Genomic DNA, 57,671 nt, shown 5'->3' with positions numbered 1-57,671 from the left:
TTTGGTGCCACCTTTGGAGATTTCTTAACTAAACCCATAAACAAAGGCGGAATGGCTCTGGGCACCCTATCTGCTTCTATAGTTTCTCTGTTGTTGATGGGGGCTTTGGTGTTCATCGCACACCAAAAACATAAAAAAAATAAATTAGAACTTGAATAAATTTAGAATTCCTTAAAATCTACTTAAGAATTCAGTGTTAATTTTAGATTATTAATCACTATATAGAAAATTAAAAATGAAAACACTCAAAGTAATATTAGGAGCTTTTTTGACAATAAGTTTACTGGCATTTATCAAAGCGGGTGATAAGGTACCAGAAAAGGTGCGACAGGCATTTACAAAAAAATTTCCCACAGTCAATAAAGTGAAATGGGAAAAAGAGAATGAAAGAGAGTGGGAGGCTGAATTTAAATTAAATAAGGTTGAATATTCTGCTAATTTTCTCGTAGATGGTACTTGGCAAGAGACAGAACATGAAATTGATGAAACAGAAGTCCCTCAGCAAGTTAATGCAGCTTTGATATCAGCATTCCCGGGATACGAGGTGGAAGAAGTTGAAATATCAGAATCTTATACCGGAATCGTGTATGAATTTGAAATTGAAAAAGGAGAATCAGACATGGAGGTAACCATTGATGCCGCAGGAAAAATAATAAAAAAAGAATCGATAGAGAAAGATGAAGAGAAAGATTAATCAACGTAAAAAGATTTGTTGAATTTATAAACAACAGTTAATTAGATTGTTTGATGTAAAAGCCTTGTATGCTCCGTATTTATAAGGCTTTTCGTTTGATAGCTACAGGCTAAATCTTTAAAGTTTCTTTAGAATCAAGTAATAATTTTGACTCGGTTTAACCTACAAAGTTATTAATTGATGTCTAAATTATTTCCAGCCAGATTTGCGTTATTGAAAGCATTTGTAAGCCTATATTTAATCCTTTCCATTGTGGTTCGGTTTAGTTTTCTAATATGGAATTTTGCTGATATTGATACAAACCTTTTCATGCTGGCTAAAACATTTCTTACCGGCTCATTTTTTGATCTGCTAACAATTTCATTTTTTGCGATTCCCTATCTAACATATCAACTGCTAATACCAAGAAAATTCTATGGTTCAGTTTTAGACAAGTTCATCAGCTATACTGCCTTTTCAATTGGCACCTTTATACTTTTTTTCTCATTTTTTGGAGAATTTACTTTTTGGGATGAATTTCAAAGACGTTACAATTTTATTGCCGTAGATTATCTTATTTATACTTATGAGGTAGTTAAAAATATAAATGAGTCCTATCCCCTTCCTATTTTAATTACAAGCATGTTAGCGCTAACAAGCGCTAGTATATTTTTGGTATCCAGGTTGGGGTATTTTAAAGAAGTGTTCCAGAGTACCACAACTTTCAAAGCAAAATCCCTGGCAACTTTACCGTGGATTGCATTGGCAACTATTAGTTTGCTTTTCATTACAAACAACTTTGCTGACTTCTCTCCCAATCGCTATAACAATGAACTGGCAAAATCCGGTATCTACTCCTTTTTTGCTGCCTTCAGAAACAATGAATTGCCTTATAATGAATTTTACAAAACAATTCCGGAGGACAAAGCTTATCGGTTAGTTAAAGATAATTTATCTGATTCGAAAACTTCCCTTAAATATCCGGATGAAGACTCCATATACAGAACAATCATAAATTCGGATAGTGTTCATCAAGCTATAAAACCGAATGTTATTTTTATCTGCATTGAAAGTCTAAGTGGTAGTTTTTTAAAAGAATTCGGCAATGAGCATAATCTTACCCCGAATATTGATTCATTGATCAACAAAAGCCTTTTTTTTAATAATCTCTATGCGACCGGAACACGTACCGTAAGAGGCATGGAAGCCATAACATTATCGATCCCACCTACTCCCGGCCGCAGTATTTTAAAACGTAAAAATAATCAGGGATTATTTACAATTGGCACGGTGTTTAAGCAACAGGGATACCAAAGAAATTTCTTTTATGGTGGTGACGGATACTTTGATAATATGAACACCTATTTCGGTGGAAATGGTTTTAATATTATAGACCGCGGAAGAGGATTTTTATTGGATAACGCTATAACGACCACCCGTATAAATATTGAAGATCGAGACGTGACTTTTGAAAATGCGTGGGGAGTTTGTGATGCGGACATTTATAATAAAGTACTTCAATTGGCCGATCAATCATATGAAAAAAATAAGCCTTTTTTCGATTTCGTGATGACAACATCCAATCATAAACCTTATACTTACCCAGAAGGTAAAATAGACATTTCATCAGGAACGGGAAGAAATGGTGCTGTAAAATACACGGATTATGCCCTTGGAGAATTTATCAGAAAAGCCAAAGAAAAACCCTGGTTTGAGAATACCGTCTTCGTAGTAATGAGTGATCATTGTGCTAGCAGTGCCGGGCGTTGGGAACTGGATGTGCAAAATTATCAGATACCTGCACTGATATTCAATTTACCAAATTACAACCCTGAAAAAGTAAACAAACTCGCTTCCCAAATCGATGTGTTTCCTACTTTATTTTCATTACTACACTGGGACTATGATTCCAATTTATTCGGAAAAGACATTCTCGCAATGCAACCACAAGATGAAAGGGCTTTTATAGGCAATTATAGAAAATTGGGGTATTTAAAGGATCATAGGGTTTTAGTACTGGATGAAGAGCATAATGCTAATTTATACTATTGGAATCCCGCCGATAATAGCCTGAACAGAGCGTTAACGGATGAAAAATTTGAGGAGCAGAGCATTTCTAACTACCAAGTAGCAGATGACCTGTATCATAATGGAAAATTAAAACTTAAGGGGAATTAAGGTGATTAACATTCATTTCATTATAAACCCGATTGCAGGCTCCGGTAAAAATGAGCTTGACATAAAGTTATTACGGGAATACTTTGATGCTCACACTTTTAATATTGTACTTAAATACTCTGAATACAAGGGCCACGCAGTGAAACTCACCAATGATTCAATTAAAGATGATGCTAGGATTATTGTGGCATGTGGCGGAGATGGAACCATTAATGAGGTGGCTTCAACTTTAATTGGCACATCAATCTTGTTGGGAATTATCCCTATAGGTTCGGGAAATGGTCTGGCCTCCAATCTTTCAATCCCCAAAAATATCAAAAAGGCGCTTCGTTTAATACAACAGCAGCAATTTACCACTATAGATGTAGGGTGTGTAAATAACCGGTATTTCTTCAGTAATACGGGGTTAGGCTTACCAGCGAATGTAATTGAAAAGTACGAACTTTCGGAAAAAAGAACACTGTTAAGTTATGTTAGAGCCACTTTTAAATCGGTAAATCAGTATACAAAAAAGGAAAAATTACAGATTCAGATTAATGAAAAAACCACCTATTTGAATCCGTTTTTAATCCTCATTTCCAATTCAAATGAAATGGGTTATAATATGAGTTTAACTCCAAAAGCCAATTTACAGGACGGATTACTGGATGTGATAGTAATTCCTGAAATCAAGCTTATTAAAATGTTGTATTTCGGACTTTGCATGTTATTCCGAAAACCTGAATATTTAAAGGAGGCCTTATGCTTTCAATCGGATCATATAACCTTATTACGTACCCCAGGTTCAGGATTTCAATCGCAAATTGATGGTGAATTAGTAAAATTTGAAGATCAAAAGCTTACAATTAGTATCAAGGAAAGATCCTTAAATGTAATTATATAGTTATTCATCACATTAACCGACTTTAAAATTTCTTAAGATTTCCATGCTAATTTTAATGCAATAGAATACAAATTAATAGGCTAAAAAAAGGGATAAATGAAGTCGATTTTTTTTAAATATACAATATATTTTTTACTTCTATTGTGCATCGCTTCTACTAACCTCAATGCCCAGGAAAATTATGAATTATCCTCTTCTCAGGAGACTACCCAACAAATTGGTAATGTTGTCCTGATTGCTTTACCCACCGCAACACTTGCCACCTCAGCAATTATCGGTGATACTAAAGGAGCTTGGCAATTTACAAAAGGCTTGATAGTAAGCGAAGCTATCACTTATGCCCTGAAAATAGGTGTAAAAAAACAACGCCCGGATCTAAGCAATGAAAATTCATTTCCCTCCGGTCATACCTCCACCACATTTCACAGTGCAGGTTTTATACATAGAAGATATGGTTTAAAATACAGTATTCCTGCATACCTACTAGCCGGATTTACAGCAGCGAGTAGGATTGATGCCAAAAAGCATGACTTACTTGATGTTTTGACAGGTGCAGTAATAGGACTTGGAAGTAACTTGATTTTTACTTCCGAATATCAACAAGAACATTTACAATTAACCTTTAATAGTTATGAGGAGAATTATCTACTTGGATTTACATTTAAATTTTAATGACCATGAGAAATATTCTTTTTCTTGCAATACTATTAATACCTTTTTTCGGTATTTCGCAGGATGAATCTCCCTCTGAAATCAGGTTAGAAACCTATCTTGAAGTATCAGGCGATTATTTACAGCACGCTCCAGCGTTAGCAGCAATTATAACAATCATCGCAAAAAAAGACAGAAAAGGTTTTTGGGAATTTTCCAAATCATACGGTACAACTTTAGGGCTCACTTATATTTTAAAATATGCAATTGATAAGCCCAGACCTGATGGTAGAACAGATGGTAAAGCCTTTCCATCAGGTCATACCGCTGCTGCATTTTCGGGTGCTTCCTTTTTACAAAGACGTTATGGTTGGGAATATGGAATTCCAGCATACGCAGTGGCAGGATTTGTTGCATACAGCAGAGTGGAAGGAATTAACGATAGACATGATGGATGGGATATTTTGGGAGGTATCATCGTTGGTGTTGGGAGTACCTACCTTTTCACAACTCCCTATCAAAAAGAACATTATGAACTTACCTTTAAAAGTGGTGATGGGAATTATTTGGTAGGCTTCACTTATAAATTTTAATAAATACAAACTAGCCTTCATGAAGAGTATATTGATGTACATTGTAAGCCAAAAAGTTTATCTGTTACGGTAAAATTCAAGATTACACTTTTTGTATCTTAAAATGTCGGCTGGCCTTAAAAGGAGCCGAGGTAACTTTGAAAATAGAAAATTGAATTATAATCTAACATTTACAATCTACAATCAAACTGAATACCTGCGCGCTCTGTAAACAAAAAAGGCTGTCAGATTCGACAGCCTTTTTTGTTTATTACTCCAGTTATTACTTAACCTCTGAAACCCTATACAACCCGGCTCCGTGGTAATTGATAACCGGCTTGAATTCTGAATCTGAGTAGGTACCCAGATCCTTGTGCTCCCAAAGATCACGTATCAAATATTTTCCGGTGAGTCCCAGGTCGGTCAGATTGACCGGAATGGCAGTAGGTGCTTCATTCTTAGGGGTCGGATCCTGAGTGGCGATCATAAACTCTACAGTGGATCCTGTCTCACTGTTGGTCGCCGCAATATCGAGTCCTGCAAAGGCAGTAAATCGTTTGCTATTTTCCGGTAACTTATATCGGATGATCGATTGCGAATGTGTACCGATCCCGTTATTATAGGTGGTTCCTTTAATATTCAGATCGCCTCCGGAAATGCTTTTGTTTACGCCTATGGTACCCCATCCGGCAAAAGCTTCCTCCCATTCGAGCTCCGTTAATTTGATCTCCGTTCCATCCTCCAGGTGGACGATCGGATCGATCCAATCCGCATGATCCCAGGAAATTCCGTCACCTCCATCATTGACGATCAGGTACAATTCCTTGCTGTTTTCGGGAAGTTCGATATCGATATTCTCTCCAAATCCATCGGTAAGTTTCGATAGGGTACCACTGCGATAAAGGAGGTTATCCGTAGTTACAAATCCATCACCGGCACTGTTAAAAACGGCTACGTATTTGTCACCGGTCTTGGGATCATCGGCGGTCCAACCAATAAGGTCGTTCTCCTTGAACCATTGCCGGTTATTTTCGGAATAACCGTGAACCTCCAAAACCTCTTTATTGGTCAATAACGCATTGGTGAAGTCATCATTATCCGGTAGGTTTCCTCCGAACATTAAAGGGGACTTAAACATGGTCCATAACGTCATTAAGGTATATTGCTCATCTTTGGTAAACTTGGTGTAGCGATCAGTAGCACGCTCTCCTCGTATAAATTTCCCAAGGGGCAACATATCGGCATCCGGCCAGGCTCCTTGTGAGATATAGGGTGCCCATTCCGCACATTTTTCGAAGGAATAATTCAATTGTGCCCAGTTATCCCAAAAATCATCGATGGTTCTCCACATATTCGCATGTGCGGTTGCATGGGCATGCTCATCGATCGGCGTAGCACCCGGCGACATGCTCAATACGATCTTACGACCTGTCTGATCGATCGCATTCCGGATCAATTCAATCTCCTCGGTATGGTAAGGTCGTGAAAGGTCATCGACCTTTACAAAATCAACACCCCAGGAGGCGTACAGATCGAAGATAGAATTATAATATTCCTGTGCTCCCGGCTTACCGGCTACCACCGTATAATTATCCTGCAACCAGGTACATTCCGATTCGGTAGAATAGATATCAGCTGCGGTTAAATCTGTTCCCTTGATCGGTAATTTATTGAATACCGCCTCCTTAGGCACACCGCGCATGATATGAATCCCGAATTTAAGTCCTTTACTGTGCACATAATCTGCCAAAGCCTTAAACCCTACTCCATCCCCTGCAGAAGGAAAACGGGATGGTGATGGCATATAACGGCCGTATTCATCTAAAATGAAGGTGGAATTATCATAAGCATTATAATGTCCGGTAGTTTGGTTATCCACATACCAACGGATATCGACCACGACATATTCCCAGCCGAAATCCTTTAATTTTTCAGCCATATAATCGGCATTGGACTTCACCTCGTCTTCCACGACGGAAGGTCCGAAACAATCCCAGCTATTCCACCCCATGGGTGGTGTGGCTGCCCAACTTTTAAAGTCGGCTGCGGCGGTTTGTTGTTCTCCATTTTTACATGCTACCAACAGGGTAGCTATCAAGAGTATTTTAAGATATTTCATAGGTTTCCTGGCTTTACTTATTCTTCGGTCACCACTCCTTTGGTGGTCATAATTACCGGCTTGATGGTACCATCCGCATTGTACTCCAGTTTGTCGATGCAAACTGATCTGCTGAAACTCCCGCCATCGGTCTGAATACCTCCATTATGATAAATAAAATAGGTTTCGCCTTTGAAGTCGATGATCGCCTGATGATTCGTGTTACTATTTCCTGCTATTTCATTGATTATGCCTTTGTAGGTATAAGGCCCTTCCGGCTTATCTCCCATTGCATAGGCGATACGCTCCGGAAACCCGACGGCAAAAGACAATAAATATTTATCTCCATTCTTCTGGATCCAGGGAGCTTCAGTGAAAGGAAACTCCATCTCCCCCTGAATATCTACCATTTTAATCCCATAGTCTTTATCGTAAGAGATCATATCTTCGTTCAATTTAGCCACCCAACAGGCGCCATTACCCCAATAGATCCAGGCTTGCCCATCATTATCGATAAACACGGTAGGATCGATGGTTCGCCAACTATGTGTCTTCCCAAAACTATCCTCATTGGTAAATAATGGCTTCCCAATTGCGTCCTTGAACGGACCTTCCGGTCTGTCAGATACCGCAACACCGATTCCGGTGGTTTGTGAACTCGTATACCAGTAAAACTTACCGTTACGCTCGATAACCTGACTCGCCCAAGCCGCATTCTGTTCTCCCCATTTAAAATCGGAAGCTTTCAGCGGAGTTTCATATTCCCAGAAGGTCTTCATATCAGTGGTCGCAAAAACACACCAGTTTAGGATATTGTAACCTCGTTGCCCCCCTTCAAAATCCTCTCCGGTATAAATGTATAGAGTGTCCTTATGTACCAGGGCAGCAGCATCGGCCGTATATTTATGGGTTACAATCGGATTCCCCAGTGGTTTCCAGGTATGAACGATCTTTGATTCAGAATGCTGAGCGTGCACAGAAAAAGTGGCGCCGGCGGTGAAAACCATCGCTCCTAAGAAGAGGTTTTTGAGATTCATGTCTGTTATTTTAAGTATGTTTAAGTAGTTAATCCCCTCTTTTAAGGGAATCAAACGATTTAATTCCAAAAGTAGGAAACCCCGTAGATTCAGAAAAATATTTTAAGTGTTAAAATAACATTTATCATCAATATCGGTCAAATCTATTCGCAACCGTATAGCGGTAAAGCGGTAAAGTAGTAAAAAAGGAAAGTGGTAAAGCTGGAAAGCAATAAAGCAGCAAACAGAAAACGAAATATGGTATGTTGAGTTCCGTTTTCTGATTCACTGCTTACTACTTATAGCCTATTTAATGAAACTTATAATCAGTCTGGGGTACCGTGGAAAAAGAATATATTCCTAAGGATTCACAATAGGCCCTGCCGTCAATATCCGGGGATACCGGTGAGTGTTCCTTCAGGTACTCTTCTACAACTTCATGGATCGAATAAGCCTTCACTTCCACTTCCTTCACATCGGGCATTCGACAAAGATTATCAATCGGATCTCCCGGGCGTACACAGGCGGAAATGGAATAGTATTCGTCATCTGCCATCGGCCTATCTTTTACGGTGATCGAAATGATTCGATCTCCCATTTCGTTCTGACTATCGAACAGCACCTTCATTCCTGAAAATCGTATCAGCCACCCTCCGAATCGCTCCGTGGGATCTTTGGAAAACACATTGTTCATCTCCTTCTCCAACCATTCCCTGATCTGTTTTCCTGTCGCCTTTCCGGTTTTCACCTTTTCATTAACGGGAATCATGTTCCAGAGGTTTGCACGCGTTATTGGTGCCGGTTCTCCGCTTACCGGAACAATCGGGTTCCCGAACCTGAACCCGTTCGAAATGGAGATATCCACTCCCGTTTTCCATCGCGCAGCATCGGTAATCAGATTATCCATAGGGTTTTCCACGGTAAGATACCTGAACATCGGCGTTTTGGTATACCCAATTACCGTTTCCAGGTATGATTTATAGGGTGCTTTGGCATTATCTATGATCGCCTGAGTCTCCTCATCCGGTGGATATTGTGAAGGATCCACATCCAGTAATTCATATTCATCCTTCACCAATTTCCCATCCACAAACTTCAGCGTGAGTTTACCTACAAAGGATCCAAAAGCCCCTGGTTCGGTCACCTTTGCATACTTCCCCTGAATCGTCTTACGAACCCTTTCATGGGTATCGTTCCCAAGTATATAATCCACATTCTCGGCAATACGATCACTGGCGAGTTCCACCTGTTTAAAAATTCCGATATGGGTCACCAGAAATAACACATCCAATTTTTGCTCGACCTTTAGGGTATCAAGAAGGGACTTCAAATGATCATCGAGTCCGCTAAATTCGATCCCTTTGCTAAATATCGGGTTTTGACGAACCGGCACATCCGGATCATTGATCCCAACAAAACCGATGCGAATACCTTCGATCTCCTTAACAGAAAAAGGAGGAAACAGGGCTGCTTTACCCTGTTCATGAAACATATTCTGAGCGATTACATCCGTGTCATATGCATTCATGATTTCAAGCATGATTTCCTTTCCGTAAACCACTTCCCAGTTTCCCGGAATGATCACATCATATCCCAGGTTATTGATGATCTCCGGAAAGATCCTGCCTTCTGATAAGGTCGCATAACCACTCCCTTGTATCAGATCTCCTCCATCGACGATCAGCGTACGTCCGGGGTTTGCCTCGCGCTCTCTTTCAAAGAGTGTCTTTATACTGGCAAGACCTCCCCGTTCTTTATAAACGATCTGTTCGTTTTCCCAAAAAAGTTCCGGATGCGGATCGAGTTGTCCGTGGATATCTGCGGTCTGTAAGATCGAAATACGCAAAGTATCCGAACCCTCTTCAGCTGCCTTTCCCGTCTCCTTTATTTCGGTTTTACAGGATATGACCAACAGGGCTGTCAGAAATATTAGATAAAAGCCTTTTATAGCAACTTTTCCGATTATCATAAGATTTCCTATTTTCCTGTTCATAAGCTTATATTGTAATACCCTTCTTTTTGAAGTTGCAGATAATACAGGATCCCGTTTTCAACCGTTTCGATCTCTGCCGGAATTTTGGATGTATCTACCTTAAACTTCTCCAGGGAAAATCCACAGGCTTTGATCTCAACACCCGCCGCTTCGGCTGCTTGCAAAAAAGGACCTATTTTTTCTGCCTGTGTGATCCCACCGATCTCACTACCACATAAAATTACCTGAAAATCACCAAAATCTGTCTCATTTTCGGCTTTAAGCGCTACGGCGGAAAGAATTATAGGTTTTAATTGCTCAATTTTTTTGGTCAGTACCACATAATTCTCTTTCCCGGTATCTGATTGCTGAGCCTTACTCTCAGTAGCCAGGACTAATGTAAATAACGAAAGGATGGAATAATATATAAAAGTTTTCATTTTGTTCTATTTTAAAAGTTTTTCGGTATCATTTATACTAAAAAAAAGGAGTCCGCCAAGGATGGCAATATTTTTAAATAAGGGGCCCAATGTCTCTATTTGCCCCACCTGTATCGTCAGGGTGATCGGGATCAGGACTGCAATAAGTACCCTCGCTGTCCATTGGGTCTTATAGCCAAACAAAAAAAATACTCCTGCAATGAGCATGATCATCCCTGAAAGAATGACCAGCCAGTCCGGATTTCCAAAATAATATACAATATCACCAAAACTGGCTGAGGCTATTCTTTGTGCCGTCTTTTCAGTATGCCACAAGTGATTGAAACCAGCAACGATAAATATACCACTGACCAATACCCGTAACCATTTAACCGAACGACTGTTTACTGAAATAATTGTCGTCATAAAAATAATTAGGTAGTTAAACACATTGTACTAAACGGATACTGACTATTTCCCGTCTGGGCCAAAATAATTCCCAGAATTTGGAATTGCGAATCCGTAATGTTGAAAAAAGTATCAGGAAATACGAGGAGGTGGGGATGGATTATCCAATGAGTGGTTCCAAAGCGCCTCTGTAAACCCTTCCTCGATCTTGAATCTTGATCTTTTGATAAGAATATTCCAGTTTACAATAGGAATAACACAATTAGAGGCACAGAATCCACTTAACGCATAGTGGTCCAATCTCTTTGATGAAGTATCATTAAAGGAAAAGGATTCCTTTGAAATTAGTGAAGCATTCTTCTTTTTACAATGCGGATTCACATAGGTGATACCACCATCGTTGAAGAATAAATTTAGTCCGTTTGCATCTATGGCTATAAACTTTGTTAGAAAAACAAAGGTCAATAACAGCGATATGTTCGGTGAGCATCTCAACTTGAATTCAAAAGTACACGGCTCAATTCAAAATATGTGTAACCATTGTTACACAAATAGTGTAAATTTCCGTCAATTAATCGATCCTAATCTGATCAGGAAAACGACCAATCCAGAATTATTTTTCCAATAGGTTTGTCTTGCTCCATGCATTGATGTGCAGCAATCACATCGTGGTAAGGAAACACCTTATAAATAATCGGTTTAAATTTTCCAGCTTCGATGATCGGCCAGATCTTTTGCGTGATCACTTCTGCAAGTCGCTTTTTATATTCATAATCCCTTGACCGTAGTGTGCTTCCCGAGATCGTTAAGCGCTTTATCATCATTTCCCAAATATCAAGCGTGACATTCTTACCGCCCTCTGCGTTGATATGAATCAATCTGCCATCCTCATTCAGAATATTGATATTCTTTTGAAAATAAGGTCCTGCGATCATATCGAGTATGACATCTACACCCGCTGCTTTTAATTCCTCTTCAAAATCCTGAGTGTTATAATTGATACAGAGATCTGCCCCCAATTCGTAACAAAATTTGATTTTCTCCTCGGTTCCTACTGTCGTCACGACTTTCGAGCCCAAGGCTCTGGCAATCTGAATGGCCGTCACTCCGATACCACTACTACCTCCATGAACCAGTAAAGTTTCACCGGGAAGCAACTGTCCGCGTTCAAAGATATTAGACCAAACGGTAAAAATAGTTTCGGGAAGACCGGCGGCTTCTATAAAATTTAATCCTTGGGGAATTGGTAAACATTGACCTTCCCTTACCGCTACATATTGTGAATAACCCCCACCGGAAAGTAAGGCACAAATCTTATCCCCCTTTTTCCATTGAGTTACTGCTGCACCACATGCCACTACAACACCGGAAACCTCGAGACCGGGAATTTCTATGTCCGTACTTTCCTGAACTTTATATTTGCCCTGGCGCTGAAGAATATCACTTCTATTGATTCCCGAAGCCTTTACTTCGACAATCACTTCATCAATCTCAGGAACCACCTCAGGTAATTCTATGATCTTCAAAACCGCTGCATCACCATACACCGGAATGGTTATAGCTTTCATACTTCCGTAACTTTTTAAAATGGCATATTGTATTTACCGTAGATCGCCAAATTCTCGATACTTTTCGCAAAAAGCGGGGTCTCCTCATGATTATGAGCATCGGAAGCTTCCTGTCTTGCCTTTGCAGCAGCATCCAGCGTTATATCATGTTCTTCAATAAATTTAAGAAATTCCGGAGTGGCGGTTGCATGAATCGTATTGGTATATTTTGAGGTAAGGTCATCAATTCTTTCCGCTTTCAATTCCCAAAGCACCTGAACTTTAGATCTCCCGGCAGCCGTAATGGTATCAGACACCGATAACATACGACAGTAATCAGGACGAGATTCAGAAAATACATAATGTTGAATTACCAGAGCGTTGCCAACGTATTCAACATTCACAGACATAGGGGTACCTTCATAATTAGTGGTAACTCCGGCTGCAATATGATTTACTGAACAACGCTGATACTCGGCATCAGGAAGGTGCAATAACCAATCTGTGATATTTATTTTTTCGATCGGAGCATTGATTACAGCAGAAACTTGCGATGCTGACAATGCGTTTTTTGAAGTTTGTAAAATTTCCATCTTTCTGTTATTTAATTATTTACCTCAAAGTTCTTTTAAATAAATCAATCGTAAAAATGTTATATTTAGATAACACCAATCGAAAAATTCGATTAATATTGATACTTTTTTTAAATTTTAAAGATGGAACTCAGGCAATTGAAATATTTCGTGAGTGCTGCCGAACATTTAAACTTCACCAAGGCAGCAGATCATTTGTGTATCACACAAAGTACCTTATCACATCAAATAAAGGAACTGGAGAATTCCTTAGACTCACTTCTATTTGACAGGGTAGGTAAACGTGTCATACTTACGGAAGCAGGCATTACATTCTTCCACTATGCGAAGAAGACTCTGCAGCAGGCAGCAGAAAGCAAACAGGCTTTGGTGGATCTTAAAGAAGTAAGAGCCGGGAACCTATGCATCGGTGCTACCTATGGCCTGACAGCGCTGCTCATTGAAACGATCAATACGTTTAATCAAGAATATCCCGGTATTAAGCTTCAGATCATATTTGGCTCGACCACAGACCTGCTAAAAAAACTGGAAGAATTTGAAATAGATTGTATGCTTTCATTTTTACCGGTTTCAAACCCATACAAAAGCATCATTACCAGTCGTCTTTTCGCTGCACAACTTTCACTAATCCTTCACAGGTCTCATAACTGGAGTAAATTAAAGAGAATTTCTCTGCAAAAAATCTCAGCACTGCCTCTGGCCCTGCCATCTCCCAGTTACAGCATCAGAAACTTTTTAGATGATGTATTACATAAGAGTGCCTTGGAACTACATGCTACCATAGAAATCAATGATATACACAGCCTTCTGGAACTCGCTAATACCAAAAAGTGGAATACAATCCTGATGAATAGTTCCTTATTTGATTTTGATGACCTCAAAGCCATACCTATTAAAGGCAAAAACATGACCCGTGAAGCTACCATCACTGTAGCAGCGGAGATCTATCAGAAGAAGGCATTACTCGCTTTTCAGGAGATCCTACTCCATAAGAGCATGTATTACAACCGGTAAGCTTTTCTTAGGCCAATATCAAAATAGTCACGAATTCGAGCAGTACTAATCCATAAACTCCGAAGGAGTCATATTATACTGCTTATGGAAATTTCTCCCGAAACTGGTCTGAGAACGGTACCCTACTTCCTCAGATACCTCATAGACCTTCATGTCTGTGGTCTTTAACAGGAACGCCGCTTTTTTTAGTCGGCTCGTATTGATGAGCTCGTTTGGCGACATATCTGAGATCTCCTTGATCTTACGATATAAGGTTGCCCTGCTCATGTTCATTCTGGAGGCCAGTGATTCTACATTCAGTTCCGGATCTCGCATGTGCTCATCGATCACCTGATCTAACCTTGATAAAAAGCTCTTGTCTGCCTCTGAAAAGGAAATCGATTTTAAATGTGCCAACGGTGAATTGCTGTAATGCCCTAATATCGACCTTCTGTTTTCAAGCAGATTCGAAACCTGTACCTGTAAATGCTCCATCGAAAAAGGTTTGGAAATATAGGCATCAGCACCTGATTCAAGTCCTTCTATCTTAGCACTCAGGGCATTTTTCGCGGTTAACAGGATCACCGGAATATGATTGGTCTTTACATCCCCTTTGATCTGCTTGCACAGCTCTATTCCGTTCTTTGCTGGCATCATCACATCGCTGATCACCAGTTGTACATCGAACTCTTCGATACACCTTACCGCTTCTAATCCATTCTTTGCTTTAACGACTTTATAGAATACAGCCATTTCTGTGGCGATGAATTCAGCCAGTTCATCATTATCTTCAGCGATCAGAATAATTGGAGCACTTTTATCAAATCCGACCTTCTCGATCTCCTGGCCTTCTCTCCGGGTATAGGTTTCTGAATTGATCGTCCGGAACTCATCTTCCTGATGAATAGGCATCGTCAGCAAAAAAGTATTCATTCGCTTATCATTGAATTCGATAGACAAATTACCATTGTGTAGTTCCGCAAGGGAGTGAGAAAGTGAAAGTCCGATCCCACTTCCGGTAGCGGAATCATCTTCATCAGGAATTCGGTAGAAAGGTTCAAAAATACGATGCTTAAGATCCGGGGAGATCAATTTACCATCATTCTTGACGATAATACTGAATTCACATTCCCTTTGTATCAGCTCTACTTCTATCAGCGAATGGGAATACTTCACGGCATTGCTAAAGAGGTTACTCAATATTTTTCTTATCGCTTCTTCATCAACATAGGCATAGACATCCTCACGGGGTCGCTTTATATTGAATTCGAGATCCTTTTCCTGGATCAACTGACTGAAACGAATATAGGTATCCTGAAGCATTTCGGTAATATTTACCTTGATGAACGTGAGACGAACATTCTTCATTTCGGTCTTTCTAAAATCCAACAACTCGTTAACCAGATTCAGTAATCTTGAGGTGTTCTTGTCCATGATCCCAAGATTTTTCGGAATCTCAGGAGATTTGTAGGAATTCTTCAATAACTTCTCCAGCGGACTTTTGATAAGGGTTAATGGTGTGCGTATCTCATGTGCGATATTGGTAAAGAATTCGATCTTTGCCTGATAGATCTCTTTTTCCTTTTGACTTTCCAGCTGTCTGATCTTACGGTTATGCTTGTTCTTATTATAACGGTGGTAATATCTTAATAAGAAATACACCAGAACCAGGAATAAACAGGCATAGATAAAATACGCAGTTTTACTGGCTAACATCGGTGGTAAAATTTCGATATTCAACGCCTTGCTTTCATTACTCCAGACACCATGATTGTTCAACGCTTTCACTTTAAAGACATAATCGCCTGCAGGCAGTTCTGTGAAGCTAACCCGATGACTTTTACCCACAGGGATCCAGTTATCATTCAACCCTTCAAGCTTATACCAGTATTTAGTCATCTCCGGTGCGGTGTATGTTAAGGATGCAAATTCCAGACTAAAGGTAGATTGTGCAGGATTCAGTGTGATTCCTTCTTCAAAAGATAACGACTGAGATAGCGGAGAATTCACATCATGAACATTAACCTCCTTGTTATCTATTTGCAGGTCGTTTATATAAATAGGCGGATGATAGTCATTCTTGATAAATTCTTCAGGATTAAAACTGATCATACCATTTACACTGCCGAAATACATTTCTCCCGACTCATCCCGGAAACCGGAACTGTAGTTGAATTGATTACTCAGCAATCCGTTGGATTTGGTGTAAATATTGAGTTTTTCATCATCTGGATTATATTCGACGATTCCGCTTGAAGTACTGATCCAGAGATCGTGATCTTTATCTTCAAGTATGGAATAGGTCACATTACTCGGAAAGCCATCCTCCCTTGAGATCCTTTGGAACTCCTTCTTTACAGGATCATAGAGATTTAGTCCATTCTCAGTGGTGATCCACAAACGGTCTTTTGAGTCCTGAAAGATTCCATTGATGACGTTCGAACTCAAACTCTTCGGATCGTGACGATCATATTTAAAAAATCCTTTTTCACCAGACTTGGGATTATAATAATATAATCCATCCCAATAGGTGCCTGCCCAAAGTATTCCGTCTTTGTCTTCCAGCAAATACGTATAATGGTACATTTCAGGAAAACCTTTCACTACTTCAAAAGACTGTTGAGCTTCCAGATAACGATGAATTCCGGAAGAAGTCAAAACATAGAGATCCTTATTTGCAGTTTCATAGATATAGAGGATAAAATTACTACGGAGTCCGCCACCATACTCTCCCGTACCGAAATGTCTGATCATAGCTCCGGTCTGAATATTCATAATGTCAAGTCCGTGCTCAAAGGTCCCTATCCAAAGCTCATTCTCCCTTGCCAGCAGCCCGTGAATATTATAATGCGAAATCTTTCCTTTATTTCGTACTGAGGCATAATTATCGAACTTCCCGGTTTTCGGATCAAGTCGGTTAAGGCCGGCATCTTCGGTACCGATCCATAAATATCCGTATTGGTCCTTTTGAATTTCCCGAACAGCATTCCCACTGATGGAGTTTTCTCCCACCCGCGGAAAATACCGACTAAAGGGAGTGAATTGCTTCTGGAAATAATTAACCCCACCAAAATAGGTGGCGATCCAGACACCACCTTCCTTATCCTGCACCAACGAATAGATGGCATTATCGGAAAGTGAGTAAGGGTTATTATAGTTCTTTTTATAATTTCTGTAGGTCCCTTGTTGCACATCGTAAATAAAGATCCCTGATTCACTGGCCACCCAGAGCTCACTTTCATTTTTCTTTAAAAACCCACGAACAAATAATGGATTCTCCGCCTCCCTTAGTAATAGTTCCGTTTGGTTTCGGGGAATATCATAGACCAGCGCCCCATTGTTCTTGGTTCCAATATAGATGGTATCCTGATCAAGTGAAGCATTAATTTCTGTGATGATTACCTCATCATCATAGTTTAGGTTAACCCGTTGAAAAGAATGGTTATCCGCAACGAAACGATATAAGGCAGAAGAGGAAGATACAAAGATGTCTCCGGAAGGGCTCGAGGAAATGAAGGATGCATAGAATTGTTTAAAGACTTCTTCATCTTTCGTGACGGTCTTCAAAGATCGTCGATGCAATTCTCCGGCAGCACTAAACCACAGATTGCCCTCTTCATCATTGGTTATATCCAGTATCGGTTGATCCTTGGTACTTTCGATCAACGTGAATGATTCAGTCTGTTCATTATATTCGAACAAACCGGTATCGGTACCTACCCAAAGTACATTTTCATATTCGTGCAGGCAACGGATAAAATTACTTCCGATACTGGTCGTGTCACCCGTCTGATGCTGGAAGATCTTATAATTATATCCATCAAATCTGTTGAGTCCGTCTTTAGTTCCAAACCACATAAAACCCCGGTGATCCTGCAACATACTGATGACCGTATTATGCGATAAACCATCTTCTACCTTATACTGTCGGAAAGAGAGGCTTTGCCCATAAATGAAACAAAATGGTAATAGAAATAAAAGGCTTAATATTCTTTTCATAGGTGCTTAAACACGGTTAAATAAGCGTTCTCTGTTAACTCCAGGCGATCTGAGGCAAAATTTCGAATCGATCTCAATAGGCATCATTTGATATATACAAAACACGTTATTTCCGATGAGACGCTAAGAATCAGACCGTATCATAATTCAACAATTTGATTCAAAAACAAGGTTACTACAACGTTTTCTTAAAATTGATCCATTTTGAACAAATAATGAAACGGTTCTCGTACTCATTTTAGACTAGAAATAATCTACTTTGAAAAACGAAGAGTTGACAATTAAATACACTTGAATTTTTTGATTTCTCAAAATAAACACTCTTAAAATATGAAACACACAATTCAAGTCTAATTCAAATTAACTAAAAAAGATTGTATTGCTTCAGCTTCTTCGTCAATTTGTTTCATAACTCAAACTAACATTAAAAATTTCTAAATGAAATTCTATGAAAACTTATTTACGTTTTGAATTTAAGGTAATTGCATTCCTGACATTCATGGTTTTCAGTATTCAAAGCATCGCTGCTCAGAATACGGAAGTCACGGGAACGATTACCGCAGAAGATGGAAGTCCTATACCCTACGCAAATGTCGTGGTAAAAGGTACTTCAACAGGAACCTCGGCTGACTTTGATGGTAATTATTCCATTACAGTTATCGGAGACCAAACACTGATCTTTAGTTATATCGGATACATCACTCAGGAAGTTCCGGTAAACGGCCGTTCAGAGATCAATATTCAGCTTATCGAAGACATCGCTTCCCTTGAGGAAGTTGTGGTGGTTGGATATGGTACACAGCAAAAGAAGGATCTTACCAGTGCTATTTCGGTAGTTCAGTCAGATCAGATCCAAAAAAGACAGACTACAACCGTTGCGGAAAGTCTCCAGGGACTCGCCTCCGGGGTTAACGTACGTGGTGGTGGTCAGCCAGGACAAGAAGCTAAAATCGAGATCCGGGGTTTAAAAAACCTCCAGAATGCGAATCCGCTTTATGTTATCGACGGACTTGTAACCACGGCGAACAGAGACTTTAACCCTAATGATATCGAATCGATTCAGATTCTTAAGGATGCGGCAGCTGCAGCGATCTACGGATCCAGAGCAGCAAACGGGGTGATTATCATCACCACCAAAAAAGGTCGTCAGGGTCCGCTTCAGATCACTGCGAGCTCGAAACTGAGCATCACGGAGATCCCGAGATATGATATCGCTGGTCAGGAAGAATTCGTTCGTCTGAACAATATGGCGTATGATAATGCAGGAATCCCAAGACAAGATCTCGATCTCTCCGTAAATACCGACTGGCAGGATGAAGTGTTCCGTACCGGACTCATTCAGGATCAGAATGTGAGTTTCGCCGGTGGTGGTGAAAATTCATCCTATTTCATTTCCGGAAACTATTTCGGTAATCGGGGAACCGTGATCTCCACCGATTTCGACAGAATCTCATTTCGAGTAAATTCCAGTGGAAAGAAAGGTATCTTTAGTATCGGTGAGAATCTGGCTCTTTCTAAATCCTCTGCGAATGAGATCGGAGGATCTGATGGATTCAGAGGAAACCCATTCTTTGATGTGGTACGCCTCTTCCCTACCATTCCTGTATATGACGAAGCCAATCCGGGCGGATATGGTTATGGTAAATCAGGAGTGGCCAATACGTTTGCTGCGAACCCGGTAGCGATCGCAAACCTCATCGATCAGGAAACGGAGAATTTTAGAATCCGTGGTAACATCTGGTCTGAGATCGATCCTTTCCCATGGTTAAAATACCGTTTCAACTTCGGTTACGAAACCAGTTTCGATGACTATCTCTACCTGAGAAGAGAAGGTAACTGGACCTTAAATCAACCTTACGAACAATCTTTTACCAATCAGAACAAGGCGCAATCAGAAACCTTGCTGTTTGAAAACACCCTTACTTTCAAAAAAGAGTTCGGCAAGCATGACCTGACTGTTCTTCTCGGTACAACTTATCAAAGTGACCGATATGAGCAGATCAACGGATTGAAACGAAATCTTCTCGTAAATCCGAATACCGGCGAATACTTCGACGTACTCGACCTTGGTGATCAGGCTCAGGTGGGTGGTTTCAGAAATGAAGCAACACTCCTCTCCTATCTCGGAAGATTCGAATATAACTATGATGATAAATATTTGCTGAATGTGGTTTTCCGTAGAGACGGATCCTCAAGATTCAGCGATGAGAACAAATGGTCTAACTTCCCTTCGGTATCTCTCGGATGGCGTCTGACCAATGAAAATTTCTTTAATGTAAAAGAAATAAGCGACTTTAAACTTAGAGCTAGTTATGGTGAACTAGGGAGTGGTAACATCGGTAATTACGAGTACCAGGGATTCATCAATACTTTTGGTGCGATCGTACTCGGGAACGGACAAACCCTCTACCCTTCAGCTACTCAGGTTAGACTCGCGAATTCGGAATTGCGTTGGGAAACACTGAAACAGACCAACATCGGTTTCGATATGGGATTATTCGATAACAAACTTCAGATCACAGCCGATTACTTCATCGCTCGTACAGAAGATGTATTGTTCGGTTTCCCCATCCTGCTTTCAACCGGTAATGACGGTGGAAACCCGATATCGAATGCAGCAACCGTAGAAAACAAAGGTTTTGAATTCAATGCTGCCTATCGTCAACAGGTGAACGACAAGTTCAGCTTCAATGCTTCTGTCAATTTCACCACTCTGAATAATAAACTGGTTTCTTTGGGTAACGGACTCAATGAAAGTATTCAGGGAAACACCATTACCCGCTCAGGAGAACCGGTAGGTATGTGGTATGTATTACAAACTGACGGACTTTTCCAAACACAGGAAGAGATCGATAATTACACTAACTCCAGCGGTGATGTGATCATGCCGAATGCACAACCGGGGGATATCAGATTCGTTGACCTCAATGACGACGGACAGATCACCAATGAAGATAAAAGTGTAGTTAGCAGTCCGTGGCCAGACTTCGAAATGGGCTTGAATGCAGGCTTTGAATATGGAAATTTCGATTTCTCGATGAACTGGATCGGTTCTTTCGGAGCTGAGATCTATAACGGATACCGCAGTGTCGTTGACAGATTCGATGATGACAGCAATTACCGATCAGGTATTCAGCCTTGGACTCCGGAAAATCCAAATACCGATTTCCCAAGGATCGTAAAAGGAACCACACTGAATTCCAGAGGGGATTCAGACAGATGGCTGGAGGACGGAAGCTTTGCAAGACTAAAATACATAGGAATCGGATATAATATCCCGGTAAATACACTGGAACGTATCGGATTTACAAAAGCAAGAATCAGTCTTTCTGCTCAAAACATCATAACGATCACAAAATACGAAGGTCTGGACCCGGAGTTCAGCAATCCGAACATTTTCCAGAGAGGAGTTGATTTTGGTTCATACCCGAACCTGCAGACTTATTCGATCGGAGTAGAAATCGGTTTCTAAATAAAACTTATTCATGATGAAAAAATTAATAATAATAACAGTAATGATAAGCTCCTTGCTTTCCCTTACCGGATGTAGCAAGGAAGAGCTGGAGCTCGATAACCCGAACGCTCTGACGACAGATCAGTTCTGGGTGACCCCCAATGATGCGGAACTGGGAGTTAATTCCATCTATGCCATGTTTTACAAGGACGGTCTGTGGCCAAGATGGATCTACTTCCGTCTCGATCTGACCTCAGATGAAGGTTTTAGCCAAAGTCCGTGGGTAGAACTTGCAGACTGGACCCGTTTCAATTATATCAACTATAATTTCTGGGAAGGTAATGCAGTAACCTGGAGAGATTCCTATAAAGCTATTTTCCGTGCGAATCAGGTACTTGCTTATGTACCGGAAATAGAGTTTACCGATAATGCGAGAAAAGCTCAGATCCTGGCAGAAGCCAAATTCCTCCGTGCATTGCACTACTATTACGCAGGTCTGCTTTGGGAAAATATCCCGATGGTTCTCGAACCTTCAAAACCGGATGACCTTCCTATGCAGGTATCCAAGGAAGAAGTTTTTGCTCAAGTGGTAACCGACCTTAATGAAGCCTTTAATGACCTGCCTTTGACATGGAATGCCGAAAATACCGGGAGACCTACCAAAGGAGCCGCTAAAGCCATGCTCGCCAAGGTTTATATGCAACAGCACAAATGGGACGAAGCGAAAACCGCATTAGACTTCCTCGTGATCGGAGAAGGTGCTCAATATAGCTTAGTCGATAATTATAAAGATAATTTTACCGACCTCAATGAAAACAATTCTGAATCGGTTTTTGAGATCCAATTTGGAGATCAGCGTCGTGGAGGTACCGGGGAAGATCCTAACGCATCGGTTTCCAGTACAAGAGCTCAGTTCTTTGCTCCAAGAGGTATCGGATGGTCTGACGGACAAGCAAGATTCTGGTTGGTAGATGCCTTCAAGCAGGAAACAACGACCGATGGTCAGTTGGATCCAAGATTGCAACATACCCTATTCTATCCTGAACTTACTGCCGATTTTGGAGATTTGATTTACGGAAGAAGCTGGGAATGGGGACAAGATGAAGCCTGGTTCAGAAAAGGGGCCAGAGATTATAAGAGAAATAACGAAGACTATTATTCGGAAGTAAACTGGCGTATGATCCGTTATTCGGATATCCTGCTGCGTTATGCGGAAGTATTGAATGAACTCGGTTTGACGGCTGATGCCTATCAGTATGTGGATATGGTACGTGCCCGTTCTAATATGGCTCCGCTTGCTACCGCATATCCGGAGATCGGAACCGATCATGATCTCTTCCTGGATAGATTGAAAACGGAACGCGTTCTGGAACTTGCCGGAGAAAGTGTTCGATGGGAAGACCTGAAAAGATGGGGAGATCTAGATTCACAATCTTCAGTGGATGAGATCGCACAAAGAGATCCCGATTTCAAAAACTTTGAAGTTGGCAAGAATATTCGCTTACCAATACCTCAGGTTGAAGTTGAAAACAATCCAAATCTGGAACAAAACCCGCAATATTAATAACTGTTCCCTGATGTGTCGTACTTCTGCACATCAGGGAATTTTTTAAAAACAACATATGAAAAAGATCAATTTTTTTATTCCTCTATTGCTGCTCTGCATCATTGCAGGATGTAAACAGTCGGCAAAGAATACAGAGGATATAGCAGAGGAAACCACCGTTGAGACCACAACACCAAGAGAGATCTGGAGCAAAGAAAAAGCCAATGAATGGTATGCAGCTCAGCCCTGGTTTGTCGGTGCAAACTTCAATCCGCGAACTGCCATCAATCAATTGGAGATGTGGCAGGAAGATACTTTCGACCCGGAAACAATAGACCAGGAACTCGGATGGGCAGAAAATATCGGTATGAACGCCATGCGTGTATACCTTCATGATCTTGTTCATAAGAATGATGCTGAAGGAATGTATAAACGTATGGATCAGTTTCTGAAGATAGCTGACCAACATCAAATAAAGATCCTTTTCGTACTTTTTGATTCCTGCTGGGATCCCTTTCCAGAGGCAGGTAAGCAAAGAGCTCCTAAACCACATGTTCATAACTCAGGATGGGTTCAAAGCCCGGGGCAGAAGGCTTTAAAAGATGAGTCACAATATCCCAGATTGGAAAAATACGTTAAAGAGACCATCGCTCAATTTGCAAATGATGATAGAATTTTAGGCTGGGACGTGTGGAATGAACCCGACAATATGACCGGGCCTTCCTATGAAGCCGTTGAAATTCCTAATAAAGCTGCACTGGTATTACCGCTGTTAAAAAAGACCTTTGAATGGGCTAGATCCGTTAACCCAAGTCAACCCCTGACCTCAGGTGTATGGACAGGTGACTGGAGTGATCCGAATACCATGCAACCTATGCACACCATGCAACTGGAACAATCAGATATCATCACCTTCCACAATTACAGTGATCCTGCTGATTTTGAAAAGAACATCAAAGAACTTCAACGCTACGGAAAACCGATCATCTGTACCGAATATATGGCACGACCTAATGGAAGTACCTTTGCCGGATTTCTGCCTGTTGCTAAAAAATACAACGTAGGCATGATCAACTGGGGATTTGTAGATGGTAAATCACAAACGAAATATCCATGGGACAGCTGGACCAAAACCTATACGGCAGAGCCCGAAGTTTGGTTTCATGAAGTGTTCAGATCCAATGGAGAACCTTATGATCCTAAAGAAACACAACTGATCCGTGAACTCACATCAGAAGTGAACGGACAATAATCACGTGAGAGACACATGAAAGCATTAAAAATTTTGTTTTTTACACTTGGATTTTCAACCATGATGGCACAACAACCGGATCCTCCGGGTCAAGTGCCATCTGGTGAAAAGCCTGAAAATGAGGCATACCTATTTGCCCATATGACCCATGAAGATTATGGCAGTCTGTATTATTCCGTAAGCAAGGACGGACTCCACTGGCAAAATCTGAATGACGGAGAGCGAGTATTCGAAGCATATCACGGTCATCCGGATATCGTAAAAGGGCCTGACGGAAACTATTATATCGCCGGAAATGCGAGTGATGCTTCGCCTGATATCAACATATGGGTCTCAGAAGACCTTATCAGCTGGAAAAAACATTCGGTATATACGCCTGATCTTAAAGCAACTCCCGGATATAGCGAAGCACTACAACGAATCGGTGCTCCTAAATTATTCTACGATGAAGCTTCCGCGAGATTCATGATGACCTGGCATACCCCACATCAGGAGGGAAGTAAGGAAGATCCGGAAAGATACTGGGCAAGTCAGCGTACACTCTATGTTTTCTCCAAAGATCTCAAATCATTTGAAGGTCCACCAAAACGTCTCTTTGACTGGGATTTCGGGACGATCGATGTGATCATCCGAAAGGTCGGGGATAGCTATTATGCGATCCTGAAAGATGAGACCTATCCTACCTTGTACTGGCCGACCGGGAAAACCATTCGAATCGCAAGATCAGGTTCCTTAACTGGTCCTTATTCGCTTCCTGAAGACCCGATCAGTCCAAATTTCAGAGAGGCTCCAACGTTGATCCCCTCTCCTGACGGAAAGATCTGGTATATGTATTATGAGCAATATCCGGGGGTATCCTACGGACTTTCCATAGCGGATAATCTTAACGGTCCCTGGTATCAGGCCTCTGGCTATACCTTTTTCAGCGACTGGGATAAATACAGTTTACCTAAACAGGTTAGACATGGGTGCATGATCACAATCTCCGCTGAGGAATATGATGCTCTCGTTAAAAAATTCGGGATTTCCAGATAAACCACCGATCCGTAACTATGAAGGATTTGAAACAAACAATTTTTATATTTTTTGCATTTTTAGTGATCAGTTGTGCAAGTGATAGTTCAGGCAATCAGGATGAACAATTCCCTGAGGAGGCCGGGAGCGAACACCTTTACCTCGCCGACCCAACAATGCTGAATTATAATGGCATTTATTACCTCTATGGTACATCTCAGGGAAATCTGGAGAAGTACGGAAAAGGATTCCTTGTGTTTACTTCGGAGGATCTGACAGAATGGAATGGACCTGCCGGAAATGCCGATGGTTTTGCTTTAAGAGAAGCCAGTGCTTTCGGTACTGATGGCTTCTGGGCTCCCCAGGTATTTCGATATAATAACGTCTTTTATATGGCCTATACCGCTAACGAAAAGATTGCCCTTGCAACAAGCACTTCCCCATTGGGGCCATTCACTAATAGTGGGACTCCGATCGATAATACCATCAGTCAGATCGATCCGTTTATATTTTTTGACGATGATGGAAAAAAATATCTTTATCACGTAAGATTTGAGAACGGAAATAAAATATTCGTCGCTGAATTGAATGAAGATCTGCAATCTATCAAGGAAGAAACACTTACCGAGGTGCTGGCGGCAGAAGAACCCTGGGAAAATACTGCCGGTTCAGAATGGCCGGTTGCAGAGGGTCCAACGGTTTTTAAACGGGATAACACCTATTACCTGCTCTATTCCGCCAATGATTTCAGAAATCCGGATTATGCTGTAGGATACGCCACGAGTATGAGTCCTTACGGACCCTGGACAAAGGCGGAGAACGATCCGATCATTCATGGTGACAAGATCGGTGAAAGCGGTACCGGACATGGAGATCTGTTCTGGGATAATGATATGAACATGCATTACGTATTGCATACTCACTATTCCAAAAATTCGGTATTTCCAAGAATTTCAGGAATCGTGGAAATCGAATTAAATTCAGACGGGATAACGGTAAAAGATGAATCCTTTCTACCCTTGAACAGGATTATTAATTAATACTATTGAGATTTAAAATTTAGCTAGTTTATACAATATGAAGGATTTATTTTCTTTAATCATGGTTTTCTGCCTGTTAACCACAATGGCTTTTGCACAATCGGATACCTTTAAAAATCCGATACTTCCTTCGGGAGCAGACCCCTATAGCACTTACTACAACGGATATTACTATTACACTAATACCCTTCAAAACAGACTGGTGCTTTGGAAGACCAAAAATCTTGCAGATATTTCTAATGCTGAACATGTGACCATCTGGACACCCCCGGAAAATACGATGTATTCCAAAGAGATTTGGGCTCCGGAATTTCACATCATCGATGGAAAATGGTATGTCTATTTTGCCGCTGATGACGGAGACAACAACAACCACAGAATGTACGTTTTGGAAAACCGTTCAGAAGATCCGTTTAAAGGAACCTGGGAATTCAAAGGCAAGATAGCTGCAAAACCCGATCGCTGGGCCATCGATGGAAATGTTTTTGAATACCGGAATGAACTTTTCATGATCTGGTCCGGATGGGAAGGACATACCAACGGTCAACAGAACATCTATATTGCCAAAATGAAGAACCCATGGACCATCGATAATAACAGAGTTCTTATTTCACAACCTTATCATATCTGGGAAAAGCAGGGTGACCTTGATGATGAAATCAATCCTCCACACGTCAACGTAAATGAAGGTCCACAATATCTCGAACACAATGGAAAGATCTTCATCGTTTATTCCGCCAACGGATGCTGGACAGAATATTACTCTCTGGGACTTCTTGAGTTCACAGGTACCGATTTGCTGGATCCTGCTTCCTGGAAAAAACATGAGCAACCGATCTTTAAAAGATCCGTTGAAAACGGGGTATATGCGCCGGGACATAATTCATTCTTTAAATCTCCGGATGGGACAGAAGACTGGATACTCTATCATGCGAATTCAAACCCCGGTGACGGTTGTGGTGGAAAAAGGTCACCAAGAATGCAAAAGATAGGATGGAATGCCGATGGCACACCTGATCTTGGCATCCCGGTCTCTGAAGATACCGTGTTAAAGATTCCATCTCAAAAATAAACATCGATCAAATCAATTAGAATCATGAAACATTTCAGCCTCTTACTATTTGCAGTATTACTAACCCTGAACAGTAACTTAGTATCTGGTCAGGGTTTGGAAAATGATCAGATCTACCTGGCAGATCCAACCATTTTTAAAGACAATGACACCTATTATCTCTATGGTACAAAAGGAGATCCCCGCATCAAGGGTGAGGGCTTTCTTGTATACACTTCAAAAAACCTCAAAGATTGGTCCGGACCGGCAGGCGCTACCGAAGGATATGCATTGATAAAAGGGGATGCCTTTGGCACTAAAGGTTTCTGGGCACCACAGATCTTTAAACATAACAACCGATACTACATGGCCTATACAGCCGATGAACACATTGCTATAGCAACCAGTGATAGTCCGCTAGGTCCCTTTAGAAATGATGGAAAAGACCTGGAGGCTCCTGTTCGACAGATTGACCCATTCATCTTCTTTGATGAGGGAAAACCATACCTATATCACGTAAGACTTCAGGACGGGAACCGAATTTTTGTCGCGGAAATGACCTCAGACCTTACCGCTATAAAACCTGAAACACTCAAAGAATGCATCTATTCAGAAAAAGACTGGGAAGACACACAAAAGGTTGAATGGACCGTAGCAGAAGGGCCTACTGTTTTCAAACACAGCGGAACCTATTACCTGCTATATTCTGCTAACGATTACAGGAACCCCGATTATGCCGTAGGGTATGCTACCAGTAAGAGTCCCACAGGACCCTGGAAAAAAGCAAAAGACAGCCCGATCATCTCTTTGAAAAACACTGGAGAAAATGGGAGCGGACACGGTGACCTCATCATCGGCACAGACGGACAACTTTACTATGTGTTTCATACCCATCTTTCAAGTAAAGAAGTACACCCCAGAAAATCCGCCTTAACCAGACTTGAATTCAAAGGCAAAAAATTATTCAAGAAAAATGAAGAAGTGATCTGGATGAAAATTTCCGGAGCAGAATAAGCTTTTCGTCTGCTGCGCACTAAAAGCTTTCAACTCCAAAAATCAATGTGAAACAACCTTAAGCCCGATAATCGAACTGATCAAAGTGGTGATGAAGAAGATTCTCCAGAAGGTTGCCGGTTCTTTAAAAACCAGAATCCCGATCAAAACAGTACCTACTGCGCCAATACCTGTCCAAACCGCATAGGCCGTACCGATCGGCAAACTTTGAGTTGCCTTAATCAGGAGTCCCATACTGATGATCAGCGCAACTAAAAAACCACCATACCAAAGATACTTGACCTCAGTATCAATTTCCTTTGCTTTCCCCAGACAAAATGCAAAGACCACTTCGAAAAGGCCAGCGATGACCAATAAAATCCAGTTCATAATTCTTTAAATAAAAAAAAGGAACGCTAACGCTCCCCTTTGTTTTCCAAGATCAAATATCGGCAAAAATAGCCGTTTTAACTAACTTAAATCAATAAAGAAAGCTTACGACTAAACGTAAAAAACCGGATCTTTCTGTTGCTCAATTCAGAGAGATCCGGTTTAAATTTAATCAACTGTAGTCTAAAATTTAAGTCTATTCGAGAGTTACATCCAGATATACTGAATGTCGCCCGTAGGTTTCATAGAAGGGTTTATACACCACTCCATCAATAGTAAATTCAAGCTTTTTAGGATCTCCTTTGATAGTACTGCCAAGGTCATCGGCATCCAGTGTAATTTTTCTCCAATCTGTACGTGGTTCTGATTCCTGGGCCACCAATAATATAGGGCCGTAGAACAAGCTCGCAATATTTTGCTGATCCATTACCGGATCTAAATGAAATTGGAATGGCATTTTGATCTCGATACGATCACCGTCTTTCCATTTACGACTGAGAGTTACATAGCTACCCGGGGTTGCATTGACCTTTTCTTCTTTTCCATTGATCTTCACTGTATAACCAACTTTAGCCCATTGCGGAACACGAACTTTGAAATCAAACTTCCCTTTTCCATGAATCGTAAAATTAGTAATATCCACTTTTGGAAATGCGGTTTCCTGTTCTACTACAATATTCTTTTCTGTCCAGTTCAGTGTTGAAGGGATAAAGAGATTTACATAAAGTGCTTTATCATCATTACTCTTGAAATATATGGAATTCTGAAGTTTTGTACTGCTTTCAAGTGCTGTACCATTACAACACGTAAATCCTGTCATATTCGGATTCCCGAAATGTTTTACAGAACCGGGTCTTAAAGGAACGTGATAAGTATTCGCCGGACTATCTTCAGCTACGGAAGCTAGAATATGGTTATAAAGTCCGCGTTCGTAATAATCCATATATTCGGGACGCTGGTCGAACAGGAAAAGATTCTTTGTAAGCTTCAGCATGTTATAGGTAGCACAGGTTTCATTTTGTCCGCCTTCGGAAAATCCGTTTTCATAGAGCGTCGCAGGCTGACCTATAAAACATTCTGCATTAGCAGGGTTTCGTGCTCCGGCAACGCCCCCGATACTATACATATAATCATTTTTAGCCTTATACCAGAAATTATCAGCAACGTGATAATATTCCGGTGAATCGGAATCTCTGTAGATCTCTAAAGCCCCAATAATCTGAGGGATATGCTGATTCGCATGCAGTCCTCGGAAAAGATCAACATTCTTAGCCAGACCATGTGAATGTGATGCATCACCGAAAAACACCTTGATATTATCGAAAAGTCGGGCAACTTCAAGATATTTAGCTTCGCCGGTTATTCGGTACAATCTTGCCATGGCCTCATTCATCCCTCCGAACTCTCCTGCGATATAACGGTTCCACATTTCGATTAGTGTTGCTGTAGGCACCTGGCTCAGACGGGCATAGACCCAATCTCCCATACCTTTTGATATTTCCAGCGCTTTCTCATTGCCGCTTACCTCATAGATATCCATCAATCCTGCGAGAATCTTATGTAGCGTATAATAGGGAGCCCAGATCTTTGATACATCCGTACCATAGGTTGCTCCTTTCTCCAACATGATAAATTGATCCGGCGGATAAGCACTGATAAACCCTTCTCCCCAGTTCCAGTAATCGGTACGAATGCCCGATTCTGTGAGATCAGAGTTGTAGGTATCCTTCCCCGGTCCCGGAGGAACGGCTATAGGATCTGCAACATATACCCCTCCTTGATCTTTCGGATGTCCTGATAAACGAGACAGATCATAGAGGGTATTCACCATATAGTCCATTTTATCAGCAAATTTAGCTTGCAGGGCTTTATCATATCCGGTACTGGCATAGGCCTGTGCGATTGCGGTTAAATAATGTCCGGTTGCATGTCCGCGTAATTTTGTTTCCTGACTATCCCAAACTCCCAGTGGTTTAGCACCTTCCGGTTGAGGCTGCCCGAATGCATTTCGGAACATATACAGGAAGGAGTCAGGATTCGTAGTCGCCAGTGTATCGATGAACTTATTTCTATTCTCAATGAATTTTGTATTGTGACCTTCCTGATCCACATTCAGGGAAACCTGATCAAGTGCGAAAACTTCAAGATTCTCTTCCGGTGTTTTTGCTGCTTTTCCTGATTTTACGATTACCGTTGCCTTTGGCTTCAGATCAGTTCCGGAAACTGTACCGGTCACTACAAAGGTTCCCGGATTCAAAACGGTAGCATTGTCAGCCGGAGCAGGCCATAAAACACGTACCTCAGGACCTTTAATACCGTTTTTATAAGTACCCGGAACCAAACGAGGTAACCTCGGTAAAGAACCGACTTCCGTTTCTACAGTAATATCAGCAACTCCAGTAAGGTATTCGTTGTATAATTGAGGATTATCTGCCGGGAATTGCGGCAATACATCTGCCGGTCTTTCTCGTACATGTACGGAACCTTCTCCTCCGCGGAGTGCCTTATAATAAATTCTTTTTACCTGTTTTTCATTCAATGGTATTCTGTAGATTCGAAAATCATGGTAATTTCCAGCTATGGGTGTCCCGTCTCCTGCTATAGAATTTCCGAAATGAATTATATTATCTGCCCCATCGCCGGAAAAGAGTTCACTGAGTTCTATATCCATAGCTTCAGCTTTTCCGATCTTCTCACCATTGATGAATGTGGTAAAGACTTTAGACGGTACATCAACTACGATCGTAAAATGAAACCATTCATCGGATTTTACCTGTTGCTCTGAATTGATTTCAAAGGATTTTTTTCCTTCGGTAATCATAACAGCCTGAAAACCGCCTTTATCTCCTCCTCCTTCCGGAGAAAGATAGAAATGAGCATCCGACCCTTTACCAAGGTCGAGGATCTTTTGGCCTGATTCCACAGCACTTAATTTCACCCAACCCGTAATACTAACCGATTCTTCATTGATCAGGGACTCCCCGGGCACCTTGACGAAGGTTTTACCCTCCGATGGAATAACCAGTACTTTTCCAAACTTTTCATCGTTGGCAAAAACTGCTTTTCCTCCGGTAAAAACTGCATGTAAATTATTTCGGGACCAGTCTTTGGTATCTCCGTCAAAGACATATCGGGCGATCAATCCCGTTTCGCCAATTCCGTCCAATATCTGATCGCCATCCTGAGCGCTTAGAGAAGAATTTCCAAAAGCATACATAAACAGCGTCAATATGATCAATAATTTACCTGTTCTCATAGTTTAATCTTTACTCGAATTTTATTAATTCAATTGGTTTTTGGTATTATTTTCTGCGGTTTCAAATGGCTTAATTTCAACACCCTGCCACAATATAAAGCAACTACACGGAGTCAGATTCACGGGTTAATTAAAAATTCACATTTGGAACCGATGTTAAAATTATAGATAAACTCTCAAGTGCTATCAGCGATAATTAGCTGATTGTGGTAGGATATTAACCCTGAAATCCATGTTAAGTCGTAAACAAGCTATATTAATGTTGGTGATGATCGTAAATCGAGCCTGTCCTTTAGCGATGCTTCCTCTTCGAACAACATCGCACTCATTTACTGTGATTTTATAAAGTAAAAGAGCCGCTTTAACATATGCGGCTCTTCATTTATATATAGAAAGTCAGGGACAAATTTAAATCCTATTATCTAAAATTGATGAACCAGACTCCAGGCTCATTAATGGTGATCTCAAAATCGTTCACTACTGTTGAAGTTTCCCCGGCTAGTATTGTATCTATAGCGCTGAATAGGGACGGGAAAAGGAATATAAATATTTTCAAATCCTTGCTTTTTATCAATCATTACACCCCCTTTAAGGTTTGTATCTTATTGGTTGCAAACACTATGCCACATTTCCTACACCGAACTCCGGTCATATCATATAACCCTGAGCGTATCATTTAACGGTAAAATACAGGTTTCTGCACGATACTCCATATCTTAAAAATCTAAGTATACAGATGCAGATTCTACCATATATTTTTCCGATATCAGCGTAAGAAATATCAATTTAACTTCTTCATTTTAACTTAAAATACAACCGTTATTTGCAACCGGAGAATGATAAATACTGTAAAATGAAAACCGGAATATTATTGGTTAATCTGGGGACTCCCGACAGTCCTTCCGTAAGCGATGTAAAAAAGTACCTGACCGAATTCTTAATGGATGGAAGGGTAATCGATATTCCTTATATCAAACGAACCTTATTGGTAAAAGGGATTATCGTTCCTTTCAGATCGGTTAAAGTTGCCCGTGAATATAAAAAACTTTGGATGGATGAAGGATCTCCCCTATTGGTTTATGGAAAGTCTTTAGCCCTGAAATTAAAAAATCGCTTCAATCAACAGGGCACTAAAACTTCTGTGCAACTCGCCATGCGATACCAGAATCCTTCTATCGAAAAAGCGCTGAATAATCTTCGAAAGCAAAATGTAGACAAGATCATCGTATTTCCCCTGTTTCCGCAATATGCCTCTGCAACAACAGGCTCTGTCGCTGAGGAGGTAATGCGACTGGTTTCGCAATGGACTGTGATACCCAGCATCGAAATGATCAATTATTACCACGACAAAAAGGAATATATCGATGCATTTGCAGAAAAAACAGGTAATGATATTCTAAAACTAAAACCCGATCATGTGCTTTTCAGTTACCACGGAATTCCGGAAAGGCATTTGTATAACATTCAGAAAGAAAATAATAAGCAATGCGGATTTCCGGCTTGTGAATGTCAGATCAAAGCAAAGAACAAACCCTATTGTTATCGTTCTGCCTGTTTCAGAACCAGCGAGCTGATCGCAGCGAAACTCGGGATTTCCAACTTTTCCACTTCCTTCCAAAGTCGATTGGGAAAAGATCCCTGGATACAGCCTTATACGGATGAATCTATCATCGGTCTTACGAAAATGGGAATAAAGAAATTACTGGTCGTTTCCCCTTCCTTTGTAGCCGATTGCCTTGAGACCACCCTGGAGATCGGTGAAGAATATCGTGAACTTTTTCTGGAACACGGGGGAGAACAATTCAACTATACCGAAAGCCTGAATGACAGTGAGATTTGGGTTGAAGGGGTATATCAGATGTTGATGGAACGACTATAGTTGCCAAAATCATCTCGGGCGATAGATCTCAGTTACAATCATTTCAATATCGCTATCGCCCACATTCTTACACCAGTCTGAAATTGGCCCTGAAATGAGTCCTGATCCATCCGGAAATTCATAAACCTTTGGTTCCTCACCTTGTATACCGAGCAACATCTTTCCTCCTTTGACTACATAAACCGTATGATCCAAATGCTGATGGAGTGCCATGCTGTCTCCGGGTTTTAAAACTCCTTTATACATTACCATATCCAGGGTATCCTTAATGACCGTAATATAATCTTTTGCCACCCTTAATGGGTCCAGGTCAGGATCGATTTTCATTCTTTCCGGAGTCTCTTTGCTCATGACCGTTTCAGAATACACTGTTTGCACATCATTCTCAGCTTCCTTTTTTGACTGATTACAGGCTATACATATCAGTAATACCATAATCAGGATACAGATTGATAATTTAGTTTTCATTGTAAATGGTTTATTATGTTAGGTTGACATTAAAATAACATCCTAAGTTACTGATTTTTAATCATACAACTTCATCATTATCGACCCAAAAGCACTCATTTTCAATCCATTAGAATTTATTTTTCACTTTAGAAGCTCCGGAATCAAAACTCAAATCAGAGCAATCAAAATAGAATTCTCACAAATCCGTTAAGAATTGATGCATACGGGTTAATGGATTTATATTTCATATCGTACTTTCATATCAGGTTTTAGAGTCCAACAATACGTTGGCTCTTCGGTGAATAAATAAATAGTATCCGTGTTATAAATACGGAATTTGTTTAATCGAATTAGTTAGGTTGTTTTTTGAAAAAACCCGATCACCAAAGTGGTCGGGTTTTTCAGCTTTTCACCAATTGCTGTAAAAGAAAAATTCCGATCCACGCCGATCGGAATTTATCACAACATATAACCGGTAACCTAAAATCTAAAGTGTTAGAAATGTTCAATTTTCGATTATGCAGTAATCGCCAAAAAAGATTGGTTTTCCTGATATTGTTTTGGGCTGCAATTATATTTTTCCTTAAAGATCTTAGAGAAATAACTTCGGCTTGTAAAGCCAACTGAATACACGATCTCTGAAATATTCAGATCAGAGGTTTTGATGAGATACTCGGCTGATTCTAATCGAATTCCTCGTATATATTCTGTAACAGTGCGATCATGAAGTAACTTGAATCCGTGCTGAAGTTTTGCAGGAGATAAGCCGGTTCCTTCGCATATAAATTTAATAGAATAAGGTTTTTCAGGACTTTCTTTGATCTGTCTCGAAATATTTCTCAAAATATCCAACTCTTTCGTTAATAATGAACTGTTGCGTTTTTCAGCATGGTTCAGATCTTCAGAATGTTGTTCCAGTTCCATTGCCAGAATTACGCGGATGATACCTTCGGTCATAAGGTCTCTGACCATGCCTGAAGTTGTAACTTCCTGTAAGCGACCTATTGCTTCCGCAATTTTCACATTATACGACCCAATATAGAGATAGTTGCTTTCCTGAACGCCTGGCAGAAACAAGTCTCTCATTTCCGAATTTAAAGGATCAGCACCCGAAACATCTGCTACAATTAGCGTATAACGAAATGCTCCCGGTGTATTGAGTTCAATTTTATGACTTGTACATTTTTTGGAAGAAAGTATGGTGGTTTGGTAGGGTTCAATGATCCTGGACGCTTCGTTTTCTGCGCTATAGACAATCTCTCCCTTTAAGCTATAAAGAAAATAGATAACATTATCTCTGGTCAGGAGGTCACCGATCGATATTGGTTGACTGGACGTAAAGTTAAAATCAAAGAAGGAAAGTCCCCCCTCACCTATTATTCCGCGTACATATCCATTCATACCATTATGATCGAAATCAAGTCTTAATTCCCGGTGATCTTTCGAAATGCTCCCACCTAATTGCTGATGGAGACTATAAAAAAGATTCTCAACACCAGCGTTATTGATCACTATATTTACCATGATTTGTTTTCCTTGTTAGTTACTAAATGCCGATAATCGGATCATTTTCTTAAAAGAGAATAATTCCAGACTTCCGTATCAATTTGGCATAGCAGCAGGGTTTAGTAAATTTCGTGAACCATCACAGGGGACATGTTATACAATTTTATAAATGCCTTATAAAATTTCATTGAACATTGAAAAAATGATGGTTTATTGGATTTATAAGTAGGGTTTACTAAGAATGGTGCTATAGTAATCTGAAACAACGGTTTACAATATAAATGGCGAATATTGGTTTCGCTCAGAGCTTCAATAGAAAATTCTGTTTATTCAAATTGGAATTGGCATACTGCCAGTTTAAGGTCAATACCTTTTGTAAGGCATTCCTAAGATCATCAAAATCATTGGGCTTATTGATATAGATGTTTGCCCCATGTATAAAGGTCTGTTCAATATCCTTTTCTGATGAAGAAGTAGAATATATTGCGATGATCACATTCTTAAACCTAGGATTTGAACGTATTTCCCTAAGACAGGTGATCCCGTTCTTTATCGGCATATTAAGGTCTAAAAAGATAAGCTCTGGCAGTATTATATTGGGTAGCGCCAGAAAATCCATCAGTTCCTGCCCGTTATCAAACAATGATAGTTTTGTATGAATATCGATCTCTCCGATGGCTTCCCGGAAAACAAATCGATCATCTTCATCATCATCGACCAGTGCAATATGTAATAACTTTGACCTCATCATCTGTTTATGATTCAGTTTCTATCCGGTATGTTATTACTGACTCCTCTTTGTCTGATAATATTCTGAAATTGAGAAGGTGTTAAACCGGTTGTCTTCTTAAACTGATAGGACAAATGGGAAACACTGCTGTAATTAAGTTGATAGGCTACTTCGGTCAGGGTAAGTTCCGCTTCCGTCAACATAGTCTTTGCAATATCTATCTTTTTAAGGATCACGAAGTTCTCTATGGAAGTATGTGTGATCTCTGAAAACAAAGCCGAAAGGTAACTATAGGAATATGGAAGTTTTTCAGTAAGGTATGAAGAAACCTTAAGCTGGCCTGACCTTTCACTATTCTCCAGCATTTCAGTAATGGTATCTTTAATTTGCTGTACAAGCATTTCTTTAGGATCCTGCAGAATCGATATCCCGATGGCCTGTAATTTCTTTCTGATTTCTTCCGTGCGTATCTCCGAGAAATTTTCATCTATTGTTATCGCTCCACTATCAAGAATATGATAATTCAGATCGAGATCATCAAGCCCACGTCTTAGCAGATTATTACAAATGAATTCAAGATCATATTTAACGTAAAATTTCATTCAGCCCCGGTTGCAGCAGTGTTTGATAACGCTGCGGTTAATAAACAAATATGCTCTTTTTTTTCATTTTTCACAATGGTCAATTCTGTTAAAAACCATTGAATTTATGTAATTTATAAACATTTAAAATAAGATTTTATGGGTTAAACATAAAATCAATCACGGTCTTGACCTTCCATTTCAATGAATAGGTTTAGCCGTTGATAATTTATGTTGATTTTGAGTTATATTAGGAAAAGAAGAATATTAAAAATCAGGTGATCCAACCATTATTGCGGATTTCAAAACGGGTAAACCAATGGGTTGAAGTTGAAAGCCGGACCACCTGTTTTTAGCAAAACAAATCAAATTCGTCTATTTCTGCTTTTAAAATTCTTTCTCATAGATACCGATTGGTTAAGGATTCAATTCTCAACAGGTTTGGGTAACGCTCTAAAGCCTGAATAAAGGGAAACAAAGAATAGTAGGATAAAGATCACGAACAATATTTTAGCAAAAAGCCATGAATTCTCTCCAAAACCAAAAACAGCTGAGATCATAGAGAGCACATTGAATATTAATACTTTGCGAATCATAATTTTCTGTATTGATTAAACCTTTACTTAATAAGCTGTGACGATTTTAGCTTCAATTGTTAATCTTTCTTACTGCATTATCGATTCGGATCCACATCATTCAACGGTGCAATTAAAACGCATCACGAAAACCTATAATTCAAATCTAATTTGAATACTCCATTACAATTGATTGATTTACAGTTTTTTTTAACCCAAAAAGAAATCACCAACCAAAGTCCATGACCATACCATTGTTCATAATACCTTCCAAAGATCACCGGTAGTAAATCTGACCTACTAACTCCATAAATCTGTTCCGATAGGATTTTATTGAATACTTTCAGACGATAGAATTTCGAAAATACTTCAATTTTCAACTTTAAAAGCTCAACGCTAAAAAGTCTTCCATTCATCTTTATATACAAAATCTGTCTGAGCGTATCGCTTTCGAATCAGCGCTTCCGCTTCCAGTTCTTCCCTGGTGATCACTTCCTCTGAATCTCCATAATACCCCAGAACGAGCACGGAATAGGTGCTATAACCTTTAGGCACTCCAAAGGATTTTGTGGCATGTTCACAATCGATATCGAATAATTGTGTCATGGCAATTCCCAGATATTCTGCCTGTATGTGCATATTGCCCAGGCATAATCCAAGGTTCAGCATAGCATGGTTATTAGTACTACCATCGTTGCGTTGTTGTTTGTAGACAGTAAGTACAAGAACCGGAGCCTTTGATACCCATTCGGTATCGTTATCGGGAACACATTCCTGAATAATGGTATAGGAGGGGGAACCTTTTACCGCATATATGAAACGCCAGGGTTGTATATTCTCATAACTGCTCGCCCAACGGCCTGCTTCAAATATCTTTTTCAGATCGGTTTCCGGAATAAGGTCCGGTTTAAATTTTCTTGTACTCCAACGTTGTTTGATCAGCGCGAAGATCTCGTGATCTGTATCAGCAATATTCCATTTTCGCAAATTCTTCTGAGCATTCCTTTCCATAATTGTACTATCCATACGATATATTCGGTCTTCGATACTACTATTATTCTGTTTACTGCTATTTTGGTTTTACTTTTACAACATAAGATGAACGGTTGATAAACCATTCCAAGACCAGGTTAAGAGGCTTTAATGTCCGAATTTGACACCATCAAAGTTGTGGATTAATCCAAACTCGCATTAACGCATATCAGTAAAAAATTAATGCATATGCATCTAAAGAGGTAAAAAGTGTACTTTTTAAACTTATAAAATCGGAGTTGTATTTATGGATTCGCCGGGAAATAGATGGTAAACTCCGTACCGACTTCCGGAGTACTGTCCACTTCGATGAAGCCGGAATGATTATCGACGATCTTTTTAACGATAGCGAGCCCAATTCCGGTACCTTCATAAGCCGAACGATCATGAAGCCTTCGAAATACTTCGAAGATCTGATCCTTGTGCTCCGGTTTAAAACCTATTCCATTGTCAGAGAATAACAGCTTACAATAGGTTGTATTTGAGTTTGCGACCGGTCCGAATAGCTGATCACCCTGTATGGTTTCACAATGTATCCTGATCAAAGGTGCTATTCCAGGCTTAGAGAATTTAATAGCGTTGGTTAACAGGTTTTTGAATAACTGTACAAATTGAAAAGGAATTACGCTGGCCGTTACCATTGCTCCTTCTTGAATTTCAACCTTATTTTCAAGAAATAGTTCGCTTAATTCAGTACATGCATCCTCAAGTAATTGATGCAGCGAAACCGACTCAAATTGATATAACTTATCATTGGTTCTGGAATAGGTTAATAAATCCTGAATAAGATTCTGCATCCGGTTTGCTGCCAGTTGCATTCGTTTAAAATAGTAGCGTCCCTGTTCCGAAAGATTATCCTGCTCCTTGCCCAAAATTCTTGAGCTGAACATCTGTATCTTTCGCAATGGTTCCTGCAGGTCATGGCTGGAGACATACGCAAAAGATTCCAGCTCATCATTGAGTTTTTTCAATTCGGAAACGGAATATTCAAGACGCTCATTGGCTTCGCTTAATTCTTGCGTCCGTTCCGCTACTTTCCTTTCCAGTTCCTCCATAAAATCCTTATGTTCCTGTATGTCTGTGCTACTCCCCACCCATTGTACGATTGTTCCGTCAGGATTTTTCTGCGGATGGACCTTACTCAGAAACCATCTGTACTTTCCGGTATGTTCGCGGATTCTGTGTTCCATTAAAAATTCTGTGCCGGTTCTCAAAGCAAAAGTTCTTTGTTGTTCAAGTCGCAAATGATCTTCCGGATGAATCATATTGAAAAATTCACCTGCGAGTTGCCTCACATCCAATTTCGGGTCGAGTCCACCATAACACTTCAGGGTTCTGTTGCAATAGTTCATAGTACCATCCGGTTCTGCTGTCCAGATCAAATGAGGCATAGAATCGGCTAAAAAGCGGAACTTCCTCTCATTTTCGATGATGATCTGTTGCTGCTCCTTTTCCGGAGTAATATCCCGTATCGTCCCGATAAGACGTTCGGGTTCTCCATCGGTATCGAAAACGACATCTCCAAAAGTCTTGATCCAGGCAATATCACCATTGGGCTTAATGATTCTTGATTCATACTGATACTTTCCCGTTTTCATCGCCTCCTTAAAATACGTATCGATGGATGGCCGATCTTCCGGGTGTAATTGATCTCTGAGATTTTGATGGACCATCTTGGTATCCCTTGAGTGGCCGAAAATATCATTGATTATAGGTGATGCGATCAAAGAGCGATCCCTGAGATTCAATTCATAAGTGGCTAAATTTGTAGCTTCAGTAGCCAATCTTAGTCTGTTTTCCGCTGCTTTTATCGCTTCTTTTACTTTTACCTTTTCAGTAACCTCCGAAATTACAACGATAATATTTTCATCAGTCTCACGCTCCCCGCGATGAATCTGGCATAGAAAATTAAAATACCCGGTTTCCCGTTTACCGGTACGATTAATGATCACCTCGATATCATTACCTTCCACCATTTGTTTGGTTTCGATCACTCTTTCAAGAAATGGAAGAATCGTTTCTTTAGAATCGGGAAAAACCTCAAACAGTTTTTTAGCTATGACCCCTTCCTCACGCTTTTTACTCATCTCCAGAAAAGCTTCATTAACCATTTCGATGGTAAAGTCATCACTTCGCACAATGATAATACTAACCGGTGCCTTTTGCAGACTCAATCGAAAACGTCTTTCGCTCTCCGCAAGTATTTTACGGTTTTTTATCCGTTCTGTGGTTTCAAGACAGTTCACCAGAATACCACATACCTTCCCATAGGGGTCGAATACAGGACTATAGCCAAAGGTCCAGAATCCCTCTTCTAATTGATTATTGCGTTGAACCGGCGCCAACAGATCTTCAAGAAATAATCCTTCTCCGGTCCTTTGCACTTCTTCCAGCATCGGACTAATGATATCCCAGGATTCCGTAAATGCTTCCTCCCCATTCATTCCCAGGATCTGCGGATGTTTACCGGAATCACCGAAGAATTTACGATAGGCATCATTATAGAAGCAAGTCAGCTCAGATCCCCAAAAAAGAAACATGGGAAATCGGGCATGTAACAGCATCCCGAGGGTAACTTGTAAACTAGAAGGCCATGTTTCAGGGCTGCCCAATGCCGTAGTACCCCAATCCTTATTACGAATGAGTTCTCCTAATTCCCCTCCTCCATTCAAAAAAGGTACTACTATCGCTTTGTTCATGAATCCTGATTTAGAATGCTGTTTCAAATTACAAAAAATTAATTCATCTGTTTTACTTTAATCTCAATGCACATGGAATCAGTTAGGCAGGTTTTGGCAAACAGTTAGTCTGTAGTTTGTCCGCTAATGAAAAACTTGTTCACCGACACCAGGGGGCACTACCGCATGAACATGCGTCATCATTATGATCGTAACGATACCCGACAACGGCAATACAGAGGAGGCAGGCAATTTCGTCACGCTGAAGTGTGCTTCCAGACCTGAATATTATTCTGCATCTTCTCTGATATCCATACTATAAGTTATATCTTTACCTTATTATGAGAAATATTATACGCATCCACGAGGCAGTTAGTTCGCCGATTGCAGATCTGGTAACCTACAGAGCCTTACCTACCCAATCTATCGATATGATTGATCCGTTTTTATTCCTGAACCATCATGGATATCAGGTTTACAGACCGCACAATCAAGGTCTTCCATTTGGGCCACATCCGCATCGGGGGTTTGAAACGGTTACTTTTATTCTGAAAGGAGATCTGATGCATCAGGATTCCTCAGGAGGTGCCAGTGTGATCAATGCGGGAGGCGTACAATGGATGACGGCCGGTCGCGGACTCGTGCATGCAGAAATTTCTTCCGAGGAATTTAAGGAAAAAGGTGGAGAACTTGAGATCCTCCAACTTTGGGTAAATCTTAAAGCTTCTCAGAAAATGACCGAACCGGCGTACAAAGGACTTCAAAAAGATGATATTCCGCTGATCCACGAAGAGAAATATACGATACAGGTCGTTTCAGGTACCTGGAAAGGTGTGGAAGGGCCTTTTCATAATCTTAATGATATTCACCTGGCAGTGATCACCCTTCGCGGAGAGGCTACGGTATCCTTTGATATTCCTGAAGACCATAATATCTTTTTCTATACAACCGATGGAAGACTTCGGGTAAATGATTATCTCGTTGTACAAAGAGAATTAATTGAATTTGGAAACGAAGGTACCAAAGTTAAAATTGAAGCTGCCTACGACAGTACAATCCTGATCGGCCATGCGAAACCCTTTGATGAACCGGTCGTCGCTCACGGACCCTTCGTGATGAATACGAGGGAAGAGATCGTTCAGGCATTTCAGGATTATGAAGAAGGGAAATTCTAACCATTCCAGCTATTTAATTCGAGAAGAAAGAATATCGGTATCTGCTGTCGCCCAACTTTCCTTCAGCATCGTATCAATTTCGGAAGCTTCACTTTGCATCCCGGCTTTTTCATATGCGAGCTTGAGTCCATGCTGAGCCCAACCATTTTTAGGAAAAGTTTCCAGATCCTGTTTATAGGTTTCTACGGCATCCTTATAAAGTGCTGCCTCAATCTGTACAGCTCCGAGATGATGGCGTACTGAAAAGAACCAGTCCGGTGGCTCATTATAATTGAGTCCGTCTTCCAAAGCCACCGCTTCTTTTAATAAGACCAGGCTTTCATCATATCGCTTTTCGGAGGCCATTATCTCTGCACGTAACACTCGTTTTGCGATTTGAACTACGGGTACCACGGTATTGATATCCCATATGGAAACCTCCTCCAGTGTGGGATCTTCGGAAATACGTTCGAGTTTTATCAGCTCATCTTTTGCTTTTTCGGGTTTTCTTACTCCTAACAGGGCCATCCCGCGCGCATAAGCCTCAATGGCCTCTACATACGGCAGACCATAATTTTTTAATCGCATATCCAGAATCTCCTCCCATTTTCCGAATTTAATGGCAACATAATAAGGGGTAACATAGTAATGCTGAACGGTTCCCCATCCCGGACTCTTCATGATATCAGGATGTACCCCTTCAGCCAGTTTATTAGCTCCCAGCATGGCATAATAATAATTTCCTTCAAGGGTAGCGGTTGCAGCCATGAAGTGATAGTTATGAGGGTAATAGGCCAATGGATATGCCCCCTGAGCATGACATTGTGTGGTATACAGACTATCAGCCTCGACTGCCCGTATATTTGATAAGGTTCCTAAATGATAATCTCCGGTTCTTATATAGGTATGAGAAGGCATATGCAACAAATGTCCGGCACCCGGAACCAATCCTTTATCAAAGACCGCTGCACTTCCCATCGACCTTTCAGGTCTGTCGGATGCTTCGGTGGCATGTATATAAAAATGATGTGCACCGGGATGGTCTGGATTCTTGCGGATCAGACGCTCCAGTAAGGTGATGATCTCCGGAGTCCAGGATTTATCTTTCCCTTCCTTATCCTGCAAATCCCAGGGATGAAGATTCATTATTGATTCTGCATACAGCGTAGAAATTTCAGGATCATCAGGATATTTCAGATAGAGATCCTTCATGGCCTCAGCGTAAGCGATATCGAGTTCAGAACGATCGTCTACCGGCTCCTGCACATAGCGTTTCGCCAGAGCCTTGATCAACCCCTGCTCCTTCACTGTCCCCTTCTCCGAAAGGATGATAGCTTTCTGAATGGCCTCATAAGCACGTTCATAATTATCCGGTTCCATACCGGCATTATAATTCGGACCCAATACATAGGCATATCCCCAATAACACATTGGACTCTCAGGATCGAGTTTGGTCGCATAGTAGAATGATCTGGCTGCTTCGGCATGGTTAAAACCATAGGCCAGCACCAGACCCTGATTGAAATATCGGTTTGCCTCAGGATTCGTTGTAGTAATAGGATAGTTCAATACATCCAACCCAGCGAATAGCGGAGCTTTGTTACCTGATTTATACCAGAGTGTATCCATTGTAGGCGGAGCACAGGTATACCGTGCCTCTACCTTCGCTACTTCGTCATCAGCATTTTGCTTCTTATCCTGTTTACAAGAAGACACTAATGCCAAGGTGATCATCAATGATCCCAATAAATAATACCTCATCCTGAAAATTGTTTCACCTAATGTAGCACAATTTACTAAATTCCAGATGTTTAAGGCGATATAATCTCGATTTTCATCGGTATTTAACCCTCTTACTCCCGATTAAAGGAAGCCTGTAAAAACAAAGCCTGTGTTTTTGGTACACAGGCTTTTACAGCTAAATAAAATGATTAAAGTTCAACCTCCAGGTATAAATTGCTTTGCAGGTTATCTTCGGTTATCTCTTCCCCCTTTATAACGTTAACTCCATCGGTTATGAGTAAATTAACCACCCAGTATCCGGTCATCGTAAGGGAAAGTTTTCCTTTATAAAAACCTGCTATGGAATCATAGAGCAGATCTTCATTGTTTGGAGAACTATGATTTCCCATACCTGGCATTCTAGGGTCGATACCAATAACCAGATCGGTTACCGGCGAAAAAGTCATCATATCCTCCATTTTATAAAGATAGGCACCGATATCATTCGTGGCTACCTCAGGTTCAAAAGGGCGCTTCAAAGCCAGAACATAGCGATTTTCATCGTTTCCCATAAAAGATACTACTTCGGCATAGCGCTCACTAGACGCAACCATTAATGATCCGGATACAGAATAGGCAGTACCGGCTACCGTGAAATCTACTTTCAGTTCCCAGTACTCTTCAGAATTAGATGGCATCTGAAAGATCAAATATCCGGTACTTACCGCTTCGATCGCGGATGGACTTAGTGGGGAAGCCGGCGCAGAATGCATCATAGCATTCATATGCATAACAGGTTTCCAGTTAAGATCGGAAACTTCGATAAGTTCATCGGTTTCAGTGTCTCTGACCCCGATCATCAGCTCATTATACCCGGTATACAAGGCTTCATCCGTTCCATAGATCGCTACTTCATATCGACCTGCCTCCAGACTGGTTATCCTATGATATGCTGCCAAAGGATCTGCAGGCATGCTTGTATCATCATCTTTCGAACAAGAAGTAAATATTAAAGTGAGAAGAAAAATTTGAATAAAAGTTATGGTATTTTTCATGTTTAAATTTTAAGTACTATTACAATTAATTGATGGTGTATTTTAGAGAAAAGAAAACATTTCGACCCATTCTGGGGATATTATTCCAGTCTGAAAAAGTCGTATAGGATTCATCGAATACGTTCTCCACGCCCCCTTTTACATATACCGGCTGATCGAAAAGAGATAACTGTTTTCCGATACTCAACGATAACAAGGAGTACGAAGGGGTTCTGTCCTCTCCAAAATCCCCATTATAATTCACCTGAGGAGCAGCACCTTGAAAATCGATCGAAACATCCGCAAAACGATTATCATAATGGAAGCGACAAACGTAGGTCAAAGGACTGATAAAGGGCAGGCTTTCTCCTTTAGCTATGGTCCCTGAATGCCACGCGATATTTCCGCTTACACGGATATCCTTGAAGATTTGATATTCCAGATTCACAGTAGTGTTAAACAATTGAACATTGTTTATATTTTGATAGACCCGAACTCCTTCGGCTCCAAAGGTCATGACATCAAGATCGGGATCGGTTATTCCCAGTATATAATTGAACATATAGAAATAATTGGCGGTTAGTCCGACCATAAAATTCGTCCTTTGAAAACGCCAGCCTCCGGATATTTCCAGAGCGCTCTCATTCTTCAGGTTTGGATTCCCTATATAATCATGATTATCAAAACTATTGAACAGGTAAAATCCAAAGCCTTCCGAAACGGATGGGGCCCGGTTTCCGTATCCCACTCCAAAGTTCCAGCGCCATGAACCGACCGTACGTTTCAGAGCCAGACGCGTATTCATCAAAAAGCGCAGCTGCTCTTTTTCGAGTTCAGGATAAAAGATCTGCAGGCTTTTTCGTCCGAAGTCATCTTTTACCGAGAAGGATTGCATACCTGCACGTGCCGAAACCATCAGTTGCATATTGCGGAGATCGAGATGATCTTCAGCATAGAGTCCCTGATTGAAGGTATGTACGTCCGGCCAGGTTACCATATACATGTCTGGTTGCTCTGAATTATTGGAAAACATGGTCATTTCTGCAAAGGAGCGGTTATAGAAAGCATCCCATTTAATAAGAAGATCATGTTGCTGATTTCGAACATGCCCTTGCGCGTAGGCTCCTGTGGTTGTACTTTTTCCGGGCATATCCATTCGGATGGCAACATCTTCCCGATTGGAATCATCCATGATATGGGTTATGGTATTGAAATATAACTTTGCTTCAAAGTCATTCAATTTCCAAAATTCTGATCGACTATAGGTCAAACCACTGATCAAAGCTTCTGCCAGTGATACATCCATGGGAAGAGCAGCATAACCAACATCGGTCGCTCTGTCATAGATCATACTGGTTTTCAAAAGACTGTTTTCAGTAAGCTTAACTCCTGTATTTACTGAAAAATTGAGTTTCGAGTATTGAGTGAAATCGATCGTCTCACCCTTCCCATCGGTGTAATTATCTGCATGCCGATAAAAAATATCACTATCGATGTAAAACTTCCTTTTGGAAAATTTACCGGAAGCGCCCAAAATACGTGACCGATTATTGAATTCATAACCCGAAGTTAACGAGAGTTCCTGTCCGGAGTTAAAACCGGCATTCTCGGTTGCCAGGTCAATAGCACCACCCAGGGCATTACCATATAAAGCGCCACCCTGCCCTGAATGGATGGATGCGGTTTTGAGATTTGCGACCTCAACATAGGAGGTCACAGGATCCATCTTATCGGTACAGGCTGCGAATATTCGCATGCCATCGATACTGATCGCAAGTCTTTCAGAGGTCATATCATTAAGCATGGGCTCCCAGGCATAGGCACCTCTCCTGATCATACTGACTTTATCTGATTGTAGCAGATATTCATCAAGCATTCCCAAAGGTTTGGCAACTGCAGGTTCTTCATCACCACGCTTACCTGAGATCAATACCACCTCATCGAGTATCATCGGCACGATCGAATCTGTTTCAGTTTCCTTAATTTGTGCATGCAGATGTACAATGCCGGAAAACGAAAACAAGATCCACAGCAGACCGATATACCCGGGTAATTGTTTACGGATATACATTTCTGTAGATTTAAAAAATTAAAGATGTCAGGGACATATTCCCTGTGTCATTATCAGATCAGAAATGATTGTGGTGGAGGCAGAATAATAACAGGCTCATGATCGCTTTCAGAAAAAGTATAATGCATAGCCTTCGCCCTTTCAGAATCGAGGATCACTCTATTACCAAATTCCATATCGAACTCCTGAAAATATAGAGGACTGAATATTTCAATATTCCGAAGCCCGGTATTCATTTTGTTCTTTTCCATGGCTTCCGATTTCGCTGCGAGCATTTTCATCAGATAACATTTACCATCACAATGAAGTTCGGGCTTATCCGTATTCTCACAGAAATTGGCAATGATGTAATCCGTATTCAGCAAATAATCAACCACCGGTATTACCGGCTTGGTAAGTATAATTATAGCGATTAGGGATAAGAAGTATTTTGCCATTAACTATTAACCAAAGGGTTTCAAAGCCCGAGCGAATCAGGGGTACAAAATTTGGCGCAAATATAATGCAAAATTATGGTGTTATGAATTAAGAATTAAGAATTAAGAGTTAAGAATTAAGAGTTATGAATTTTGCGGCTCCCCCTCTTTCTGTACATAATGTTTTTCAATTATGAGTTCCGGGTATACATACGACGCACTTTTATCTGTACTTTGATGTACCTACGGCACATAATATCATCTATTTACACTGATACTAACATTGTAGTGTGCCTAACGCCACACTTCTGCCCATCAATTTCCACTTAATTACTAAAAGTCAAAATATTGAGCCCGTGAAAATACAACTAAGCCCGCGAAGCTCCCAAAAAAGAACTGAGCAAGCAGATCAAAAGATTCTAACCAGACAGTAATCCTATTCAGGATATTCCACCCTCAGGTGGTAGATATTTACAAGCTTTTGTTTTAATACTTTCTTGATCATCTGAATCTCTTTAAAAGTAATATTGGCATTCAGGAATTGCTCATCCTCCACCTGCTTGTTAATGATCCGGTCTACGAAACTATCGATAACCGCAAAGGTAGGCTCCTTAAGACTTTTGGATGCCGCTTCCACCGAATCTGCCATCATAAGAATTGCCGTTTCCCGGGAAAACGGTATCGGGCCGGGGTAACGGAAATCGTCCGGGTTCACTTCCTTATTCATCTCTTCTTCCTTTTTATAGAAGTAATAAACCATCGTGGTTCCATGGTGTGTTCTGATAAAATCGATCACCCGATCCGGTAAATTATGTTTTTTAGCGATCTCTATTCCTTCGATAACATGATCTATGATGATCGCTGCACTTTCTCTTGGTGACAGTTCATCATGAGGATTTACACTGGTGATCTGATTTTCGGTAAAGAACATCGGATTGCTCATTTTCCCTATATCATGAAATAAGGCCCCTACTCTAACGAGCATAGAATTCGCTCCGATCTCATTTGCTGCCGCTTCCGCAAGATTGGCTACCTGCAGGGAATGATGAAAGGTGCCGGGAGCCCGGTCTGAGAGCTCTTTTAAAAGTTTTGAATTGGTATCCGATAATTCCAACAGTGAAACATCAGAAACCAGTGAAAACAATTTTTCATAGATATAGATCAGCGGAAACGCAGCCAGTGTAGCAAGACCATTCAATATGAACATCGTAAAGATTAGCCAATCCGTATTCTCAAGATTTCCTTCATGGATGACATGAAAGGCGAAATAAGCCACGATATAGACCAAAGTGATCTGTCCTACCGAAATAAAGAGATTCGCTCGCTTATGGAGTTCAGAAATCGTCTGAATGGTCACGATACCTGCGATGATCTGTAAAAACACATATTCAAAACTGTTAGGCACGATGAATCCCAGCAATAATACGGTAAGCACATGGGCAAAAAGGCCGGTTCTAGGATCGAAAAAAGCTTTCAGTATTAAGGGCAGGATACATAAAGGTACCACATAAACATAATCGACATTGAACTTTACCACTGCGGTGGTAATAAAGATCATGACGAGTATATTAAAGAAAATAAAGGTTACTTTATTATTGTTCTCATAGATCTCAGGTCTGTACTTCTTCAGGAATAAGAGTAGCATCATCATGGCCAGAGCCACCAGTAAAACATACCCCAGAACGATCCAGTTATAATTATTCTCATTCCATAATTTGGATTGATATTCCCGTTTTAGTGAATATAGCTGATTGTACTTATCGCCTTCTACCACTTCCCCTTTCGCGATGATACGTTTCCCTTTATCTACACTTCCTCTTGTAGTGGTCACCTGAGCCAGCTCTTCATCAAGTGTTTTCTGAGTAAGCTCTTCATCCACGAATACATTGGGTCGGATGATATCGAAATACAAACTGTAAAACGAAGAAGAATAATCCTGAATGTTCTGCTCCCGAAGATAATTATTGATGATTTTTTCAAGCTCATTCAACTTTTGAAGACTGCTGTAAAGGACCGTCTTTTCCTCATTGCCGGTAACTACGTTCACCACCTTATCACCTTTAAAATCCAGTTCGCTTTGCACGACTCCCTTATCATAGATTCGATTCAATAATTGAAGTCCGTTATCCCGCAGGCGGTTGAACGTCCGGGAACCGAGGGTATCTTCATCAAAGAAAGTCGCAAACTTTTGTCTGAAATCCCGAATCACGGTCTGACGGATCACCGTGTCATAGGTGAAATATTCCGGATGATTCGCTCTGATTGTTTCCCTGTCATTTCTTATTTCATCGTCGGTCTTGTATATTGCGAAATCGAAAGGAGCGTAAAGTGTTTCATATTGCCAAAGTTTTCCCTTTTGAAAATCGTATTTGAACTTTCCTCCTTTTGGGAAAAAATATACGATCATCACGATGGTGACTATAAAGAGAAAGCCTTTGTAGATATGAGATTGATTTGAGTAAAGCCTATCGAGAAAACGCTTCATGAAGTGGGTTATTGATATTCAAAAGTATAAAAAAATCGCTTCCTTGCAGATTTTTATTAATATCGGGGTTCTTATGAAGATGTTTTTAAAATACCTAAATTCGCAACACTAAAACGAGTAAATTATGAATAAAGTAGTCATTGTTGCTGCAGCCCGTACACCGATCGGTAGCTTTATGGGGGCATTGTCTTCCATTCCCGCACCGAAATTAGGAGCCGCAGCCATTAAAGGAGCTCTGAACCAAATCGGACTCGATCCGTCTTTGGTGCAAGAGGTTCTGATGGGAAATGTAGTACAGGCAGGAGAAGGTCAGGCCCCAGCCAGGCAGGCCGCTATCTATGCCGGTATTCCCGATACCGTACCCTGTACAACTGTCAATAAAGTTTGCGCCAGCGGTATGAAAGCTGTGATGCAGGGCGCACAGGCAATCGCTTTAGGCGATGCCGACATCATCGTTGCAGGTGGTATGGAAAATATGAGCCAGATCCCACATTATCTGTACATGCGTCAGGGTGTGAAATTCGGTCCGGGTACCCTCACCGATGGTTTGCAAAGGGACGGTCTTGTCGATGCCTATGACCAGAATGCGATGGGAGTATGTGCGGATGCCTGCGCTACCGAATATAAATTTTCAAGGGAAGACCAGGATGCTTTTGCAATACAGTCGTATACCCGATCTGCCGACGCCTGGAAAGCCGGAAAATTTGATGATGAAGTGGTTCCGGTAGAAGTTCCTCAACGGAAAGGTGAACCCGTGATCGTTAAAGAAGATGAAGAATATAAAAATGTAATACTGGATAAAATACCAGCCCTGAGACCAGCGTTTACCAAAGACGGTACCGTAACGGCTGCCAATGCTTCCACAATCAATGATGGAGCTGGTGCTGTTGTACTGATGAGTGAAGCCAAAGCCAAAGAACTTGGGATAACGCCACTTGCAACCATACTTAGCTATGCAGATGCAGCCCACGAACCTAAATGGTTTACCACTGCTCCCGCAAAAGCATTGCCAAAGGCTCTGGATAAAGCAGGGCTCAAACTTGACGAGATTGATTATTTTGAATTCAATGAGGCATTCTCCGTGGTGGGACTCGCCAATATGAAAATTCTTGGACTCAGCGATGATAAAGTTAACGTAAACGGAGGTGCAGTCTCCCTCGGTCATCCATTGGGATGTTCCGGAGTACGAATCCTGATCACGCTGTTAAACGTTCTTAAACAGAACAATGCCGGTAAAGGAGCAGCCGCAATCTGTAATGGTGGTGGTGGAGCCTCGGCGATCGTTGTTGAAAGAATGTAGTATAAAAACCATTTACACTGAATGCAATACGGAATCTGTAACCTGAGTATCGTACCGCTTAGACTGGAGCCTGCAATGAATGCTGAACAAACCTCACAGGTGTTGTTCGGTGAATTCTTTAAGGTACTTGACCGAAGAAAACATTGGAGCAGGATTCGTCTTGCATTCGATAAATTTGAAGGCTGGATCGATAATAAACAGTATACGCTTCTTGAAGAGTCCGTTTACAAGGTGCTGGAAAAAGAACCGGCAGCACTGTCGGCAGACCTTGTGGAATTCGTGTTCGATGACAACAACAACCTGATGCCTGTACCTTTAGGCTGTAATACCGGCACTGTATCCCAGATCGGTTTTCATTTTGACGGCAGAAAGATTTCTGGAAAAAATCCGAAGGAAGACCTTATCAAAACTGCATTTCTCTACCTGAATTGTCCTGAATTACGGGGAGGAAAGACACCATTTGGTATCGATGCCGCCGGATTTGCTCAGATGGTCTATCACCTCAATGGTTATCAGATCAAAAGACAGGCGGATGAACAGGCTAAAATGGGAGACGCCTTAAGTTTTATAGAAGAAAGTGAACCCGGCGATCTCGCTTTCTTTGATAATGAAGAAGGGGTTATCGTACATGTGGGCATCATCATGGAAAATAATTATATCATCCATGTCGACGGCAAAGTTAGAATTGACAGGATAGACCATAGTGGGATCTTCAATGTTGATTCCCGTACACATACTCACAAACTGAGAGTGATCAAGAAGATCATTTGATCGCTCTCTGGAAAAGAGATAGGAAGTAAAATAAAAAAGGACCGCAAATGCGGTCCTTTAATTTTTATAAAGTCGAAATCCTATTGCTCAAGCGTTGAAAGTTTATCTTTCATTTCTTTGAATTTCGCTGTCTCTCCGATGTTTCCGTAGATATTCATAAGAGTTCTGGTAGCATCAACATTGTTTGGATTGATTTCAAGAAGTTTCTCAAGATAAGGAATAGCATCTCTGTAAACCTGCTCACGCTCTCCTTTCAATTCGTCATAACGTTTGTTATCAGCAGAAGTGTTTCCAAGTCCGTTCATTTCATCAACGATACCTTGTTCTCTTGACAACACCTCTGAAGCCATGTTCAGGTAAGTATTCTCACTTTTAGGATCTAGCTCCAGAGAACGCTGATAATATTCCATAGCTTTTTCGTGATCACCTTGTTCTGCAGTAATTACACCAAGGTTATAGAATAGTACAGGATTGTTCGGATCTTTTTGGATAGCTTCTTCCATCAATGCTCTGAATTTCTCCTTATCCCCTAATTTAATGTAAAGGTTAGCTTCTGTAAGCAACAGGTTGATATCCTCAGGATTCGCTGCTCTTGCATCTTTCATCGCTGCAATAGCCTTCTCTGTTTCACCCTGCTGACTGTAGATAAGTCCGATATTCTTAACGATCTCAGGAAGTCTTGACTCCGTTTTTTGTTCTTCAGGATTGATATGGGTTCCTGCTTTAACCATTAAGTCACGGTTAGATTCAGTTCCAAGATCTTCAACTTGTCCTGTTTCCTTATTGGTAGCAACATACTGAGTAGACTCACCGGTATACCCCATATCTTTAAGAGCCAGATAGTACTCAAGGGATTTCTCATACTGCTCAGCCTGAACAGCTCCTGAAGCTGCGTAATAAAGATAATCAGCATTTCCGCTGAGTTCATAGGCCAGATAGAGTTTATCTGCACCTTCGGCGTACTTATTGTTCTTGTTATCTTCTACCGCTGAATTTACCAGGTCGTTTGCCATTTGGTTCATGTAGGCTTTGGCTTCTTCGGTATACTTTACTTTGGTGCCTTTTTCAAACTCGATGAGTTTGTTCAGGTTTTCGGCAGCCAATTGATAAGATTGAGGTACTTCTAAACCTTTTTTCCCCATCTCACCATAGGTCTTCCCTAAAAGAAAGTAGTACTGAGACTTATATTTTTCATCTGCGGCATCAATGCTTCCGGAAATTCCGTCCAGTGCAGTTTTGGCCTCGGCCACACTACCGTTTTCCAATGCCTTCTCAGCATCTCTCAATTCTTTCTTCTGAGCGATGGCAAAGGTCGAAAATAATACAGCTGAAGCTATTAAAATTCGCTTTTTCATTTCTAATTCAATATTTGTGTTTAATGTTAATTTTTAATTTTCGGTTTCTCCTTGTCCAATATCCGTGCCATCTTCGTTCACCTCAATATCCTTAACATCATCGATCTCGTCTTCACTGCGAGGTACTTTAGCTACTGCAGCAATAGAATCATTCTTCAGGTTGATGAGTTTTACCCCTTGGGTAGCACGCCCCATAACCCTCAGATCTTCAACAGATAACCTGATCGCAACTCCGGATTTGGTAATGATCATAAGATCATCGCTGTCCGACACGTTTTTAATGGCTACTAATTTACCGGTTTTTTCTGTAATAGACATGGTTTTTACACCTTTACCACCTCTGTTGGTGATTCGATAAACCGCTTCTCCATCCTCAGGATCATCGAGGTAGGTACGTTTTCCATATCCATTTTCAGAAACCACCAGAATATTCTCTTCCATATTATGGATGGAAAGCATTCCGATCACTTCATCCTTATCATCGGCAAGACTGATCCCGCGTACCCCACTGGCATTTCTACCCATAGGTCGGGTCTTGCTTTCTTCGAAACGGATAGCCTTACCAGACTTAACCGCGAGGAGGATCTGACTGTTTCCGGTAGTAAGTTTTGCTTCCAGCAATTCGTCATCCTCTCTTACGGTTATCGCATTGATACCGTTCTGACGGGGACGTGAATACTGCTCCAGAGATGTTTTCTTGACAATACCTTGTCTGGTTGCCATTATGACATAATGACTGTTGATATATTCTTCATCTTTCAGGTCTTTGGTACAGATGAAAGCTTTCACCTTATCATCCTGTTCGATGTTGATCAGATTCTGAATCGCTCTACCCTTGGAGGTTTTACTACCTTCAGGGATCTCGTAGACACGCATCCAGAAACATTTACCTTTTTGTGTAAAGAAGAGCATATACTGGTGATTGGTACCGATGAACATATGCTCAAGGAAGTCTTCGTTACGTGTTGAAGATCCTTTCTGACCAACTCCCCCTCTGTTCTGAGTTTTATATTCAGAGAGCGAGGTACGCTTGATATAACCCGCATGTGAGATCGTAATCACCACTTGCTCATCCGGTATCATATCTTCGATACTGAGGTCACCACCTGCATATTCGATTTGAGAACGACGGGCATCCCCGTATTTTTGTTCCACTTCCAACAGCTCATCTTTGATGATCTCCATTCTGCGTTCCTTTCTGGCAAGGATATCTTTACAATCTTCGATGAATTTCATGGTCTCATCGTATTCTGTACGCAATTTATCCTGCTCCAGTCCGGTTAACTGACGAAGTCTCATTTCTACGATCGCTTTCGCCTGTATCTCGGAAAGCTTAAAGCGTTCGATAAGTTTTTCCCTTGCCTCCTCAGCATTTGAGGAAGAACGTATCAGCGCGATCACTTCGTCGATATTATCTGAAGCGATGATGAGACCTTCCAGAATATGCGCTCTTTCTTCCGCCTTTCTCAATTCGTACTCGGTACGTCTTACTACAACCTCATGACGATGGTCCACAAAATGCACGATCATATCCTTGAGATTGAGCATTTGCGGTCTGCCGTTCACCAATGCGATATTGTTCACACTGAAAGATGACTGCAACGCTGTGTATTTATAGAGCAGGTTCAGTACGATATTAGGAATCGCATCGCGTTTTAAGATGTAAACGACACGCATCCCTTTTCGATCCGATTCATCTCTGATATTGGAGATACCTTCAATCTTCTTATCATTGACAAGGTCGGCGGTCTTTTTGATCATTTCCGCCTTGTTCACCTGATACGGAATTTCCGTTACCACGATAGCCTCACGGCCATTTATTTCCTCGTGATGCGCCTTAGCACGCATAACGATTCTTCCTCTTCCGGTCTTAAATGCTTCCTTAACACCGTCGTATCCGTAAATGATACCTCCGGTAGGAAAATCCGGAGCTTTAATATATTCAGTGAGTTCATCGATCTCGATGTCGTGATTATCGATGTAAGCTACGATACCCTGCACTACTTCAGAAAGATTATGCGGAGGCATGTTCGTCGCCATACCTACAGCGATACCGGAGGCACCGTTGATCAACAGGTTAGGTACCCGGGTTGGCAATACCTTTGGTTCTTTCAGCGTATCATCGAAGTTCAGCTGGTGATCTACCGTTTCCTTTTCGATGTCAGCCAGCATATCTTCAGAGATCTTTCTCATTCTGGCCTCTGTATAACGCATTGCAGCCGGGCTGTCACCATCGATGGATCCAAAGTTACCCTGACCATCCACAAGCATGTAGCGCATGCTCCATTCCTGAGCCATACGAACCATGGTATCATACACGGAGGAGTCTCCATGTGGGTGGTATTTACCCAAAACCTCACCTACAATTCTGGCAGATTTTTTATAAGCAGTGTTAGAACGCACTCCTAATTCGTGCATACCGAACAAAACTCTTCTGTGAACCGGCTTCAAACCATCGCGAACATCAGGCAATGCACGTGACACAATGACGGACATCGAATAATCGATGTAAGCCGATTTCATCTCATCTTCAATATTAATAGGAATCAGTTTTTCTCCTTCGGCCATATTAATTTATTTACGTTAGCGTATATTTATAAATCGTGCCAATATACATATTTTATTACCCTTCTGGGGTGTTTAGTCTATAGTTTTTTAATCAATTTATTAACAAAAAAAACCCGACTTGCCGTTAATAAATTCACTGTTAATTATTTTGTTTTTGGCACATTTTTTTGTCTATTAGCTAAAAGTACCATTAATTAAGGTATAGTTTTTGTCTGGTAATAGTTGTTTTACTATTTTTAATTGAAGAAAGGATAAGTGTATGGATGACAATTTTTCACCACGGGTAAAAGATGTGATCGCCTATAGCAAGGAAGAAGCCCTCAGATTGGGTCACGACTTCATAGGGACAGAACATCTTATGCTCGGATTACTAAGAGACGGAAGCGGAAAAGCAATAGATATACTCACAGCCCTGAGCATCGATCTTAACACGCTTAGACGGAAGGTGGAGATCCTTAGTCCGGCAAATCCCAATTTCAGCGTTAATGCCAATGAAAAAAGGAACCTCCATCTAACACGACAGGCTGAACGTGCCCTGAAGACCACGTTCCTCGAAGCAAAACTGTTTCAGAGTTCCTCTATTAATACCGCACACCTGTTGCTGTGTATTCTGAGAAATGAAAACGACCCGACCACCAAGTTGCTGAATAAGCTCAAGGTAGATTACGATAATGTTAAAGAACAATTCAAACTGATGATCACAAGCGAAGACGATTATATAGAATCTCCGACCTCTGAATCGTATTCAGATGATCCAGGAGACAGCGATGACGCTAAAGACAATCCATTCAGCAGTTCAGCAGGCGGGACCAAGACCAATAAAAAGTCTAAAACCCCGGTACTGGACAACTTCGGTCGTGACCTCACCCAACTGGCTGAGGAAGACAAACTGGATCCGGTTGTCGGAAGAGAAAAAGAAATTGAACGGGTGTCCCAGATTCTCAGCAGACGCAAAAAGAACAATCCGCTTCTCATCGGAGAACCCGGAGTTGGTAAAAGCGCCATTGCTGAAGGACTCGCACTTCGAATTATAAAGAAAAAAGTATCGAGAATCCTATACAACAAACGAGTGGTCACTCTTGACCTCGCCTCTCTTGTCGCCGGCACCAAATACCGCGGACAATTCGAGGAACGTATGAAGGCAGTGATGAACGAACTCGAAAAGAATGACGATATCATCCTTTTCATCGATGAGATCCACACCATCGTCGGTGCCGGTGGAGCCACCGGAAGCCTCGACGCTTCCAACATGTTCAAACCAGCTCTGGCCAGAGGTGAGATCCAATGTATCGGTGCCACCACACTTGACGAATACAGACAGTATATCGAGAAAGATGGAGCGCTGGAGCGTCGTTTCCAGAAGGTT

General features: G+C 40.9%; 45 protein-coding genes (2 of these 45 only partly in view). 19 read left to right on the top strand and 26 right to left on the bottom strand.

Translation table 11 applies throughout. The features are described 5' to 3' along the window. The 6 genes from DMZ48_RS12835 to DMZ48_RS12810 form a co-directional block, all read left to right on the top strand. Nucleotides 1-159, top strand: partial view of a COG4705 family protein gene (locus tag DMZ48_RS12835; RefSeq protein ID WP_143955552.1) — the 3' portion only. The gene continues 600 nt to the left of window position 1, outside the view; only the last 159 of its 759 coding nucleotides appear in the window; its start codon lies beyond the left edge, outside the window; it ends in the stop codon at nucleotides 157-159. Nucleotides 160-235: 76 nt separating this feature from the next. Further along, nucleotides 236-694 carry a PepSY-like domain-containing protein gene (locus tag DMZ48_RS12830; protein ID WP_143955551.1) on the top strand — a complete coding sequence of 153 codons (459 nt, stop codon included), beginning with the start codon at nucleotides 236-238 and terminating at the stop codon, nucleotides 692-694. Between the two features lie 213 nt (nucleotides 695-907). Then, complete coding sequence (locus DMZ48_RS12825) at nucleotides 908-2,851, top strand: LTA synthase family protein (RefSeq protein ID WP_242009197.1); 1,944 nt, start codon at nucleotides 908-910, stop codon at nucleotides 2,849-2,851. Between the two features lies 1 nt (nucleotide 2,852). Then, nucleotides 2,853-3,734: a diacylglycerol/lipid kinase family protein gene (locus tag DMZ48_RS12820; RefSeq protein ID WP_143955549.1), complete on the top strand. Its 882-nt coding sequence runs from the start codon at nucleotides 2,853-2,855 to the stop codon at nucleotides 3,732-3,734. Nucleotides 3,735-3,830: 96 nt separating this feature from the next. Next, nucleotides 3,831-4,406, top strand: a complete 576-nt coding sequence (locus tag DMZ48_RS12815; RefSeq protein WP_143955548.1) for a phosphatase PAP2 family protein — start codon at nucleotides 3,831-3,833, stop codon at nucleotides 4,404-4,406. A 5-nt stretch (nucleotides 4,407-4,411) separates the two neighbouring features. Further along, a complete protein-coding gene (locus DMZ48_RS12810; protein WP_162558713.1) occupies nucleotides 4,412-4,978 on the top strand; it encodes a phosphatase PAP2 family protein in 567 nt (188 codons plus the stop codon). A 262-nt stretch (nucleotides 4,979-5,240) separates the two neighbouring features. On the opposite strand, the gene DMZ48_RS12805 is transcribed toward DMZ48_RS12810, so the two are convergent. From DMZ48_RS12805 to DMZ48_RS12770, 8 genes are all read right to left on the bottom strand, one after another. Continuing rightward, entirely contained in the window at nucleotides 5,241-7,076 is a 1,836-nt protein-coding gene (locus DMZ48_RS12805; RefSeq protein ID WP_143955546.1) for an NPCBM/NEW2 domain-containing protein, read from the bottom strand. A 17-nt stretch (nucleotides 7,077-7,093) separates the two neighbouring features. Next, a complete protein-coding gene (locus tag DMZ48_RS12800; protein WP_143955545.1) occupies nucleotides 7,094-8,092 on the bottom strand; it encodes a glycoside hydrolase family 43 protein in 999 nt (332 codons plus the stop codon). A 289-nt stretch (nucleotides 8,093-8,381) separates the two neighbouring features. After that, complete coding sequence (locus tag DMZ48_RS12795) at nucleotides 8,382-10,040, bottom strand: bifunctional metallophosphatase/5'-nucleotidase (protein ID WP_143955566.1); 1,659 nt, start codon at nucleotides 10,038-10,040, stop codon at nucleotides 8,382-8,384. Between the two features lie 20 nt (nucleotides 10,041-10,060). Next, complete coding sequence (locus DMZ48_RS12790) at nucleotides 10,061-10,483, bottom strand: DsrE family protein (RefSeq protein WP_143955544.1); 423 nt, start codon at nucleotides 10,481-10,483, stop codon at nucleotides 10,061-10,063. A 6-nt stretch (nucleotides 10,484-10,489) separates the two neighbouring features. Continuing rightward, nucleotides 10,490-10,888, bottom strand: a complete 399-nt coding sequence (locus DMZ48_RS12785; protein ID WP_143955543.1) for a DoxX family protein — start codon at nucleotides 10,886-10,888, stop codon at nucleotides 10,490-10,492. A gap of 114 nt (nucleotides 10,889-11,002) precedes the next feature. After that, nucleotides 11,003-11,335, bottom strand: coding sequence for a hypothetical protein (locus tag DMZ48_RS12780; RefSeq protein ID WP_143955542.1), 333 nt, complete (start codon nucleotides 11,333-11,335; stop codon nucleotides 11,003-11,005). A gap of 125 nt (nucleotides 11,336-11,460) precedes the next feature. Beyond that, nucleotides 11,461-12,438 carry an NAD(P)H-quinone oxidoreductase gene (locus DMZ48_RS12775; RefSeq protein ID WP_143955541.1) on the bottom strand — a complete coding sequence of 326 codons (978 nt, stop codon included), beginning with the start codon at nucleotides 12,436-12,438 and terminating at the stop codon, nucleotides 11,461-11,463. Between the two features lie 14 nt (nucleotides 12,439-12,452). Next, on the bottom strand, nucleotides 12,453-13,010 hold the full coding sequence (locus tag DMZ48_RS12770; protein WP_143955540.1) for a hypothetical protein: 558 nt from the start codon (nucleotides 13,008-13,010) through the stop codon (nucleotides 12,453-12,455). 123 nt (nucleotides 13,011-13,133) lie between these two features. Here DMZ48_RS12770 and DMZ48_RS12765 point away from each other — a divergent pair, with 123 nt between their 5' ends. Further along, a complete protein-coding gene (locus DMZ48_RS12765; RefSeq protein WP_143955539.1) occupies nucleotides 13,134-14,024 on the top strand; it encodes a LysR substrate-binding domain-containing protein in 891 nt (296 codons plus the stop codon). Between the two features lie 45 nt (nucleotides 14,025-14,069). Here DMZ48_RS12765 and DMZ48_RS12760 read toward each other — a convergent pair whose 3' ends face one another. After that, a complete protein-coding gene (locus DMZ48_RS12760) occupies nucleotides 14,070-18,002 on the bottom strand; it encodes a hybrid sensor histidine kinase/response regulator transcription factor (protein WP_143955538.1) in 3,933 nt (1,310 codons plus the stop codon). 448 nt (nucleotides 18,003-18,450) lie between these two features. Here DMZ48_RS12760 and DMZ48_RS12755 point away from each other — a divergent pair, with 448 nt between their 5' ends. Genes DMZ48_RS12755 through DMZ48_RS12725 form a run of 7 tightly spaced genes read left to right on the top strand, consistent with a single transcriptional unit; the run spans nucleotide 18,451 to nucleotide 28,373 of the window. Further along, nucleotides 18,451-21,474 carry a SusC/RagA family TonB-linked outer membrane protein gene (locus DMZ48_RS12755; RefSeq protein ID WP_143955537.1) on the top strand — a complete coding sequence of 1,008 codons (3,024 nt, stop codon included), beginning with the start codon at nucleotides 18,451-18,453 and terminating at the stop codon, nucleotides 21,472-21,474. 43 nt (nucleotides 21,475-21,517) lie between these two features. Continuing rightward, a complete protein-coding gene (locus DMZ48_RS12750) occupies nucleotides 21,518-23,020 on the top strand; it encodes a RagB/SusD family nutrient uptake outer membrane protein (protein ID WP_242009196.1) in 1,503 nt (500 codons plus the stop codon). Nucleotides 23,021-23,078: 58 nt separating this feature from the next. After that, nucleotides 23,079-24,254 carry a cellulase family glycosylhydrolase gene (locus tag DMZ48_RS12745; protein ID WP_143955536.1) on the top strand — a complete coding sequence of 392 codons (1,176 nt, stop codon included), beginning with the start codon at nucleotides 23,079-23,081 and terminating at the stop codon, nucleotides 24,252-24,254. 15 nt (nucleotides 24,255-24,269) lie between these two features. After that, a complete protein-coding gene (locus tag DMZ48_RS12740; protein ID WP_143955535.1) occupies nucleotides 24,270-25,289 on the top strand; it encodes a glycoside hydrolase family 43 protein in 1,020 nt (339 codons plus the stop codon). Between the two features lie 17 nt (nucleotides 25,290-25,306). Continuing rightward, nucleotides 25,307-26,308 carry a glycoside hydrolase family 43 protein gene (locus tag DMZ48_RS12735; protein ID WP_143955534.1) on the top strand — a complete coding sequence of 334 codons (1,002 nt, stop codon included), beginning with the start codon at nucleotides 25,307-25,309 and terminating at the stop codon, nucleotides 26,306-26,308. 37 nt (nucleotides 26,309-26,345) lie between these two features. Next, a complete protein-coding gene (locus DMZ48_RS12730) occupies nucleotides 26,346-27,380 on the top strand; it encodes a glycoside hydrolase family 43 protein (RefSeq protein WP_242009195.1) in 1,035 nt (344 codons plus the stop codon). Between the two features lie 24 nt (nucleotides 27,381-27,404). Next, complete coding sequence (locus tag DMZ48_RS12725) at nucleotides 27,405-28,373, top strand: glycoside hydrolase family 43 protein (RefSeq protein ID WP_143955533.1); 969 nt, start codon at nucleotides 27,405-27,407, stop codon at nucleotides 28,371-28,373. A gap of 42 nt (nucleotides 28,374-28,415) precedes the next feature. On the opposite strand, the gene DMZ48_RS12720 is transcribed toward DMZ48_RS12725, so the two are convergent. The 3 genes from DMZ48_RS12720 to DMZ48_RS18635 all read right to left on the bottom strand — a co-directional run bounded on the left by DMZ48_RS12720 (nucleotide 28,416) and on the right by DMZ48_RS18635 (nucleotide 32,554). Further along, nucleotides 28,416-28,742, bottom strand: coding sequence for a DMT family transporter (locus DMZ48_RS12720; RefSeq protein WP_143955532.1), 327 nt, complete (start codon nucleotides 28,740-28,742; stop codon nucleotides 28,416-28,418). 196 nt (nucleotides 28,743-28,938) lie between these two features. Further along, nucleotides 28,939-31,998, bottom strand: a complete 3,060-nt coding sequence (locus tag DMZ48_RS12715) for a beta-L-arabinofuranosidase domain-containing protein (protein WP_143955531.1) — start codon at nucleotides 31,996-31,998, stop codon at nucleotides 28,939-28,941. Nucleotides 31,999-32,416: 418 nt separating this feature from the next. After that, nucleotides 32,417-32,554, bottom strand: coding sequence for a hypothetical protein (locus DMZ48_RS18635; RefSeq protein ID WP_162558712.1), 138 nt, complete (start codon nucleotides 32,552-32,554; stop codon nucleotides 32,417-32,419). A gap of 297 nt (nucleotides 32,555-32,851) precedes the next feature. Here DMZ48_RS18635 and hemH point away from each other — a divergent pair, with 297 nt between their 5' ends. Beyond that, nucleotides 32,852-33,877, top strand: a complete 1,026-nt coding sequence (gene hemH, locus DMZ48_RS12710) for a ferrochelatase (RefSeq protein ID WP_143955530.1) — start codon at nucleotides 32,852-32,854, stop codon at nucleotides 33,875-33,877. Between the two features lie 9 nt (nucleotides 33,878-33,886). Here hemH and DMZ48_RS12705 read toward each other — a convergent pair whose 3' ends face one another. From DMZ48_RS12705 to DMZ48_RS12675, 7 genes are all read right to left on the bottom strand, one after another. After that, the gene (locus DMZ48_RS12705; protein WP_143955529.1) at nucleotides 33,887-34,345 is read right to left on the bottom strand and encodes a hypothetical protein; all 459 of its coding nucleotides are present in this window, start codon (nucleotides 34,343-34,345) and stop codon (nucleotides 33,887-33,889) included. A gap of 498 nt (nucleotides 34,346-34,843) precedes the next feature. Then, nucleotides 34,844-35,851, bottom strand: a complete 1,008-nt coding sequence (locus DMZ48_RS12700; protein ID WP_143955528.1) for a helix-turn-helix domain-containing protein — start codon at nucleotides 35,849-35,851, stop codon at nucleotides 34,844-34,846. Between the two features lie 283 nt (nucleotides 35,852-36,134). Next, nucleotides 36,135-36,581, bottom strand: coding sequence for a response regulator (locus tag DMZ48_RS12695; RefSeq protein WP_143955563.1), 447 nt, complete (start codon nucleotides 36,579-36,581; stop codon nucleotides 36,135-36,137). A 14-nt stretch (nucleotides 36,582-36,595) separates the two neighbouring features. Next, entirely contained in the window at nucleotides 36,596-37,165 is a 570-nt protein-coding gene (locus DMZ48_RS12690) for a helix-turn-helix domain-containing protein (RefSeq protein WP_143955527.1), read from the bottom strand. 404 nt (nucleotides 37,166-37,569) lie between these two features. Next, nucleotides 37,570-37,740, bottom strand: coding sequence for a DUF1328 domain-containing protein (locus tag DMZ48_RS12685; RefSeq protein WP_143955526.1), 171 nt, complete (start codon nucleotides 37,738-37,740; stop codon nucleotides 37,570-37,572). 375 nt (nucleotides 37,741-38,115) lie between these two features. Beyond that, nucleotides 38,116-38,745, bottom strand: a complete 630-nt coding sequence (locus DMZ48_RS12680) for a nitroreductase family protein (RefSeq protein WP_143955525.1) — start codon at nucleotides 38,743-38,745, stop codon at nucleotides 38,116-38,118. A 251-nt stretch (nucleotides 38,746-38,996) separates the two neighbouring features. Next, nucleotides 38,997-41,450: a PAS domain S-box protein gene (locus DMZ48_RS12675; RefSeq protein WP_143955524.1), complete on the bottom strand. Its 2,454-nt coding sequence runs from the start codon at nucleotides 41,448-41,450 to the stop codon at nucleotides 38,997-38,999. 320 nt (nucleotides 41,451-41,770) lie between these two features. Between DMZ48_RS12675 and DMZ48_RS12670 the strand changes: the two genes are divergently transcribed. Continuing rightward, nucleotides 41,771-42,604 (top strand): pirin family protein, encoded by an 834-nt coding sequence (locus tag DMZ48_RS12670; RefSeq protein WP_143955523.1) that lies wholly within the window; start codon nucleotides 41,771-41,773, stop codon nucleotides 42,602-42,604. Between the two features lie 9 nt (nucleotides 42,605-42,613). On the opposite strand, the gene DMZ48_RS12665 is transcribed toward DMZ48_RS12670, so the two are convergent. From DMZ48_RS12665 to DMZ48_RS12645, 5 genes are all read right to left on the bottom strand, one after another. Then, nucleotides 42,614-44,344: a tetratricopeptide repeat protein gene (locus DMZ48_RS12665; RefSeq protein ID WP_143955522.1), complete on the bottom strand. Its 1,731-nt coding sequence runs from the start codon at nucleotides 44,342-44,344 to the stop codon at nucleotides 42,614-42,616. Nucleotides 44,345-44,514: 170 nt separating this feature from the next. Continuing rightward, nucleotides 44,515-45,360: an outer membrane protein assembly factor BamD gene (locus tag DMZ48_RS12660; protein ID WP_143955521.1), complete on the bottom strand. Its 846-nt coding sequence runs from the start codon at nucleotides 45,358-45,360 to the stop codon at nucleotides 44,515-44,517. A gap of 25 nt (nucleotides 45,361-45,385) precedes the next feature. Continuing rightward, nucleotides 45,386-47,410: a TonB-dependent receptor plug domain-containing protein gene (locus tag DMZ48_RS12655; RefSeq protein WP_143955520.1), complete on the bottom strand. Its 2,025-nt coding sequence runs from the start codon at nucleotides 47,408-47,410 to the stop codon at nucleotides 45,386-45,388. Between the two features lie 53 nt (nucleotides 47,411-47,463). Next, complete coding sequence (locus DMZ48_RS12650) at nucleotides 47,464-47,847, bottom strand: hypothetical protein (RefSeq protein WP_143955519.1); 384 nt, start codon at nucleotides 47,845-47,847, stop codon at nucleotides 47,464-47,466. 415 nt (nucleotides 47,848-48,262) lie between these two features. Continuing rightward, entirely contained in the window at nucleotides 48,263-50,311 is a 2,049-nt protein-coding gene (locus DMZ48_RS12645) for an HD family phosphohydrolase (RefSeq protein ID WP_143955518.1), read from the bottom strand. Between the two features lie 124 nt (nucleotides 50,312-50,435). Here DMZ48_RS12645 and DMZ48_RS12640 point away from each other — a divergent pair, with 124 nt between their 5' ends. Further along, nucleotides 50,436-51,611, top strand: a complete 1,176-nt coding sequence (locus tag DMZ48_RS12640; RefSeq protein ID WP_143955517.1) for an acetyl-CoA C-acyltransferase — start codon at nucleotides 50,436-50,438, stop codon at nucleotides 51,609-51,611. Between the two features lie 21 nt (nucleotides 51,612-51,632). Further along, on the top strand, nucleotides 51,633-52,382 hold the full coding sequence (locus DMZ48_RS12635; RefSeq protein WP_143955516.1) for a C40 family peptidase: 750 nt from the start codon (nucleotides 51,633-51,635) through the stop codon (nucleotides 52,380-52,382). A gap of 80 nt (nucleotides 52,383-52,462) precedes the next feature. Here the strand turns inward: DMZ48_RS12635 and DMZ48_RS12630 are convergent, their stop codons facing one another. Both DMZ48_RS12630 and gyrA read right to left on the bottom strand, forming a co-directional pair. Next, nucleotides 52,463-53,737 (bottom strand): tetratricopeptide repeat protein, encoded by a 1,275-nt coding sequence (locus tag DMZ48_RS12630; protein WP_143955515.1) that lies wholly within the window; start codon nucleotides 53,735-53,737, stop codon nucleotides 52,463-52,465. Nucleotides 53,738-53,770: 33 nt separating this feature from the next. Continuing rightward, nucleotides 53,771-56,305, bottom strand: a complete 2,535-nt coding sequence (gene gyrA / locus DMZ48_RS12625; protein ID WP_143955514.1) for a DNA gyrase subunit A — start codon at nucleotides 56,303-56,305, stop codon at nucleotides 53,771-53,773. Between the two features lie 259 nt (nucleotides 56,306-56,564). On the opposite strand from gyrA, the gene DMZ48_RS12620 reads away from it, so the two are divergent. Next, on the top strand, nucleotides 56,565-57,671 hold the start of the coding sequence (locus tag DMZ48_RS12620; protein WP_143955513.1) for an ATP-dependent Clp protease ATP-binding subunit. It continues 1,446 nt past the right edge of the window; only the first 1,107 of its 2,553 coding nucleotides appear in the window; its start codon is at nucleotides 56,565-56,567; its stop codon lies beyond the right edge, outside the window.

This window comes from Robertkochia solimangrovi (assembly GCF_007279655.1).
Classification (GTDB): domain Bacteria; phylum Bacteroidota; class Bacteroidia; order Flavobacteriales; family Flavobacteriaceae; genus Robertkochia; species Robertkochia solimangrovi.
The sequence above is the reverse complement of the archived record's forward strand: the minus strand, read 5'-3'. Positions and strand labels throughout refer to the sequence as shown.

Bases quoted from the DNA above. Each gene is read 5' to 3' on its own strand.
- DMZ48_RS12830 (WP_143955551.1), top strand. From the start codon at position 236: ATGAAAACACTCAAAGTAATATTAGGAGCTTTTTTGACAATAAGTTTA.
- DMZ48_RS12815 (WP_143955548.1), top strand. From the start codon at position 3,831: ATGAAGTCGATTTTTTTTAAATATACAATATATTTTTTACTTCTATTG.
- DMZ48_RS12810 (WP_162558713.1), top strand. From the start codon at position 4,412: ATGAGAAATATTCTTTTTCTTGCAATACTATTAATACCTTTTTTCGGT.
- DMZ48_RS12805 (WP_143955546.1), bottom strand. From the start codon at position 7,076: ATGAAATATCTTAAAATACTCTTGATAGCTACCCTGTTGGTAGCATGT.
- DMZ48_RS12800 (WP_143955545.1), bottom strand. From the start codon at position 8,092: ATGAATCTCAAAAACCTCTTCTTAGGAGCGATGGTTTTCACCGCCGGC.
- DMZ48_RS12795 (WP_143955566.1), bottom strand. From the start codon at position 10,040: ATGATAATCGGAAAAGTTGCTATAAAAGGCTTTTATCTAATATTTCTG.
- DMZ48_RS12790 (WP_143955544.1), bottom strand. From the start codon at position 10,483: ATGAAAACTTTTATATATTATTCCATCCTTTCGTTATTTACATTAGTC.
- DMZ48_RS12785 (WP_143955543.1), bottom strand. From the start codon at position 10,888: ATGACGACAATTATTTCAGTAAACAGTCGTTCGGTTAAATGGTTACGG.
- DMZ48_RS12775 (WP_143955541.1), bottom strand. From the start codon at position 12,438: ATGAAAGCTATAACCATTCCGGTGTATGGTGATGCAGCGGTTTTGAAG.
- DMZ48_RS12770 (WP_143955540.1), bottom strand. From the start codon at position 13,010: ATGGAAATTTTACAAACTTCAAAAAACGCATTGTCAGCATCGCAAGTT.
- DMZ48_RS12765 (WP_143955539.1), top strand. From the start codon at position 13,134: ATGGAACTCAGGCAATTGAAATATTTCGTGAGTGCTGCCGAACATTTA.
- DMZ48_RS12760 (WP_143955538.1), bottom strand. From the start codon at position 18,002: ATGAAAAGAATATTAAGCCTTTTATTTCTATTACCATTTTGTTTCATT.
- DMZ48_RS12755 (WP_143955537.1), top strand. From the start codon at position 18,451: ATGAAAACTTATTTACGTTTTGAATTTAAGGTAATTGCATTCCTGACA.
- DMZ48_RS12750 (WP_242009196.1), top strand. From the start codon at position 21,518: ATGATAAGCTCCTTGCTTTCCCTTACCGGATGTAGCAAGGAAGAGCTG.
- DMZ48_RS12745 (WP_143955536.1), top strand. From the start codon at position 23,079: ATGAAAAAGATCAATTTTTTTATTCCTCTATTGCTGCTCTGCATCATT.
- DMZ48_RS12740 (WP_143955535.1), top strand. From the start codon at position 24,270: ATGAAAGCATTAAAAATTTTGTTTTTTACACTTGGATTTTCAACCATG.
- DMZ48_RS12735 (WP_143955534.1), top strand. From the start codon at position 25,307: ATGAAGGATTTGAAACAAACAATTTTTATATTTTTTGCATTTTTAGTG.
- DMZ48_RS12730 (WP_242009195.1), top strand. From the start codon at position 26,346: ATGAAGGATTTATTTTCTTTAATCATGGTTTTCTGCCTGTTAACCACA.
- DMZ48_RS12725 (WP_143955533.1), top strand. From the start codon at position 27,405: ATGAAACATTTCAGCCTCTTACTATTTGCAGTATTACTAACCCTGAAC.
- DMZ48_RS12720 (WP_143955532.1), bottom strand. From the start codon at position 28,742: ATGAACTGGATTTTATTGGTCATCGCTGGCCTTTTCGAAGTGGTCTTT.
- DMZ48_RS12715 (WP_143955531.1), bottom strand. From the start codon at position 31,998: ATGAGAACAGGTAAATTATTGATCATATTGACGCTGTTTATGTATGCT.
- hemH (WP_143955530.1), top strand. From the start codon at position 32,852: ATGAAAACCGGAATATTATTGGTTAATCTGGGGACTCCCGACAGTCCT.
- DMZ48_RS12705 (WP_143955529.1), bottom strand. From the start codon at position 34,345: ATGAAAACTAAATTATCAATCTGTATCCTGATTATGGTATTACTGATA.
- DMZ48_RS12700 (WP_143955528.1), bottom strand. From the start codon at position 35,851: ATGGTAAATATAGTGATCAATAACGCTGGTGTTGAGAATCTTTTTTAT.
- DMZ48_RS12695 (WP_143955563.1), bottom strand. From the start codon at position 36,581: ATGAGGTCAAAGTTATTACATATTGCACTGGTCGATGATGATGAAGAT.
- DMZ48_RS12690 (WP_143955527.1), bottom strand. From the start codon at position 37,165: ATGAAATTTTACGTTAAATATGATCTTGAATTCATTTGTAATAATCTG.
- DMZ48_RS12685 (WP_143955526.1), bottom strand. From the start codon at position 37,740: ATGATTCGCAAAGTATTAATATTCAATGTGCTCTCTATGATCTCAGCT.
- DMZ48_RS12680 (WP_143955525.1), bottom strand. From the start codon at position 38,745: ATGGATAGTACAATTATGGAAAGGAATGCTCAGAAGAATTTGCGAAAA.
- DMZ48_RS12675 (WP_143955524.1), bottom strand. From the start codon at position 41,450: ATGAACAAAGCGATAGTAGTACCTTTTTTGAATGGAGGAGGGGAATTA.
- DMZ48_RS12670 (WP_143955523.1), top strand. From the start codon at position 41,771: ATGAGAAATATTATACGCATCCACGAGGCAGTTAGTTCGCCGATTGCA.
- DMZ48_RS12665 (WP_143955522.1), bottom strand. From the start codon at position 44,344: ATGAGGTATTATTTATTGGGATCATTGATGATCACCTTGGCATTAGTG.
- DMZ48_RS12660 (WP_143955521.1), bottom strand. From the start codon at position 45,360: ATGAAAAATACCATAACTTTTATTCAAATTTTTCTTCTCACTTTAATA.
- DMZ48_RS12655 (WP_143955520.1), bottom strand. From the start codon at position 47,410: ATGTATATCCGTAAACAATTACCCGGGTATATCGGTCTGCTGTGGATC.
- DMZ48_RS12650 (WP_143955519.1), bottom strand. From the start codon at position 47,847: ATGGCAAAATACTTCTTATCCCTAATCGCTATAATTATACTTACCAAG.
- DMZ48_RS12645 (WP_143955518.1), bottom strand. From the start codon at position 50,311: ATGAAGCGTTTTCTCGATAGGCTTTACTCAAATCAATCTCATATCTAC.
- DMZ48_RS12640 (WP_143955517.1), top strand. From the start codon at position 50,436: ATGAATAAAGTAGTCATTGTTGCTGCAGCCCGTACACCGATCGGTAGC.
- DMZ48_RS12635 (WP_143955516.1), top strand. From the start codon at position 51,633: ATGCAATACGGAATCTGTAACCTGAGTATCGTACCGCTTAGACTGGAG.
- DMZ48_RS12630 (WP_143955515.1), bottom strand. From the start codon at position 53,737: ATGAAAAAGCGAATTTTAATAGCTTCAGCTGTATTATTTTCGACCTTT.
- gyrA (WP_143955514.1), bottom strand. From the start codon at position 56,305: ATGGCCGAAGGAGAAAAACTGATTCCTATTAATATTGAAGATGAGATG.